General features: G+C 72.3%; 44 protein-coding genes (1 of these 44 running past the window's edge). 32 read left to right on the forward strand and 12 right to left on the reverse strand.

Annotated elements, in window-relative coordinates; all coding sequences use genetic code 11:
- Positions 1–19, forward strand: the 3' end of a protein-coding gene (locus AB0F72_RS23395; protein ID WP_360435020.1) for a hypothetical protein. 338 nt of this gene lie to the left of the window's left edge; 19 of the gene's 357 nt are visible here — the last part of the coding sequence; its start codon lies beyond the left edge, outside the window; it ends in the stop codon at positions 17–19.
- A gap of 110 nt (positions 20–129) precedes the next feature.
- Here the strand turns inward: AB0F72_RS23395 and AB0F72_RS23400 are convergent, their stop codons facing one another.
- Positions 130–573, reverse strand: coding sequence for a hypothetical protein (locus AB0F72_RS23400; RefSeq protein ID WP_360435022.1), 444 nt, complete (start codon positions 571–573; stop codon positions 130–132).
- 97 nt (positions 574–670) lie between these two features.
- On the opposite strand from AB0F72_RS23400, the gene AB0F72_RS23405 reads away from it, so the two are divergent.
- A complete protein-coding gene (locus tag AB0F72_RS23405) occupies positions 671–1,756 on the forward strand; it encodes a D-alanine--D-alanine ligase family protein (protein ID WP_360435024.1) in 1,086 nt (361 codons plus the stop codon).
- Here the strand turns inward: AB0F72_RS23405 and AB0F72_RS23410 are convergent.
- Both AB0F72_RS23410 and AB0F72_RS23415 read right to left on the reverse strand, forming a co-directional pair.
- Positions 1,753–2,376, reverse strand: a complete 624-nt coding sequence (locus tag AB0F72_RS23410; RefSeq protein WP_360435026.1) for a DUF3515 domain-containing protein — start codon at positions 2,374–2,376, stop codon at positions 1,753–1,755. The two genes, AB0F72_RS23405 and AB0F72_RS23410, sit on opposite strands and share 4 nt — an antisense overlap.
- Before the next feature lie 2 nt (positions 2,377–2,378).
- On the reverse strand, positions 2,379–2,612 hold the full coding sequence (locus tag AB0F72_RS23415) for an Lrp/AsnC ligand binding domain-containing protein (RefSeq protein ID WP_014447186.1): 234 nt from the start codon (positions 2,610–2,612) through the stop codon (positions 2,379–2,381).
- A 96-nt stretch (positions 2,613–2,708) separates the two neighbouring features.
- Here AB0F72_RS23415 and AB0F72_RS23420 point away from each other — a divergent pair, with 96 nt between their 5' ends.
- The gene (locus AB0F72_RS23420; protein ID WP_360435028.1) at positions 2,709–3,647 is read left to right on the forward strand and encodes a thiamine-phosphate kinase; all 939 of its coding nucleotides are present in this window, start codon (positions 2,709–2,711) and stop codon (positions 3,645–3,647) included.
- Between the two features lie 20 nt (positions 3,648–3,667).
- Positions 3,668–4,129, forward strand: a complete 462-nt coding sequence (locus AB0F72_RS23425; RefSeq protein WP_360435030.1) for a GNAT family N-acetyltransferase — start codon at positions 3,668–3,670, stop codon at positions 4,127–4,129.
- Positions 4,130–4,254: 125 nt separating this feature from the next.
- Here the strand turns inward: AB0F72_RS23425 and rpmB are convergent, their stop codons facing one another.
- Entirely contained in the window at positions 4,255–4,446 is a 192-nt protein-coding gene (rpmB, locus tag AB0F72_RS23430; RefSeq protein ID WP_014447183.1) for a 50S ribosomal protein L28, read from the reverse strand.
- Between the two features lie 159 nt (positions 4,447–4,605).
- Here rpmB and AB0F72_RS23435 point away from each other — a divergent pair, with 159 nt between their 5' ends.
- Genes AB0F72_RS23435 through AB0F72_RS23445 form a run of 3 tightly spaced genes read left to right on the forward strand, consistent with a single transcriptional unit; the run spans position 4,606 to position 8,788 of the window.
- Entirely contained in the window at positions 4,606–6,282 is a 1,677-nt protein-coding gene (locus tag AB0F72_RS23435; protein WP_360435032.1) for a DAK2 domain-containing protein, read from the forward strand.
- Positions 6,279–8,456, forward strand: a complete 2,178-nt coding sequence (gene recG, locus AB0F72_RS23440; RefSeq protein ID WP_360435034.1) for an ATP-dependent DNA helicase RecG — start codon at positions 6,279–6,281, stop codon at positions 8,454–8,456. The genes AB0F72_RS23435 and recG overlap by 4 nt, the downstream gene beginning before the upstream one ends.
- Complete coding sequence (locus AB0F72_RS23445; RefSeq protein WP_360435036.1) at positions 8,453–8,788, forward strand: DUF952 domain-containing protein; 336 nt, start codon at positions 8,453–8,455, stop codon at positions 8,786–8,788. The genes recG and AB0F72_RS23445 overlap by 4 nt, the downstream gene beginning before the upstream one ends.
- 77 nt (positions 8,789–8,865) lie before the next feature.
- Here AB0F72_RS23445 and AB0F72_RS23450 read toward each other — a convergent pair whose 3' ends face one another.
- Together AB0F72_RS23450 and AB0F72_RS23455 are read right to left on the reverse strand one after the other, a co-directional pair.
- Positions 8,866–10,245 (reverse strand): hypothetical protein, encoded by a 1,380-nt coding sequence (locus tag AB0F72_RS23450; protein WP_360435038.1) that lies wholly within the window; start codon positions 10,243–10,245, stop codon positions 8,866–8,868.
- Between the two features lie 111 nt (positions 10,246–10,356).
- A complete protein-coding gene (locus tag AB0F72_RS23455; protein ID WP_360435040.1) occupies positions 10,357–11,403 on the reverse strand; it encodes a hypothetical protein in 1,047 nt (348 codons plus the stop codon).
- A 314-nt stretch (positions 11,404–11,717) separates the two neighbouring features.
- On the opposite strand from AB0F72_RS23455, the gene rsmD reads away from it, so the two are divergent.
- From rsmD to mutM, 9 genes are all read left to right on the forward strand, one after another.
- Complete coding sequence (rsmD, locus tag AB0F72_RS23460; RefSeq protein WP_360435042.1) at positions 11,718–12,281, forward strand: 16S rRNA (guanine(966)-N(2))-methyltransferase RsmD; 564 nt, start codon at positions 11,718–11,720, stop codon at positions 12,279–12,281.
- Positions 12,278–12,757: a pantetheine-phosphate adenylyltransferase gene (coaD, locus tag AB0F72_RS23465; RefSeq protein ID WP_360435044.1), complete on the forward strand. Its 480-nt coding sequence runs from the start codon at positions 12,278–12,280 to the stop codon at positions 12,755–12,757. The genes rsmD and coaD overlap by 4 nt, the downstream gene beginning before the upstream one ends.
- A gap of 122 nt (positions 12,758–12,879) precedes the next feature.
- Positions 12,880–13,377: a hypothetical protein gene (locus AB0F72_RS23470; protein ID WP_014447175.1), complete on the forward strand. Its 498-nt coding sequence runs from the start codon at positions 12,880–12,882 to the stop codon at positions 13,375–13,377.
- 76 nt (positions 13,378–13,453) lie between these two features.
- Positions 13,454–14,056, forward strand: coding sequence for a DUF177 domain-containing protein (locus AB0F72_RS23475; RefSeq protein WP_360435046.1), 603 nt, complete (start codon positions 13,454–13,456; stop codon positions 14,054–14,056).
- Between the two features lie 4 nt (positions 14,057–14,060).
- Positions 14,061–14,234 carry a 50S ribosomal protein L32 gene (gene rpmF / locus AB0F72_RS23480; RefSeq protein ID WP_014447173.1) on the forward strand — a complete coding sequence of 58 codons (174 nt, stop codon included), beginning with the start codon at positions 14,061–14,063 and terminating at the stop codon, positions 14,232–14,234.
- A gap of 57 nt (positions 14,235–14,291) precedes the next feature.
- Positions 14,292–15,236 (forward strand): phosphate acyltransferase PlsX, encoded by a 945-nt coding sequence (locus AB0F72_RS23485; RefSeq protein ID WP_360435100.1) that lies wholly within the window; start codon positions 14,292–14,294, stop codon positions 15,234–15,236.
- The gene (gene rnc / locus AB0F72_RS23490; RefSeq protein WP_360435048.1) at positions 15,229–15,969 is read left to right on the forward strand and encodes a ribonuclease III; all 741 of its coding nucleotides are present in this window, start codon (positions 15,229–15,231) and stop codon (positions 15,967–15,969) included. The genes AB0F72_RS23485 and rnc overlap by 8 nt, the downstream gene beginning before the upstream one ends.
- An 8-nt stretch (positions 15,970–15,977) precedes the next feature.
- The gene (locus AB0F72_RS23495) at positions 15,978–17,153 is read left to right on the forward strand and encodes a hypothetical protein (RefSeq protein WP_360435050.1); all 1,176 of its coding nucleotides are present in this window, start codon (positions 15,978–15,980) and stop codon (positions 17,151–17,153) included.
- Between the two features lie 46 nt (positions 17,154–17,199).
- The gene (mutM, locus tag AB0F72_RS23500; protein WP_360435052.1) at positions 17,200–18,045 is read left to right on the forward strand and encodes a bifunctional DNA-formamidopyrimidine glycosylase/DNA-(apurinic or apyrimidinic site) lyase; all 846 of its coding nucleotides are present in this window, start codon (positions 17,200–17,202) and stop codon (positions 18,043–18,045) included.
- Between the two features lie 202 nt (positions 18,046–18,247).
- Here mutM and AB0F72_RS23505 read toward each other — a convergent pair whose 3' ends face one another.
- The 3 genes from AB0F72_RS23505 to AB0F72_RS23515 are packed head-to-tail and all read right to left on the reverse strand — an operon-like array spanning position 18,248 to position 21,767.
- Entirely contained in the window at positions 18,248–18,814 is a 567-nt protein-coding gene (locus tag AB0F72_RS23505; RefSeq protein WP_360435053.1) for a spherulation-specific family 4 protein, read from the reverse strand.
- Positions 18,811–20,253 (reverse strand): hypothetical protein, encoded by a 1,443-nt coding sequence (locus AB0F72_RS23510; protein ID WP_360435055.1) that lies wholly within the window; start codon positions 20,251–20,253, stop codon positions 18,811–18,813. Before AB0F72_RS23510 ends, AB0F72_RS23505 begins: the two co-directional genes overlap by 4 nt.
- The gene (locus AB0F72_RS23515; RefSeq protein WP_360435057.1) at positions 20,250–21,767 is read right to left on the reverse strand and encodes a DUF3492 domain-containing protein; all 1,518 of its coding nucleotides are present in this window, start codon (positions 21,765–21,767) and stop codon (positions 20,250–20,252) included. The genes AB0F72_RS23510 and AB0F72_RS23515 overlap by 4 nt, the downstream gene beginning before the upstream one ends.
- A 580-nt stretch (positions 21,768–22,347) precedes the next feature.
- On the opposite strand from AB0F72_RS23515, the gene AB0F72_RS23520 reads away from it, so the two are divergent.
- The 3 genes from AB0F72_RS23520 (at position 22,348) to AB0F72_RS23530 (ending at position 27,024) form a co-directional block, all read left to right on the forward strand.
- On the forward strand, positions 22,348–22,542 hold the full coding sequence (locus tag AB0F72_RS23520; RefSeq protein ID WP_360435059.1) for a hypothetical protein: 195 nt from the start codon (positions 22,348–22,350) through the stop codon (positions 22,540–22,542).
- A gap of 279 nt (positions 22,543–22,821) precedes the next feature.
- Entirely contained in the window at positions 22,822–26,403 is a 3,582-nt protein-coding gene (smc, locus tag AB0F72_RS23525) for a chromosome segregation protein SMC (protein WP_360435061.1), read from the forward strand.
- A gap of 6 nt (positions 26,404–26,409) precedes the next feature.
- Entirely contained in the window at positions 26,410–27,024 is a 615-nt protein-coding gene (locus AB0F72_RS23530; protein ID WP_360435063.1) for an HAD-IA family hydrolase, read from the forward strand.
- Between the two features lie 10 nt (positions 27,025–27,034).
- Here the strand turns inward: AB0F72_RS23530 and AB0F72_RS23535 are convergent, their stop codons facing one another.
- A complete protein-coding gene (locus AB0F72_RS23535; protein ID WP_360435065.1) occupies positions 27,035–27,553 on the reverse strand; it encodes a DinB family protein in 519 nt (172 codons plus the stop codon).
- A gap of 46 nt (positions 27,554–27,599) precedes the next feature.
- Positions 27,600–29,291: an alkaline phosphatase D family protein gene (locus AB0F72_RS23540; protein ID WP_360435066.1), complete on the reverse strand. Its 1,692-nt coding sequence runs from the start codon at positions 29,289–29,291 to the stop codon at positions 27,600–27,602.
- A gap of 143 nt (positions 29,292–29,434) precedes the next feature.
- Between AB0F72_RS23540 and ftsY the strand changes: the two genes are divergently transcribed.
- From ftsY to AB0F72_RS23580, 8 genes are all read left to right on the forward strand, one after another.
- A complete protein-coding gene (ftsY, locus tag AB0F72_RS23545; RefSeq protein ID WP_360435068.1) occupies positions 29,435–30,631 on the forward strand; it encodes a signal recognition particle-docking protein FtsY in 1,197 nt (398 codons plus the stop codon).
- Positions 30,632–30,694: 63 nt separating this feature from the next.
- Positions 30,695–31,522, forward strand: coding sequence for an aminoglycoside phosphotransferase family protein (locus tag AB0F72_RS23550; protein ID WP_360435070.1), 828 nt, complete (start codon positions 30,695–30,697; stop codon positions 31,520–31,522).
- A 244-nt stretch (positions 31,523–31,766) separates the two neighbouring features.
- The gene (locus tag AB0F72_RS23555) at positions 31,767–33,149 is read left to right on the forward strand and encodes an ammonium transporter (RefSeq protein WP_360435072.1); all 1,383 of its coding nucleotides are present in this window, start codon (positions 31,767–31,769) and stop codon (positions 33,147–33,149) included.
- Between the two features lie 35 nt (positions 33,150–33,184).
- A complete protein-coding gene (locus AB0F72_RS23560; RefSeq protein WP_041830256.1) occupies positions 33,185–33,523 on the forward strand; it encodes a P-II family nitrogen regulator in 339 nt (112 codons plus the stop codon).
- 5 nt (positions 33,524–33,528) lie between these two features.
- On the forward strand, positions 33,529–35,799 hold the full coding sequence (locus AB0F72_RS23565) for a [protein-PII] uridylyltransferase (RefSeq protein ID WP_360435074.1): 2,271 nt from the start codon (positions 33,529–33,531) through the stop codon (positions 35,797–35,799).
- Positions 35,800–35,872: 73 nt separating this feature from the next.
- Positions 35,873–38,311, forward strand: coding sequence for a glycosyltransferase family A protein (locus AB0F72_RS23570; RefSeq protein ID WP_360435076.1), 2,439 nt, complete (start codon positions 35,873–35,875; stop codon positions 38,309–38,311).
- 56 nt (positions 38,312–38,367) lie between these two features.
- On the forward strand, positions 38,368–39,414 hold the full coding sequence (locus tag AB0F72_RS23575) for a class I SAM-dependent methyltransferase (protein ID WP_360435078.1): 1,047 nt from the start codon (positions 38,368–38,370) through the stop codon (positions 39,412–39,414).
- A gap of 3 nt (positions 39,415–39,417) precedes the next feature.
- Positions 39,418–41,475 (forward strand): acyltransferase family protein, encoded by a 2,058-nt coding sequence (locus tag AB0F72_RS23580; protein ID WP_360435079.1) that lies wholly within the window; start codon positions 39,418–39,420, stop codon positions 41,473–41,475.
- A gap of 534 nt (positions 41,476–42,009) precedes the next feature.
- Here AB0F72_RS23580 and AB0F72_RS23585 read toward each other — a convergent pair.
- Positions 42,010–44,502: a glycosyltransferase family 2 protein gene (locus tag AB0F72_RS23585; protein WP_360435081.1), complete on the reverse strand. Its 2,493-nt coding sequence runs from the start codon at positions 44,500–44,502 to the stop codon at positions 42,010–42,012.
- Between the two features lie 128 nt (positions 44,503–44,630).
- Here AB0F72_RS23585 and AB0F72_RS23590 point away from each other — a divergent pair, with 128 nt between their 5' ends.
- From AB0F72_RS23590 to AB0F72_RS23610, 5 genes are read left to right on the forward strand one after another with little or no spacing between them, the layout of a single operon-like run.
- Positions 44,631–46,829: a glycosyltransferase gene (locus AB0F72_RS23590; RefSeq protein ID WP_360435083.1), complete on the forward strand. Its 2,199-nt coding sequence runs from the start codon at positions 44,631–44,633 to the stop codon at positions 46,827–46,829.
- A gap of 2 nt (positions 46,830–46,831) precedes the next feature.
- Complete coding sequence (locus AB0F72_RS23595) at positions 46,832–47,500, forward strand: hypothetical protein (protein ID WP_360435085.1); 669 nt, start codon at positions 46,832–46,834, stop codon at positions 47,498–47,500.
- A complete protein-coding gene (locus tag AB0F72_RS23600) occupies positions 47,497–49,077 on the forward strand; it encodes a hypothetical protein (RefSeq protein WP_360435087.1) in 1,581 nt (526 codons plus the stop codon). Before AB0F72_RS23595 ends, AB0F72_RS23600 begins: the two co-directional genes overlap by 4 nt.
- Entirely contained in the window at positions 49,074–50,051 is a 978-nt protein-coding gene (locus AB0F72_RS23605) for a glycosyltransferase family 2 protein (RefSeq protein WP_360435089.1), read from the forward strand. The genes AB0F72_RS23600 and AB0F72_RS23605 overlap by 4 nt, the downstream gene beginning before the upstream one ends.
- Positions 50,038–50,418, forward strand: coding sequence for a GtrA family protein (locus AB0F72_RS23610; RefSeq protein ID WP_360435091.1), 381 nt, complete (start codon positions 50,038–50,040; stop codon positions 50,416–50,418). Before AB0F72_RS23605 ends, AB0F72_RS23610 begins: the two co-directional genes overlap by 14 nt.
- Positions 50,419–50,761: the final 343 nt, after the last annotated feature.

Here is a 50,761-nt window from a genome sequence, read left to right on the forward strand (position 1 = left end):
GACCTTCACCGCGGCGTGACACCGGGGCCGGCGCCGGCGTGAGCCGGCGGAAGGGGCGTCAGTCGGCCGGCTCCCGGGACGGGTCCGGTGCGGTTGTGTGCCGGACGGGGCGTACCCCCTGCCCTGGGGTTATCCGTTGGTGGCGACGAAGTCGTGGAGCCAGTCGCGGGGGACCTCGGCGGTGGTGCGGCCGCCGATGCGGCGCAGGGCCTCGCCGGGGCGGATGCCGAGCAGGACCAGCGTCATCACCGCGAGCAGGGTGGACCGGCCGGTGCCGGACGAGGACTGGGTGACCACGAAGCGGCCGGCGCGGACGTCCTGGGCGAGGCGGGCGGCGAGCGCGACCATCGCGGTGGCCTCCTCCCGCTTCGCCGGATCGGTGGTGTCCGGGAACGGGATCAGCTCGATGCCGGCCGTGTCGCCGGCGGCCTCCGTCGTGCCGACCAGGATCTGCACGCCGGCCCGGGCCAGCGCCCCCAGCTCCGGCGCCGACCACGGCTCGTCGGAGGGGTGCGCCATCGTCGCCAGCTGGCCCGGACCCGGCCCGGCGATCACGTGGAGTGCTGGTGCCATGACCTGTTCGTTCCCCCCGCCTCGGCACATCCCATATTTGGCTTACGCAGAGTAGGGTCACCCCCGGCATGACCGCTAGCGAGAGGCACAGAGAAGAGTGACCACCCCCCGGAAGACCCGCGTCGCGATCGTTTTCGGCGGTCGCAGCACTGAGCACGCCATTTCCTGCGTGAGCGCGGGCGCCATCCTCGGCGCGCTGGACCCGGATCAGTACGAGGCGGTTCCGGTCGGAATCACCCGCGAGGGTCGCTGGGTTCTTCCCACGGGCGAGGCCTCGCAGCTGACGATCCAGGGCCGGACCCTGCCCGAGATCACCGCGTCCTCGGGCAGTTCGGTGGTTCTCGCGGCGGACCCGACGGTGACCGAGCTGATCGTTCAGGACGGGCTTCCCTCGCTGGACGGCGTGGACGTCGTCTTCCCGGTGCTGCACGGCGCCTACGGCGAGGACGGCACGATCCAGGGAATGCTGGAGATGGCCGGGATTCCGTATGTCGGGGCGAACGTCTTCGCCTCCGCGGCGGCCATGGACAAGGAGTTCACCAAGAAGCTCGCGGCCGCCGAGGGCATCCCGGTCGGGCCGTACGCGGTGCTCCGCGCCGGCGTCTCCCTGTCGGAAGCGGACAAGGAGCGCCTCGGGCTGCCGGTCTTCGTGAAGCCGTCCCGGGCCGGCTCGTCCACCGGGATCACCAAGGTCACCGACTGGGCGGACCTGGACGCGGCCGTCGCCACGGCCCGGCAGATCGACCCGAAGGTGCTCGTCGAGGCCGCCATCGTGGGCCGGGAGATCGAGTGCGGCGTGCTGGAGGGCGAGGCCGGTGGCGCGCCCGAGGCGTCCCTGCTCGCCGAGATCCACGTGGACGACGCGGACTGGTACGACTTCGAGACCAAGTACCTGGTCGGGAGCCGCTACACGATCCCGGCGTCGCTCTCTCCCGAGATCACTCGCCAGGTGCAGGAGTACGCGCTGCGGACGTTCACCGCCCTGGACTGTGCCGGGCTGGCGCGCGTGGACTTCTTCGTGACCGGGTCCGGCGAGGTCTTCCTCAACGAGATCAACACGATGCCGGGGATGACGCCGACGTCGATGTTCCCGATGATGTGGGCGGCGACCGGCCTGGAGTACCCGAAGGTGGTCGACCGGCTGATCCGCACCGCGCTGCGGCGCGGGACCGGCCTGCACTAACTGATCTGGCACCCGCTGGGCATCTCGGCGACCGGCTTCGACTTCACGGTCTCCACGATCGTGTCGGAGAACTCGTTCGCCCACTGCGCCGGGTTCTCGTAGGTGTTCGGCACGGTCACCGTCACCGGGACCTCCCGGTCCATCGTGGTGACGGTGGCCGCGTCGGCGCCGGTCTTCGCGTACCAGCAGACCCGGTTCATGATCAATAGCTCGGTGTCCATCGGGACGCAACCGGGGGTCTCGTCGTCGAGCGACTCGCACATGATCGGCGCCGGCACGCCGCAGGAGACCGTGACCGGCGGCTCGCCGTAGGCGGCGTTCTGCTCGTGGCCGGCGGAGACCGCACGGGCCGGCAGCTCCCGGATCTTCGCCGGGAGCTGTGAGGTGACCGCGAGGCAGACGGTGGCGGCACGGTCGTCGAGTTTCGGCGCGTCCATGACGACGGGCGTGCTCGGCATGGCGACCGGCGTGTTGTCCGCTTTTTCGGATTTATCTGGTTGAATTGCGATAAATGCTAGGACACCGACCAGGAGTGCCACCGGAACGGCGATCACGGTCGCCCAGAGGGCGGCTGCTCGGGTCGCCGGGTCTTTTTCCCGTGTGGTGTCCTGTTTCGCCATGCTCAGAGGTTTACCACGGAGCAGGTGAGCGTCCTCGTGATGCCCGGCACGTACTGGACCTTGCTCACAATCAGGCCGCCGAGCTCGTCCACGGTGTGCGCCTCGGTGAGGACGACCACGTCGTACGGCCCGGTCACGGCGTCCACCCGGACGACCCCCGGAATCTTCTCGATCGCGGCGGCCACGTCACGGGCCTTACCGACCTCGGTTTGGATGAGGATGTATGCCTGGACCACGATCGACTCCTATCCGCCACTGTCGGTGATCCCCGGTCGTGAAACTACCGTACGAAGCGACCCGGGAGCGGGACGCCACCATCGAAGGACTTAGACGTGAGCATCTCCGAAGGCGGCGAATTCGGACTGATCGGCCGAATCGTCTCCCGTCTCGGCACCAGCCCGTCCACCCTGCTCGGGCCGGGTGACGACGCCGCCATCGTGCGCGCCGCCGACGGGCGGGTGGTGGCCTCCACCGACGTGCTCGTCGACGGCCGCCACTTCCGCCGCGACTGGTGCGGACCCGCCGACATCGGGCACCGGGCCGCCGCCGCCAACCTCGCCGACATCGCCGCCATGGGCGCCGTGCCGACCGCGCTGCTCGTCGCCCTCTGCGTGCCACCCGGCGTGGAGAGCGAATGGGTGGAGAGCCTCGCCGACGGCCTGACCGCCGAGGCCGCGCTGGTCGGCGCGAGCGTCGTCGGCGGCGACACGTCCGCCAGCCCGACGCTCACCATCGCGGTCACCGCGCTGGGGGACCTGGGCGGGGTGGAGCCGGTCCGGCGCGACGGGGCCCAGCCGGGCGACGTTCTCGCCCTTTCCGGCCGGATCGGGTACGCGGCCGCGGGGCTCACCGTTCTCTCCCGGGGATTCCGGACGCCCAAGAAGCTCGTCGAGGCGTACCGGCGGCCGGCCGTCCCGTACGCGTCCGGCCCGCTCGCGGCACGGGTCGGCGCGACCTCGATGATCGACGTCTCGGACGGGCTGCTGCAGGATCTCGGGCACATCGCGACTGCCAGTCTCGTCGCGATCGACGTGCACCGGGACGCATTCGACGTACCCGACCAGATGCGGGACGCCGCCAAGGCGCTCGGGGTGGACCCGTACCACTGGGTTCTCGCCGGTGGGGACGACCATCCGCTGGCCGCCACGTTCCCGCCCGGCGTGGAGTTGCCGGCCGGCTGGCAGGTGATCGGCGCGGTCCACGACGGCGAGGGCGTGACGGTCGACCGTAAGCCGTGGACCGGGGGCCTGGGCTGGGATCACTTCCGCTGACGTTGGTTAGCCTGTCTCTCGTGTCAGAGATCAAGATCAAGTTGGCGGACTTCGACGACCCGGACGTTCAGCGGCTGGTGGCGGCGAACCTGCGAGACCTGTCCGAGCGCTACGGCGGCACCGGCGACGACACCCCGATCAGCGGCACGGACTTCGCGCCGCCGAACGGGGCTTTCCTGGTGGCGTCGCTGGACGGAAAGCTGATCGGGAGCGCGGGCTGGCGCCGCCACGGGTCCGCGGACGCGGAGCTGAAGCGGATGTTCACGCTGGCCGAGGCGCGTGGCCGCGGGGTGGCCCGGCGCATGCTGGCGGCGATCGAGGAGTCGGCGAAGGCGGCGGGGTGTTCGCGGGTGATCCTCGAGACAGGGGACCGTCAGCCGGAGGCGATCGCGCTGTACGAATCGGCGGGATATGTGCGGATCGAGGACTTCGGGTTCTATGCCGGGCATGAGGGTGTTCTCTCCTACGCCAAGCCCCTGTAGCGCCGCTGCCGCGGCTGCTGCCGCCGCGGGGGCGCGGCTGGGCGCGGCGCACATCTGGTGCGCGAACGCGTTGTAGCCGCCGAACCCTCAGGCTCGGCGGCTACAACGATGTGAAATTCAGAGGGTCAGGCGCGCGTGACCTTGCCGGCCTTGATGCACGAGGTGCAGGCCTTGACCTTCTTGGTCGTCCCGCCACCGGCCGGGGTGCGCACCGACTGGATGTTCGGGTTCCAGCGGCGGTTGGTCCGCCGGTGCGAGTGGGACACGTTGTGGCCGAAGCCCGGTCCCTTGCCACAGACGTCGCACACGCTAGCCACGGGATACTCCTGGGTTTGAAACGAAACTGAAGGCGCCTAGCGATCAACCTCAGCCAGGCAACCCGGCGAGCTTACCCGACTCACCGGGGTTAGAACCAATCGCCCCCGCTCAGGGTGCGTGCCCGGGCGATTGTCGGGGGTGGTTAGTACGATTTTCGCGTGCTGGAGACCCTCGATGCCGCCACGGTCCGTCGCTGGTGCGGTGGTGGGCTGGAGTCGCTCCGGGCACACCAGCGTGAGATCGACGACCTGAACGTCTACCCGGTGCCCGACGGCGACACCGGCACCAACCTGGTCCTGACCCTGACCGCGGCCTATGCGGCGCTCGACGAGGAGACCCCGGAGCCGGGCCGCCCGGTCGACCGCCTGATGCGGCGGATGGCGCGCGGGGCCCTGCTCGGGGCGCGGGGCAACTCCGGCGTGATCGTCTCGCAGATCCTGCGCGGGATGGCGGACACGTTCGCGACGGTGGTCACGGTCCGGGGCCGGGAGCTGGCGCGCGCTCTGCGGATGGCGACCGATGCGGCGTACGCGGCGGTGGCCCGTCCGGTGGAGGGCACGGTGCTCTCGGTCGTGGCAGCCGCCGCCGAGGGCGCCGGCCGGATCAAGTCGGACGACCTGCTGGCGGTGGCGCGCGCGGCGGCCCGGGCGGCCGCGGAGGCGCTGGACCGCACCCCGCAGCAGCTGCCGGTGCTGGCCCGGGCGGGCGTGGTCGACGCCGGTGGGCGCGGCTTGTGCCTGCTGCTGGACGCCCTGGTCGACGCGGTGGCGGGCGATGACGCGGAAGACAAGGCAATTGTCGGAATACGCGACCAGGACGAGCCGAATCAAGCCGAGCCGGCGGATCAAGCCGAGCCGGCGAACCGGCGCGAGCCAGCGAACCGGGGCGAGCCAGCGAACCGGGACGAGCCGGCGGACCAGCACAAGCCGGCAGACCAGGACGACTGCACCGGTTACGGCTACGAGGTTCAGTACCTTCTGGACGCCCCACCGGAAGCCGTCACCACCCTCCGCGAGACCCTCGACGCCCTCGGTGACTCCCTCGTCGTCGTCGGCACCGGGGACGGCACGTGGAACGTTCATGTGCACGTCGCCGACGTCGGACCCGCGATCGAGGCGGGAATCGAGGCCGGCCGGCCGTACAAGATAAGTGTGACAAGGCTCGAGGAACGACGGCCTGGACATGATCTCCGGGCCGCGGTGGTGGTCGCCGCGGGCGATGGGCTGACCGCGCTGTTCGAGTCCGAGGGCGCCACTGTCGTGGACCGGAACCCGTCGACGGCGGAGCTGCTCGCCGCGATCGCCGCGACCGGGGCCGGCTCGGTGGTGGTGCTGCCGAACGACGCGAACACGCATGCCGTCGCCACTTCGGCGGCGCGCGAGGCGGCGGCCGGGGGAGTGCAGGTCAGCGTGGTGCCGACGCGGTCGCCGGTGCAGGCGCTCGCCGCTCTGGCGGTGCGGGACCCGCAGCGGCCGTTCGCCGACGACGTGATCGCGATGGCGGAGGCGGCCGGCGCGTGCCGGTACGGCGAGGTCTGCACCGCGCAGCGGGACGCTCTCACGGTGGCCGGCCCGTGCCGTGCGGGTGACCTGCTCGGGCTGGTCGACGGTGAGGTGCACGTGATCGGCGACGATGTGACAGAGGTCAGCCGCCTGCTGCTGGACCGGATGCTCGGCGGCGGCGGCGAGCTGGTCACCTGCGTGCTCGGCGCGGACGCCCCGCCAGGTCTCGAGGCCCGGATAAGGGAGCACACCCACCGGAACTGGCCCTTCATCGAGCTGCAGTGCTACGCGGGCGGACAACCGCGGTACCACCTTCTGGCAGGAGTCGAATGACCACGACCGACACCCCGCTCACCAAGGTGCTCGGCGCGAAGACCGCGAAGGCTCTCGCCGACCACCTGGACCTGCACACCGCCGGGGATCTGATCTATCACTTCCCGCGGCGCTACGACGAGCGCGGCGAGCACACCGACCTGCGCCGGCTGGAGGTGGACGAGCAGGTCACGGTGCTGGCCCAGGTGCAGGGGATCAGCCTCAAGCCGTTCCGGGCACGCAAGGGCAACATGCTCGAGGTGACCATCGGTGACGGTTCGGGCGCGACGCTGACCTGCACGTTCTTCAACCAGGCGTGGCGTGAGCGAGAGCTGCGCAAAGGCGTCTGGGGCCTGTTCGCCGGCAAGGTCACCGAGTTCCGTGGCAAACGCCAGCTGAACGGGCCCGCCTATCAGCTGCTCAAGGCCGACGCCACACAGGACGACGCGGCCGCCGAGATCGAGGAGTTCGCCGGCGCGCTGATCCCGGTCTACCCGGCGGCGCAGGCCGTGCCGACGTGGACGATCGCGAAATGCGTGCGGACGCTGCTGGACACGTTCCAGCCGCCGCCCGACCCGCTTCCCGGCGACGTGCGGGGCAAGCGCGGCCTGGTCGGCATCGGGACGGCGCTGCGGGAGATCCACCGGCCGAGCTCGGAGGACGCGCTGTACCGGGCGAAACACCGGCTGAAGTGGGACGAGGCTCTGGCCGTACAGCTGACCCTCGTGCAACGCCGGGCACGCGCGGCCCTGGCGCCCGGCACCGCCCGGCCCCGCGCCGAGGCCGGGTTGCTGGCGAAATTCGACGCTGCCCTGCCCTACGAGCTGACCGAGGGCCAGCGCCAGGTCGGTGAGGAGATCGCCGCGGACCTGGCCCGCCCGCACCCGATGCACCGGCTGCTCCAGGGTGAGGTCGGTTCCGGAAAGACCCTCGTTTCGGTACGGGCGATGCTGCAGGTCGTGGACGCCGGCGGACAGGCGGCTCTGCTGGCGCCGACGGAGGTGCTCGCGACGCAGCACTTCCGCGGGATCAGCGCGCAACTCGGCGCCCTGGGCCGGGCCGGTGAGCTGGACGGCGACCCGGAGGGGACCCAGCTGACCCTGGTGACCGGCTCGCTCGGCGCGGCGGCCCGGCGTGCGGCCCTGGCCAAGGTCGCGGACGGGAGCGCCGGCATCGTCGTGGGCACACACGCCCTTCTGTACGAGGGTGTCGACTTCAAGGATCTCGGGCTGGTGGTCGTCGACGAGCAGCACCGGTTCGGGGTGGAGCAGCGGGACGCGTTGCGTGCCAAGGCGGCCCGGCCACCGCACGTGCTGGTGATGACGGCCACGCCGATTCCGCGCACGGTGGCGATGACTGTCTACGGCGACCTGGAGACGTCGATCCTGTCGCAGTTGCCCCGGGGCCGGTCGCCGATCGCGTCGCACGTGGTGCCCGCGCTGGACAAACCGGCCTATCTGGACCGCGCGTGGGTGCGGATCAAGGAAGAGGTGCGGGCCGGGCATCAGGCCTACGTGGTGTGCCCGCGGATCGGGGAGGACGACGAGTCGCCTCCGAAAGAGGGCGAGGAGGGCGCTCGGCGGCCCCCGCTGGCGGTCACCGAGGTGCTGCCGCTGCTCGAGCACGACTACCTCAAGGGCCTGCGGATCGGCATGCTGCACGGCAAGATGCCGGCCGAGGACAAGGACAAGGTCATGCGTACGTTCGCGGCGGGTGACCTGGACGTGCTGGTGGCGACCACGGTCATCGAGGTGGGCGTGGACGTGCCGAACTCGACGGTGATGCTGATCCTGGACGCCGACCGGTTCGGGGTGTCCCAGCTGCACCAGCTGCGCGGCCGGGTCGGCCGTGGCTCGGCGCCCGGCATCTGCCTGCTGCACACCGAGGCGGCCGAGGGCTCGGCCGCCCGGGAGCGGCTGGACGCGGTGGCCTCCACGACGGACGGCTTCAAACTCTCCGAGATCGACCTGGAGCAGCGCCGGGAGGGTGACGTGCTCGGCGCGTCCCAGTCCGGCAAGCACTCGCATCTGCGGCTGCTCTCGCTGCTGCGTGACGAGAAACTGATCAAGGAGGCCCGGGCGGAGGCGTCGGAGCTGATCGGCGACGATCCCGACCTCTCCCGCTATCCCGCGCTGGCCGCCTCGGTGGCCGTGCTGGTCGACGAGGAACGCGCCGAGTACTTGGAGAAGGGTTGATCCTGCACATCTGCCCACGCGCGTCGTGGGAGTCCGCTGTCGATTTCTACGAGGGCGACACGCTCGCCACCGAGGGGTTCATCCACTGCTCCCCGGCCGACTGGGTGCACGTTCCGGCGACGCTGCTGTTCCGCGGCCGGACCGACCTGCTGGCCCTGGAGATCGACCCGGACGCGCTGCCGCCGGGCTCGCTCGTCTGGGAGGACGGTGTGCCCCCGTCGCCGGACGGCCGGCAGTTCCCGCACATCTACGCGCCCCTGCCGGTCACGGCGGTGCGCAACGTGCGTCCCTATCCGCCACGGGAGGACGGGTCGTTCCCCGAGTGGACATGAGAAAGGGCGCGCCGCTCGGCGCGCCCTTCCACTGACTACCGGCTGATCTGGCTACCGGCTGATCTGACTACTGCTGATCAGGCCTTGAAGTTCAGCTTGCGCCGACGGGCCATGAAGAAGAGACCCGCGCCCACGACGAGCAGCAGAGCCGCACCGCCCGCGATGCCACCGGCAGCGGCGCCGGTGACCGGCAGCGAGCCGCCGTCCTCGGTGTCGCTGACCGGGGTGGTGGCGACCGGCGAAGAGCTGGTCGACACGGACGGCGAGGCCGACTCGCTGACCGACTCCGACGGGGTCGCCGACGGGGACTCGGACGGCGTCTCGCTCGGGCTGTCGCTCGGCGTGCCCTCGGACGGCGGGGTGACGACGCAGTCGGCCGGCTTGGTCCAGGCGACCTCGCCGTTCAGCACGTCCAGGTCACCGGTGACCACGACCTTGAGGCCCTCGGAAGCCGGGAAGAAGGCCGGCGTGGTCTGGCCGGGCTCCACGGTGAGGGTCTGGGCCGCACCGGTGTTCGGGGTGAAGGTGGCGGTGACGGGCTTGCCATTCTCCGGGTTCGTGATCGTGAAGGTCAGGCCCTCACAGCTGCTGGCGAACTTCGCCTCCGGGGTGCCGACCTCGGGAACCTGGCAGTCCTCGGGCTTGGTCCAGCCGCCGCGGTAGATCTCCTTGCCACCGGAGGTGACGACGATGTTCTTCGCGTTGGCGGCCGGGATGTCGACCGGCTTCGGCTGCGCGCGGACCGCGAGCTTCTCGGTCTGCGTGAAGCCGCCGTCCGCGGTGATCTCGAACGTCGCGCTGTGGGTGCTCCGGTTGATCAGCGTGAGCACGACGTTGCCGTCGCAGTCGGACGAGGCCTCGACGACCGGCTCGGCCACGCAGGTGCCGGAGCCGAAGTTGGCCCAGGCGTTCTGCGGCTGGCCCTCGGCCGCGGTGGAGTTGTACTTCTTGCTGCCGTGCTTGGTGCCGACCTGGCTACCGACCTTGCGCTCGTTGTAGCGGTCGCCCTTGTCGGTCAGAACCGGGATGACGTCCTTGCCGAAGACGAAGTCGACCTGCGCGAAGCACTCCGGAACCTCGACCTTGAAGTCGAGACGGTTCGGGGTGAGCTCGTTCTTGCTGTCGGGCGCCTTGAACGTCTGCGTCGACTGGTCGAGGACGTACTGCGGGGTCGAGAACGTCGCCGACGGCGCCGTGTACGACACGAGGGAGAACGCCTGCTCGCCGCTGCACAGCGGGCCGTTGGTCAGTTCGATGCTGGCGGTGCCCGCCTTGCCGTCGAACCAGTGCTTGTACTCGGCCTTCTCGACCGTGGTACAGCGGTGCCGGTCGCCGGTGCCGGTCTGCTCGTTGGTGCCGTGGTTACCGGTGGCGCCGGCCGGGTTCGCCAGGGCCGTCAGGCCCAGCACCGCGCCGGCCAGCACGGCCGCGACACGGTTGAGAGGGGTGCTGCGCAAAGTGTTCTCCCAGGGGAACGAGAGGGGTGTGACGAAGGGGCGCGCCGACCAGATCTGCCGTCGGCGCGCCTCCCGGTTGGGTCCGTGTTCGGTACTGCGGTGTTGCTCGGATCAGGCGGTGAACTTCACCTTGCGGCGACGCGCCAGCATGAAGAGGACGGCACCCACGGCCAGCAGGGCCGCGGCGCCACCGGCGATGCCGCCGGCAGCCGCGCCGGTGACGGGGAGGCCGCCGCCGGTGCCGCCGTCGCAGTCCTCGCCGGCCGGCTTCTCCCACGGGATGGTGACGGTCTCGCTGAAGGTCTCGCCCTCGGCGGTGACCGAGATGGTCAGGTCGACAGTGAAGCCCTCGGAGGCGCTGAACTTCTCGCTCTTGGCCTCACCCGGGTTGATGGTGAGGTTGCGCTCCTCGCCCTTGCTGGTCTTGTAGTGCAGGTCGATCGGCAGGCTGTCCGTGGGGTTGTCCAGGCCGATCGTCATGGTGTCGCAGGTGACCTCGAAGATGTCCTTGATGTCCGCATCGACCGGGATGTCCTCAGCGGGGAGGTCCGGGGTCGCGGGAGTGCTCGGCGAGGCCGACGGCGACTCGGAGACAGGCGGCTGGGAGGCGGGCGGCTGCTCCTCGGCGGGGGGCTGCTCCTCCGCGGGCGGCTGCTCCTCGGCGGGCGGCTGCTCCTCGGCGGGGGGCTGCTCCTCCGCGGGCGGCTGCTCGGTGGGGGCACAGGTGCCCTTGTCCACGGCGGTGGCGGTCTTGGAGTGGATGTCGCCGTTGCCGTTGTCGAACTTGGCCTTGTAGACGACCGTGGGGGCGGTTCCCGGCTCGGCGCCGGTGATCGTCTGGGTGCCGGTGACGACCGTGCCCGCCGTGTACGGGAACTTGTCCTCGTCCTCGGTGGCGGCGATGTTCGTGACAGTGCCGGCCGGGCTCGGCTTCCACGTGGTCAGCCGGTACGGGCGGGCCTCGCCCACCCGCTGGCCGACGGCGTCGAGGTTCCAGGTGACGACCAGGTCGCCGCTGGCGGTCTTGCAGTACTCGCCCGTGACCTCGCTGTGGTGGGCGAAAGCGGGCGACGCGACGACAGCGACGCCGGCGAGGCCGAGGACGGTGCCGGCGGCCAGCGAGCCGAAGCGGCGGAGCGGGGACTGGGGCAGGTTCACGCCATCTCCTGTGTAAGGGGTCAGGAAGGGTGTGCACGAGGGGCCCGCACCTGTCGCTTGTGGACGTAGCGACACCTGCGACAACGCCTCCCCGCGTCATCCGGCGGGAACGATAGAACGGACCCGCAACGTCGCCCGACCATAGTCACTTCGCGAGATCAATGAAACCGTGCAGCGGCCGCCAAGCCTCTTGATATCAATCCGAGATCTTCCATCCACCGAACGGAACGGTGCCGTCGCGCGTAGTGCCCGCGACGAGGGAAATCTTCACTGGCTGGTGGCTTGACTTTGCTGGTGAAGTAGCGTCAGCGGTGATGACCAGGATTATCGCGGGCACGCACGGCGGCCGCCGCCTCTCCGCCCCCGCCGGCGCGAACACGAGGCCCACTTCGGACCGTGTGCGAGAGGCGCTGTTCAGCTCACTCGACACCATGACGGACATTTCCGATGCGCGGTTCGCCGACCTCTATGCCGGGTCCGGCGCTGTCGCTCTCGAGGCACTCTCCCGGGGCGCCGCGCACTCCCTGATGGTGGAATCGGATGCCAAGGCGGCACGGGTCATCCGTGACAACGTCGTGGCCCTCCGTGTCGGTCCGGCCGCGCGCGTGGTCACCGGAAAGGTGCTGCAGGTCCTCGCCGGACCCCCGGACGGCGGACCGTACGACGTGGTCTTCGCCGATCCGCCGTACGCGCTGGACGCCGACGAGGTGGACACTGTGCAGGAGCTTCTGGTGTCCCAGGGCTGGCTCGCGCCGGACGCCGTCGTGGTTTTCGAAAGATCTCGTCGTAGTGGCCCGTTGAGCTGGGTGGACGGCCTTGTCGGCGAACGCACCCGGCGTTACGGCGAGACCACTCTTTGGTACGGTCGCCGATCATGAGACGAGCGGTGTGTCCAGGCTCCTTCGATCCTGTCACCAACGGGCATCTCGACATCATCGGAAGGGCCAGCAGGCTCTTCGACGAGGTCATCATCGGCGTGCTTATCAACCAGTCGAAGGTGGGACTCTTCACCATCGAGGAACGACTCGAGATGCTGGGCGAGTCCACCGCCCAGTACGGCAACGTCCGCGTCGCCGCGTTCCACGGACTGCTTGTGGACTTCTGCCGTGACCAGGGCGCGGCCGTCGTGGTCAAGGGGCTGCGCGCGGTCAGCGACTTCGACTACGAGTTGCAGATGGCGCAGATGAACATCGGGCTGTCCGGTGTGGAAACGCTGTTCATGCCGACCAATCCGCTGTACTCGTTCCTCTCCTCGAGCCTCGTCAAGGACGTGGTCAAGTGGGGCGGGGACGCGTCGTCGTATCTGCCCGACCCGGTACTCGAACGTCTGATCAGCCGTCTGAAGCAGAACTGATCGGCTCCGGCGCGCCGGAAACCGGTACGCCGCGGACGCAGTAACGTTTCGGACCACGCGGAGGAACGCCTTCAGTCCGCTGTCGGGTGGCGGGCGGGGCGGTTGGATGGGGTGAGGAAGCGGTGGATCCACTCGATCGGATCGACGAGATCATCGATTTCGTGCAGGACGCGCGCTCCGTACCCATGTCTCGTACGAATTTCATGTTCGACCGTGTCGAAATGATCGACCGGCTGGAGATCCTCCGGTCCGAGCTCCCCTCCGAGCTGCGCAAGGCCGCGGCGGTGCTGGAGGAGCGCGACCGGATCATCGAGGCCGGTCGCCGCGAGGCCGACCGGATCGTCAGCGAGGGTGAGGCCGAGCACGCCCGCCTGGTCTCGGTCAACGAGATCACCGTCTCGGCCGAGCACGAGGGCGCGCGGATCATCGCGGAGGCCCGCACCGAGGCGCAGCGGCTCCGCGAGGAGGTGGACGACTACGTCGACACCGCCCTCGCCAACTTCGAACAGTTCCTGACCAGGGCGTTGGCGTCGATAGAGCGCGGCCGTGACAAGATGCACGCGCTCCGGGAGATCGGCACGTTCCAGGGCGAGGACAGTGAGCGGCCTCTCCCCTTCTGACCGGAGCCCGATTCGACGACGTCAACCAAGCTCAGGTAATGTTTTCGGTCGGCCTACCTATGGCTGAGGAATCACGATGCCCAAGTCACCGCAGAGTCACCTGGATCCCAGGCAGCCGCTTGTCGTCGACACGACGAAGCTTCCCCGGCAGCCTGGTGCGACGCGTGCCCTGAGTCGGGTGGTGCCGGCGCCGACGGACCTCGGTCTGGAGTTGATCTCGGTCCCCGAGGGTTCCGACCTCGAGCTCGATCTGAGCATGACGTCGGTGTCCGAGGGGGTCTACATCAGCGGCATCGTTCGCGGCTCGCTCTCCGGCGAGTGCGGCCGGTGCCTCAACGAGATCGGCAAGTCGTTCGAGGTCTCCATCGCGGAGCTGTTCGCCTACGCGGACAGCACCACCGAGGAGACCACCGACGACGACGAGGTGGGGCGGATGCAGGGTGACCTGCTCGACTTGGAGCCGGCGATTAGGGACGCGATCGTGCTGACCCTGCCGACCAACCCGCTCTGCCGGCCGGACTGCCCAGGGTTGTGCCCCGAGTGCGGGGTGCACTTCGACGACCTTCCGGCCGATCACAGCCACGAGGAAGTCGATCCCCGCTGGGCCGCTTTGCGCAACCTGACAGCTGAGTCGCCTGAGGCGGCTGCGCCGCAGCAAGAGCAATATTCTAAGGAGTAGTACCGTGGCCGTCCCCAAGCGCAAGATGTCGCGCAGCAACACCCGCTCGCGCCGGGCCAACTGGAAGGCCACCGCGGTCGTCACCGCGGCGTGCCCCCAGTGCAAGTCGCCGAAGCTTCCGCACACCGCCTGCTCGGTCTGCGGCACCTACAACGGCCGTCAGGTCCTCGAGGTCTGACGTCGCCGAGTGACACGCCCGATCATCGGGCGGGTCGCACCAGAGCGGTGGCGAACCATCGGTGCAACGGCTCCCGGACAGCGCACTGTCGGGGAGCCGGGCACCGCGCGGATCGCCGTCGACCTCCTCGGCGGGGACCACGCTCCCGCCGTCGTGGTTGACGGCGCTCTGCGCGCCGTTCAGGCCGATCCAGCCCTGCACCTGACACTTGTCGGCCCGGCCGAGGCCGCCGGCTCGGTTCTCGCTGCCCTCGATCCCGCGGATCGGCAGCGCATCACCACGACGATCACCAGCGCCGGCACCGTCCGCGGCGCGGCCCACGCGGTCGCCCAGGGGCGCGCCGACGCTCTCGTCTCGGCCGGTGACACCGGCGCCACGGTTCTCTCCGCGGCCCGGGAGCTGGGCCGCTGGCCCGGTGTGCGCCGGCCGGCCCTCGCCGCGGCGCTGCCGACGGCCGCCGGCCGGATCGTCCTCCTCGACGTCGGTTCGTCAGTCGACCCGGACGCGGAGACCCTCGTCGTGCACGCGTGCCTGGGCGCCGCGTACGCCTCAGTGGTTCACGGGGTGGCCGCGCCCCGCGTCGGCCTCCTCACCATCGGCACCGAGCCCGGCAAGGGCGACCGCCTGCGCCGTGCCCTTCCTCCGCTGCTGGCCGCCCGGCCCCTGCCCGCCGGTGCGGGCTACGCCGGCCTGGTCGAGGGCGGCGACGTCGTCCTCGGGGCGTCCGCCGACGTCGTGGTGACCGATGGTTTCACCGGAAACGTCCTGCTCAAGGGCCTGGAGACCGGCTACGCCCTGGCCGGCCCTCCGCAGCCCGGAGCACCCCTGCCGCCACGTGCCGCCGTCCTGCTCGGGGTGAACGGCACGGTCGTCGTCTGCCACGGCGCGGCCTCCGGTTCCGATCTCGCCGCTGGCATCGCCCACGCGGCGGACCTGTATCGCCGCGCCTCGGTCGCGGCCATCGCCGATCTGCTCAGATACAGCGAGGTATCGCATGATTGACAAGCGTCGCCGTCCGTCCACCGAGCCGCTGGAGGAGGCGTTCGGCGTCCCCTTCAAGCCGGAGCTCCTGGAACGCGCGCTGACTCACCGCTCGTACGCGTACGAGAACGGTGGCCTGCCCACCAACGAGCGGCTGGAGTTCCTCGGCGACTCGGTGCTCGGCGTGGTGATCACGTCGGCGCTCTTCCACAACCACCCGGACCTGCCCGAGGGGCAGCTCGCCAAGCTCCGGGCCAGCGTGGTCAACATGCACGCGCTCGCTGACGTGGCGCGCGGCCTGGGGCCGCTGGGCCTGGGCCCGCACCTGCTGCTCGGCAAGGGCGAGGAGACCACCGGCGGACGGGACAAGGCGAGCATCCTCGCCGACACCCTCGAGGCGCTGCTCGGCGCGATCTACCTGGAGCACGGCCTGGAGATCGCCGGTGAGGTGATCCACCGGCTCTTCGACCCGCTGATGATCGAGTCGGCGAGCCGGGGCGCCGCCCTGGACTGGAAGACCAGCCTGCAGGAGCTCACCGCGGCCCTCGGCCTGGGCGTGCCGGACTACGAGATCGAGGACTCCGGCCCGGATCACGCGAAGACGTTCACCGCGTGGGTGGTGGTGGCGGGTGAGCGGTACGGCGGCTCCGAGGGCCGCAGCAAGAAGCAGGCCGAGCAACGGGCGGCCGCGGCGGCCTGGCGAACCCTGACGGACCGTGCGGAGGCTGAGGAATCGGTACCGGACGTGCCATGATCCCGGGCGTGGAGACGGAGACCATGGTGGCGCAAAAAGAGCGCCTCTGGGACAAAGCGGGCGCCGCGAAGGGTGTCGGGACCGCGATCGGCATCCTCACGCTCACCCGGGCCGGCCAACTTCTGATGATCTGGTGGCTGGGCGGGGCGACCGCGGAGCCACGCAGCGTCTGGGACCGGCTGCTCGTCTGGGACGGCGGCTGGTTCCTGCGGGTCGCGATGGACGGCTACCCGCGCGGGTACACCTACGACGCGAACGGCGTGCTGCAGGGCAACGAGCTGGCGTTCTTCCCGGTCTACCCGATCCTGGTCCGGTTCGGGGCCGCGATCGGCCTGCCCCCGTCGTCCGCCGCGATCGGCGTCGCGTGGCTCGCGTCGATCGGGGCCGCTGTCGCGCTGCACCTGCTCGGCACCAGCCTGTACGGCAAGCGGGCCGGCTGGGCCCTGGTGGCGATCTGCTGCTCGGCTCCGGCGTCGGTGGTGCTCTCCATGGCGTACTCGGAAAGCATCTTTCTCGCCCTGGTCGCCGGGATGCTGGTGGCCGCGCATCGGCGGGTCTGGTGGGCCGCCGGCCTGCTCGGCCTGCTCACCGCGCTGAGCCGCCCGACCGGTGCGGCGGCCGCGCTGGCCCTCGCGGTGGCCGCCGTGATCGCGATCGTCGAGATCCGCAAGACCGAGAGCCGGCTCGCCTGGGAACCGATCGCCGCGGCGGCCGCCGCGCTCGCCGGCGTGCCGCTCTACATCGGCTGGGTGGCGTGGCGGGTCGGCGACCTCGACGCCTGGTTTAAGATTCAGACGGCGGGCTGGGGAACCACGTTCGACTACGGGTCCAGCACGTTCGAATTTCTCAAGACCACCTTGCGTACGGGTGACGGCTGGATCCCGATGAGTGTGGCGCTGATCCTCCTGGTCGCCCTCGCCGCGGCCGGGGTCGCCCTGGCCGGGAAGCCGTGGCTGCCACTCGCGGTCTACGGAGTGGTGGCGATGATCCTGGTGTACGGCCAGGCCGGCTTCTACCACTCCAAGCCGCGCCTGCTGCTGCCCGTACTGTTGACGCTGCTGCCGGCCGCCGTCGCGGCGTCGCGGGCCCGTCCCCGGGTCGCGATTCTGTCGATCGCGGCGTGGGCGGCGTTCGGACTCTGGTACGGCGCCTACCTGGTCACCGTCTGGCCGTACACGTTGTAGCCGGCCGTAAACGTTGTAGCGTCGTCGTCGAAAGGACCTCCGTCAGGTGCCCGAGCTTCCCGAGGTCGAGACCGTCCGCCAGGGCCTGTCCAAGTGGGTGGCCGGCCGCACGATCGCCGCCGCCGAGGTGCGCCATCCGCGCGCCATCCGCCGCCACCTGCCGGGTGACGCCCACTTCTCCGCCGTCCTCGCCGGCCGCACCATCCTGGACATCTCCCGCCGCGGCAAGTACCTCTGGCTGCCGCTGGACTCCGGCGACGCGGTCATCGCCCACCTCGGCATGAGCGGCCAGCTGCTGATGCAGCCGGCCGAGGCACCCGACGAGAAGCACCTGCGGGTCCGCTTCACCTTCACCGACGGCGGCCCGCAGCTGCGCTTCGTCGACCAGCGCACGTTCGGTGGTCTCTCGGTCTCCGAGGGCGGCGCCGAACTGCCCGGCGAGATCTCCCACATCGCTCGCGACCCGATGGACCCGCTCTTCGACGACGAGGCCTTCGTGGCCCGCTTGCGCGGCCGCCACACCGAGATCAAACGAGCCCTGCTCGACCAGACCCTGATCTCCGGTGTCGGCAACATCTACGCCGACGAGGCACTGTGGCGCGCCAAGCTGCACGGCGCCCGCGCCACCGACCAGATCACCCGCCCGGCCGCGAAACGCCTGCTGGCCCACGTGCGCGACGTGCTGTCCGAGGCCATCGTCGCGGGCGGCACCAGCTTCGACGAGCTCTACGTCAACGTGAACGGCGAGAGCGGCTACTTCGACCGCTCGCTGAACGCCTACGGCCGGGAGAACGAGCCCTGCTCGCGGTGCGGCGCCGCGATTCGCCGCGAGCAGTTCATGAACCGCTCCTCGTTCAGCTGCCCCCGCTGCCAGCCCCGTCCTCGCCGCTGACCTTCCGCAGTCCCGCAGGCCCGCAGTCCCGCAGTTCCGCAGCTCAGGCTGAGCCGCACCCGCCCGCGACCCCGGGCCGGAAGGGGACGCCGGGGCCGGCGGCGAGCCGCGCCGGCCCGGCGGACGTCAGTCGCCCGGGAAACCGCGGGACGGCGTCACCTGCGGTCGGGAACGACCCACCGCGTACCCGGAAAGGGGCGACTCACTCGGCCGCGTGCGCTCCGCGCCCGGAGGTCGCCACGCTGCGATGCGGGCTGAGATCGGTGGCCAGGCCGAACCCCGCGCCACGACGGCCCATCAGGCGCCGCGCCGCGGTGAGCAGCTCCGTTGGCACACCGTGCACGATGTGCCCGTCCCCCGGCCGGCTGCCGTCGCCGTCCCAGTTCTGGTAGGCGTCCCACGGCCCCTCGAACGTGCAGATTCGCACGCCTAGATCCCGATAGAGCGGGTGAGTCGGCACGCCCGGATTCAGCACCACCCGATGCAGGCCGCGCCGCGCCGCCAACCGGATCGTCAACGCCGCCGGGCCCACCCCGCCGGAACCGGCCGGTGCGCGATCGAGGAACAGCCCCTCCACCCCGTCCGCGCGCCAGGCATCCACATCGGTCAGCACGTCGGCGAGGGAGCGGCTGCCCCAGTCCAGGTCGATGCGGCCGAGCGACTGGTGCAGGGTCCTGCGGTCGCCGGGGATCTCGCGGACGATCCAGGTGTCGGCGTCCAGTTCTAGCGAGGGGGACGGGTGGGCGTACGAGGGGAACAGTGTCTTCACGGCGTCCTCCGTAGGTCGACAGCGGTCAGGGCGACGGTGAGCAGGCCGGCCAGGTGTGCCGCCGCGAGCACGGCGACGGCGGCCGGCAACGGTCCGGCGGATGGGGGGACGAGGGCGATGATCGCGGCGGCCAGCGGTGGCACGGCGGCGAGCGTGGCGGCGATGCCGGTGCGGAAGCGGGCCGCGAGCAGGAACGTCACGGCGAACACCCCGCCGAGCAGCGTTCCGGCGGCGAGGGCGAGCACGCCGTCGCGGAGTCCGGGAAGGTGGTAGGCGGCGACCGCGAGCCCGCCGCCGGCCGCGAGCGGCGGCAGCAGGCCGGCCAGCGTGATCGCGGTGACGTTGCGGACGTGCCGGCCGAGTTCGCCGGCGCTCTCCGCGGAGTCGAGCGCGGCCTCGAGCCGGTCGGTGTGCCAGCCGATCAGGGTCTCCAGCACCGGCACGGCGATCAGCAGCGGCAGCGCCGCGGGCAGCGGGGTGACGGCCGGCCCGGTGCGCCAGAGCAGCACCACGCAGACCGCCTGGGACGCCCCGATGACCAGATAGGACAGTCCGCGCCGGCGGTCCGCCCCGGTCAGCGGGCTGCGTCCGGGACTGGAGAGCACGGCCGGCCGGAACGCGCGCACCGCCACCGCCACGACCGCGGCGGGCAGCAGCGCGTCGACGGGCGTGGCGGCCCAGGCGACGCCGAAACTGCCGGCAGCGGTGAAGAGGGCGAGCAGCCAGCACGGCACGAACCACAGGGAGATCACGCCCTCGGACCGGCTGACCAGCGCACACGTCACGCTGCCGAGGGCGAGCAGACCGAGGGCGCCCACCGCGGCGGCGAGCGCGCGGCTCGGTCCGAGCAGCGTGTCCGGCGCGATCCACACGAGCGCGCACCACAGACCCGTCACCGCGGCGAACCCGGATCCGACGAGCCGTGCCGCCGCCTCCGGGCCGGTCCGCCGGGCCACGACCACGCCCATGCTGGTCAGCCACTGTGCCGCGCTCCAGCCGAGCAGCAGCATCACGGCCGGCACCGGCCACGCGACCACGCTCAGCGACGGTGCCGCGGCCACGGCGACGCTGAGCGGCCCCAGATAGAGGCAGCAGCGCAGCAGCGCGCCACCGAGAAAGCCGCGGCGAGCGCGGCGCCTGCTCCGTCTCGGGTACGGGTCGACGCCCTCGCCCTCCGCGGAAGAGGGCTCACCCCGTCCTGTCGTCGTCGGCATCGCGAGGACCGCCGCGGCGCCGCCGGCCGGGTCCGGGCCTTCCCGATCGGCTCGGATCGGCGGCGTCGCCGGCTCGGCCGAGTGCCGCCCACCGGCCCGCCGCCGTGGCGGCGTCAGCTCGTCGAACGCGTCCCGGGGATCGCCGCCGGCCGCCCGGCGGCGGGCCCGGTTCCGGGCCGACCGGGTCTGCGTCGCGGGTACGCCGCGTGGTGGCGTGATCGTCATCGGTTCTCCCCGGTCAGCCAGCGCACCGTGGCCGGCGTCGTGGTCCGCGGCGCCGGGACGGCGAGCGCGAGTTCGAAGGCCTGCGCCGGCGGTGGCGCGGCGAGGTCGGTGTAGAGCGCGCCGTAGACCCGCACGACCCGGTCGACGGTGAAGTGGCTCATCGCCCGCTGCCGGGCCGCGTCGCCGAGCGTGCGCCGCCGGGCCGGGTCGCGGAGCAGGCCGACGACGGCGATGGCCAGCTCGGACGGGGCGTCCGGCGGCACCAGCAGCCCGGTCTCGCCGAGGGTCTCGCCGGCCGGCCCGACGTCCACGCCGACCACGGCGCGGCCCGACATCATGGCCTCGATCAGCCGGTACGGCGGGTCGGCCGGTCCGGGAACGTGGGCCACGACGTGCCCGGCCGTGTACCGGTCCCGGGGGTCGGCGGGCAGCGGGTGCAGCCGTACGGTGCGGCCCAGCCCGGCACGCTCGATCTGCTCCGCGCAGTGCTCCTCGTGCGCCGCGGTGATGCCGACGAGGTGCAGCACGGTTCCCGGTACGGCGGCCACGATCTCGATGAACGCGTCCAGCACGAGTGTGAGCCCGCTGTCCGGCCCGCCGCTGCCGGCCCAGACCACGGCCGGCGCCGGGCTGAGCTCGGCCGCTCCGGGGTAGTCGCGCGGATCGACGCCGGCGGGCACCTGCACGAGTCGGGCCGGCTGCGCGCCGTGGTCCAGCGCCCACCCGTGGTGGTAGGTGCTCAGCGGCGCGATCAGCTCCGCCTCGGCATATCCGGCGCGCGCCACGCCGGCCCGGAACCGCCGCAGCACGGTCCGCACGCCGGGCGAGAGCCGGTCCTCGGCGGGTCGTTGCCGGGGCACCGGCGCGCGGGCCTCGGTGAGCAGCAGCGGAACGCCGCTGCGCCAGCGGCCGGCCAGGGCGGCGAGCAGTGGTGTGGTCCCGCCGACGCAGTGCACGAGTTCGGCGTCGGGCAGCTCCACGGCGAGCGCGCGCAGGGCGTGCCCCAGCAGGGTGGCCGCGGTGCGCGCGTCCCGCACGCTGAGCCGGGGCAGTGGCGTCGGGTCCGAGTCCGGCGCGGCCTGCCGCTGACGCCACGCCTCGAGCAGCGCGTCGGTGAACGGGACCCCGGCGAGCGGGTCGGGCCGCCCGGTCAGCCCGGCGAGCCGGCGCAGGCCGTCGCCGAACTGCGCGGTGACCGGCTCGTCCTCGCCGAGCAACCCGCGGCAGAGCAGCGCCGCGGCCTCCTCGGCGCCCTCCGGCGCACGGGCACGACGGCGTCCGGCGCGGGCCGTCTCGCGGCCCAGGGCGACGGCCTGCGACGAGCCGACATTGAACGGGAGCGGGTACGCCGGCGCGGACGGGAGTTCACGGTCCGTGACGGTCAGCAGCTCGAAGCGGAATCGGCGCAGGCCCTCGACGAGAGCCCGGCACCACCCTCCGAGGGCGTCCCGCCGGTACGGGTACCCGCCGCCGGTGAGCAGACAGATGCGCTCGCGCGACGGGGTTGGATTCACGGTGGGGGCAACGACGCAGCCTGCCGAAGTCACCGGAGCCTGTCGCCTAGGCGACACAATTACGCCCCTTTTGCGCGCATATGTCCGCCGCCTTTGCCCGTTTTTGCCCGGAAGGGGCATTGATGCGCCGCCGATCCGGCCGGAACAGCGCCCCGGCCGGACCCTCAGGTGAGCGCGGCCCCTGCCGATGGGTGGTGTCGACGCTGACGGTCAGATGCGGCCGGTCACGGCGCCCTCGGGGTGGCGGGCCGCTTCACGAAACTGGCAGAAGGCGCATAACCGCAGCTAAACCGTGTTGGTGGCGTGATTCACTGAGAAGAAGCGCGCCACCACGAAAGCCTCGGCTTGACGGAGGGTGGGTATCGGCGGACTATGGAGGTGTCGCCAGTCGCGCCCACTCACGCCCCGATTCACTCGTGGCATGAGCTTCCGCACCTAAAGAACTCTGTTGATCACCTGGCAGGGTTCTGCGTTCACGCGTGCCCGTGATCGCTGGTGCAGTGCACCGTACTGGGCGCACGTTGGCCGGCCTTTCCGGCAACGCATCACAACGAGACGCAGCGCGTCACAAGGAGTCACGATGGCGAAGGCCCTCTACGGCCACGTAGGTGCGGCGCCCGACCGGCGTCTGCTCGACGAGGTCACCCGACTGCGTTCCAGGGTGCAGTCCCTGGAGTTCGAGGTCACCCGCCTCCGGGCGGAGAACGATCGTCTCGTGGCAGCAGCCGCGGAGGCAGACGATTTCGCGCGGCTGACCGAGCCCGCCCTGACCTGAGCTCCATCCGGCCGCCGGTGAGTCCGCGGGGTGATCTCCCGGCGTTCATCCCCTCGCACCGCTAGTTCGCACGAAGTGAAGAACGAAAGAAAAAGCGCGCCTCCACATTTCGTGGCGGCGCGCAGCTTTTTGCCTGCCTCTCATGGTTTCTGCTGACTTCCGGTGTTCTTGGCCTGACTTCCGCGGTTCTGCGAGGCCCCGGGCGCGGCGTGTCACAGTTCCGCCGATGCTCTGCGGGTAGCCTGCCACCAGCAGACCACCGCCGACCCTCGGAGATCCGTGCACCTCAAGAGCCTGACGGTCAAGGGCTTCAAGTCCTTCGCCTCCGCTACCACGCTGCGGCTGGAGCCGGGCATCACCTGTGTCGTGGGCCCGAACGGATCCGGCAAGTCCAACGTCGTCGACGCCATCGCCTGGGTGCTGGGCGAGCAAGGCGCCAAGGCCCTGCGCGGCGGCAAGATGGAGGACGTGATCTTCGCCGGCACCGCCGGCCGCGCGCCGCTGGGCCGCGCCGAGGTGACGCTCACGATCGACAACAACGACGGCGCGCTGCCGATCGAGTACACCGAGGTCTCCATCACCCGCCGGATGTTCCGGGACGGCGCGAGTGAGTACGAGATCAACGGCAACGCGTGCCGCCTGCTCGACATCCAGGAGCTGCTCAGCGACTCCGGCATCGGCCGGGAGATGCACATCATCGTCGGGCAGGGCCGGCTCGACGCGATGCTGCACGCCAAGCCGGAGGACCGCCGCGCCTTCATCGAGGAGGCGGCCGGCGTCCTCAAGCACCGCAAGCGCAAAGAAAAGGCGATCCGCAAGCTCGACGCGATGCAGGTCAACCTGAACCGCCTCGGCGACCTGACCCACGAGCTGCGCCGCCAGCTCAAGCCGCTCGGCAAGCAGGCCGAGGTGGCCCGGCGCGCGGCCGGCATCCAGGCCGACCTGCGGGACGCCCGGCTCCGGCTGCTCGCCGACGACCTGTACACGCTGCGCACCACGTTGGACAAGGAGATCGCCGACGAGTCGGCGATGCGCGAGCGGCGCGGCCAGGTCGAGGAGGAGAACCGCGAGGTGCAGCGGTGGCTCGCCGACCTGGAGGCGCAGCACGCCGAGGACGCGCCGCTGCTGCAGGCCGCGCAGGACGCCTGGTACCGGCTCTCCGCGCTGCAGGAACGGTTCCGCTCCACCGAGCAGCTCGCCACCGAGCGGCTGCGTCACCTCGCCGCGACCCCCGACGAGGAGCGTCCCGGCCGCGACCCGGAGATGCTCGAGGCCGAGGCGGAGCGGGTTCGCGAGCAGGAGGAGGAGCTGCGCGAGGCGCTCACCGAGGACCAGATGCGCCTCGCCGAGGCGGTCGAGCAGCGGCAGGAACTGGAACGCGAGCTGGCCGCGGCCGAGAGCGCGCTGCGCGCGGCCGCCAAGGCGATCGCCGACCGGCGGGAGGGCCTGGCCAAGCTCGCCGGCAACGTGAACGCGGCGCGGGCCCGGACCAGCAGCGCGGACGAGGAGATCGAGCGGCTCGCGGCGGCGCACACCGACGCGCTGATCCGGGCCGAGGCGGCCCAGGCCGAGGTGGACCTGGTCGCGGCCGAGTCGTCGGAGGCCGACCGGGACAACGCCGGCCTGGACGCCCGGCACGACGAGGCGGTCGCGGCGCACGACCGGGCCGCCGCCGTGGTCCGCGAGCTCTCCGACGCCGAACGCGCCGCCGAGAAGGACGCCGCGAGCTGGAAAGCCCGTGAGGAGGCGCTCGGGCTCGGCCTCAAGCGCAAGGACGGGGCCGGCGCGCTGCTCGCCAAGGCCGGCCAGGTCCCCGGCCTGCTCGGCAGCCTCGCCTCGCTGCTGACCGTCCGGCCCGGGCACGAGGTCGCGCTCGCCGCGGCGCTGGGCGGGCTCGCCGACGCGGTGGCCCTCTCCGGGGTCGACGAGGCGATCGAGGCGATGCGTACCCTCAAGATCGCTGATGCCGGCCGCGCGGATCTCGTGGTCGCCGGGTCCGCCGGACCCGGCATGCGGGGTTCGCTCGCGAGCCTGCGCCCCGAGCTGCCGGAGGGCGCCGTCTGGGCGCCCGAGGTGGTCGACTGTCCGGAGCAGATCCGCCCGGCGCTCAACCGGGTGCTGCGCGACGTGGTGCTCGTGCCCGATCTCGCCGCCGCGGCCCGGCTGGTCGCGGCGAACGCGGAACTGCGGGCGGTGACGCCGGAGGGCGACGTGCTCGGCGCCTACGCGGCGGCCGGCGGCTCGTCGAAGCCGACCAGCTACATCGAGGTGCAGGCCGCTGTCGACGAGGCGAAAGCCAAGCGGACCGCCGCCGAGCAGGCCATCGCCGAGATCAAGGAGCAGCTCGGCGAGGCCCGGGCCGAGGTGGCCGAGCTCAAGCAGGCGGTGAACCTGGCCGCGACCGAGAAGCGGGCGGCCGAGGGCGAGCGGAACGCTGCTGCCCGGCGGCTGGCCGAGCTGGGCGCGGCGGCGCGATCGGCGAAGGCGGAGTGCGAACGGCTCGGCGCCTCCCGGCAGAAGGCCGAAGCGGCCCGGGAGACCGACCTGATGCGCCTCGCCGAGCTGGAGGAACGCCTCCGGCTGGCCGAGGACTCGCCGATCGACGAGGAGCCGTCCACCGAGGAGCGTGACCGGCTCGCCGCGCTGGTCCCGCAGGCCCGGCAGAACGAGATGGAGGTGCGGCTCGCGGTGCGCACGGCCGAGGAGCGGGTCTCCTCGATCGCCGGGCGGGCCGACTCGCTGCTGCGCCAGGCCACAGCGGAACGCCAGGCCCGGGAACGGGCCGCGGCTCGCCGAGCCGCGCGGGCCCGGGGCGCCGAGATCGCCCAGGCGGTCGCGCTCGGCGCCGCCGCCGCGCTGGAACGCGTCGCGGTCTCGCTCGCGGCCGCGGCCGATCACCGCGACGAGGTGGCGACCGCGCGCACCAGCCGGGAGGCGGAGCTGCAGGAGGTGCGCGCCACCGCGAAACGCCTCGTCGCCGAGCTGGAGCGGCTCACCAGCGAGGTGCACCGCGACGAGATGGCCCGGGCCGAGCAGCGGATGCGCATCGAGCAGCTGGAGGCCAAGGCCGCCGAGGACTTCTCGCTCGACGTCGACACGCTGATCAGCGAGTACGGCCCGGACCAGCTGGTGCCGCCGACCCAGGCCGACGTGGCGCAGGCCGAGAAGGACGGCAAGCCGGCGCCCGGCCCGGTGCCCTTCCACCGGCAGACCCAGGAGAAGCGGGCCAACAAGGCGGAACGCGACCTCACCCTGCTCGGCAAGGTCAACCCGCTGGCGCTGGAGGAGTTCGCCGCCCTGGAGGAGCGTTACAAGTTCCTCTCCGACCAGCTCGAGGACCTCAAGGCCACCCGCAAGGACCTGCTCACCGTCGTGAAGGACGTGGACGACCGGATCCTCGAGGTCTTCACGTCGGCGTTCGAGGACACCGCGCGGGAGTTCCAGACCGTCTTCCAGGTGCTCTTCCCGGGTGGCGAGGGCCGGCTCGTGCTCACCGACCCGGAGGACATGCTGACCACCGGCGTCGAGGTCGAGGCCCGCCCGCCGGGCAAGAAGATCAAGCGGCTGTCGCTGCTCTCCGGTGGCGAGCGCTCGCTGACCGCTGTCGCGATGCTCTGCGCGATCTTCCGGGCCCGCCCCTCACCCTTCTACATCATGGACGAGGTCGAGGCGGCCCTGGACGACGTCAACCTGGGCCGGTTGATTACGCTCTTCCGGCAGTTGCGGGAGAAGAGCCAGCTGCTCATCATCACGCACCAGAAACGCACGATGGAGGTCGCGGACGCCCTCTACGGCGTCACCATGCGAGCCGGCGTCACCCAGGTGATCAGCCAGCGACTGAACCGCGAGGAAGAGAGCTAGATAGTCATGCGCGATCGCGCCCGGGCCCTGTTCATCGACCTGGACGGCGTGCTGCGCCGCTGGGATCCGGCCCCGATGATCGCCGTCGAGGTGAAGTACGGGCTGAAGCCGGCCTCGCTGCTCGAGACGGCGATGTCGTGGGACATCTACCGGCCCGCGATGGCCGGCGAGATCACCGACGCGGAGTGGATGAGCCTGGTGGCGACCCGGCTGCCGCTCGGCGACGAGGAGTCGGCCGCCGCGGTGGCGGAGTGGCAGGCGTACCGGGGAGAGGTGGACCCGGAGGCGCTGGCGTTCGTCCGTGAGGTGCGGGCGGCCGGCCGCCCGGTCGCGATCGCCACCAACGCCACCGACCGGCTCCGCGGTGACCTCGACGCGCTCGGCCTCACCGGCGAGGTGGACCTGGTGATCAGCTCGTGGGAGCTGAAGGTGCACAAGCCCGCGCCGGAGTTCTTCCGGGAGGCCTGCGTGCTGATCGGCCAGGTGCCGAAACACGTGCTGATGGTGGACGACGACGACCGGGTGATCCGGGGCGCGCGGTCGTCCGGCCTGTCCGGGTACCGCTGGGCCGGGCCGGAACACGTGCCGTACCTGCGCAAGGTCCTCGACCTGCCGGAGTGACCGGCGGTGATCAGTCGCCGGTGACCCCGTCGATGCGCTCGCGGATCAGGTCGGCGTGGCCGTTGTGCCGCGCGTACTCCTCGATCATGTGGAGGTAGACCCAGCGCAGGCTGATCCGGCCGTGCCGCCCGGTGAACTCGGAGTCCAGTGAGAGCCCGGCCGCCGCGGCGTCGGCCAGCTCCAGCTCCGCGTGGAACGCCGCCAGGTCGGCCTCGGCGTCGGCCCCCGCGACGTCGTCGAAGTCGCCGTCCGCGTTGTCCGGAGAGCTGTACAGGTCGGGCAGGTCCTGGCCGGCCGCGCGCCGGCGGAACCAGGCGCGTTCCACCTCGGTCATGTGGCGCACCAGACCCAGCAGGGTCAGGTTGGACGGCTCGGCAGAGGCGATGGTGAGCTGCTCGGCGGTGAGGCCGGCGCACTTGCCCAGCAGGGTCTGCCGGTGCCAGTCCAGCCAGCCCTGGAGCATGGTCCGCTCGTCGCCGGTGGTGGGTTCGGAAACACGATGCGCCTCGGGCGCGGTCCAGGTAGTCATCGACACCGATCCTGGGCCACGCCGGTGCCCGCCGCCACCGATTTCACTATCGCTGTTCGTCCGGCGCGTAGGTCACCGACGCCACGTCGAACAGTTCGCCGTCCTTCGTGGTGCCCTCGATCCGGGCGGTGGCCGCCCGGCCCTCCAGCCGGAGCACGCCGACAGCGTTGCCGAAGTACGGCCCGGCCAGCCGTTTCCAGCGCAGCGCCGGTTTCGCCACCCCGGCCGACTTGGACAGCCCGCGAGCCAGCCGGGCCACCGCCCGCGACCAGCTGATCCGCATCAGCGGGCGCATCGGCGCGGGCACCTGGTTGTGGATCGGCGAGCAGGTCAGCTGCATCACCGGGGTGGCGAGCGGGTGCCCGAAGTCGGCACGTGCCACGTACGAGTGATGCACGTCTCCGGAGAGCACGCTGATCGACGCCGGCGCCGCGTACGCCCCGCCGGCCCCGATCCGGTCGCCGGACGTGCCCGTCGTGCCCTCGCCGAGCCGCCGGAACAGCTCGCCGAGCGCCTCGAACGACTTGCCGAACGCCGCCCAGTGCTCCATGTCGAACGCGCGGCGCAGTCTCTCGCCGAACGCGGCCGTGCGGGCGTGCGACGAGTCGGCGGTCCGCTCGTTCCAGGCCTCCAGGTGGTGCAGCGCGGGCGGCAGCAGCCAGGGCAGCGAGGAGCCGATCACCAGGTGGTCGTAGTCGCCGTGCGCGCGGTCCAGGAACCACTCCCACTCGGTGGCCGGCAGCATCGCCCGCGCGCCCGGGGTGAGCACACGGTTGCACCGGTTGTCGAGCACGACCAGCCGGGTGCGGCCCAGGTCGAGGGCGAAACTCCACTGGTACGGCTGGTCGGTGTTCTCCGCCGACTCCGGATCGTCCACCCGCAGCCCGAAGTCGCGCATCAGCTCGGTGGCGTCGTCGACCGTCGACACCTTCTGGAACAGCGGATCCGCGGCCAGCTCGTCCGGGCTCAGGTTGCCGATGTGCTGATAGATCCAGTACGACGCGAGACCGCCCGAGATCCGCTCCCGCCACCAGGAGTTCCGCGCGATGTCGGCACGCCACGACGCCGAGGTGTTCCAGTCGTCGATCAGCTCGTGGTCGTCGAAGATCATCACGCTGGGCACCGTGGAGAAGAGCCAGCGCACCTCCGGGTCACGCCACGACTCCAGGTAGAGCTTCGTGTACTCCTCGAACGTGACCACCTGGTCCTGCGGCCCGCGGTGGCCGTCGCGGCGGCGGCGTTTCAGGTAGCGCCGCACCTTCGCCGAGGTCTCGTCCGCGTACACCTGGTCGCCGAGCAGCACCAGCAGATCGGGGCGCTCCCGCGGCTCGGCCATCAGCCGCCGGGCGAAGGCGTCCAGCGCGTCCGGCGGGAGCCGCCGGCGGGACGACTCCTGCGTCGCCTCACGGCAGGAGCCGAAGGCCAGGCTGACCGGTTGGTCACGGTCGTCGGTGGCCCGGGTCCGGATCACCGACGGAGGGTACGGGGATCCGGCCGCCGGCCAGACCACCCGGTCGTCGAGCGTCACCGTGTAGGCCTGTGCCGAGTCCGGCGCGAGACCGGTCACCACCACGAGCGCGTAGTGATGCCCGTACGCACAGAATGTCGTCGCGGAGCCGGCGGCGCCGCTGTCGGCCTCGACCCGAACCTGCGCCGGCTCGCTGGTCTCCACCCAGATCGTGGCGCTGTCGCCTGTCACACGGCGCAGCACCGGCCCGATGAGCAGTTGTGCCGTCATCGGAGGAGGCCGGGGGATTGCCGCATTCGGATGCCTTCCACGCAGTTCTTTCGAGGGGTGCCCCATCCTCCGTCACGGAGGACCCGAATCGCCAGTGCGCGGCCTCCGCCACGTCCGCACGGCTCATCTGTCAGGATTCGGGCATGGAATACGTGGTCGCCGCAGTGATCCTGCTCGTCGTCCTGGTCGTCGGCGCGGCCGGGCTGGTGGTGCCGAAGCTGCGCCGCCGGGAGCTTCCGCCGCCGTCCGAGGGCTCGACCACCACGCTGGAGCGTCCGCCTGCCGTACCGACAGTTCCCGAGGAGGAGCTCCCGCCGCTGATCGAGCGGCCGGTCTCGCCCGCGGCGGCCCCGCCCGTGGTGGCGGAGGCGCCGGTCGTCGAGGAGGCGAAACCGGAGATCGAGCAGCCGGCGCCGACCGCCGGCCGTCTGGTCCGGCTGCGTGCCCGGCTGGCCCGCTCGCAGAACGCGTTCGGCCGCGGCCTGCTCACCGTTCTCTCCCGGGACCACCTGGAGGAGGACGACTGGGAGGAGATCGAGGAGAGCCTGATCACCGCGGACGTCGGTGTCGAGGCCACTCAGGTGATCGTGGAGCGGCTGCGGGAGCGGGTCCGGGTCCTCGGCACGCGTACCGTCTCCGGCGTTCGTGAGCAGCTCGTCGAGGAGCTCGTCGCGGCGCTGGAGCCCGACCTCGACCGCAGCCTGAGGACCACGCCGCACGAGGGCCGCCCGGCCGTCGTGCTGGTCGTCGGGGTCAACGGCGCGGGCAAGACCACCACCTGCGGGAAGATCGGCCGGGTGCTGATCGCGGACGGGCGCACCGTGCTCTTCGGCGCGGCTGACACGTTCCGGGCGGCCGCCGCCGAGCAGCTGTCCACCTGGGGTGAGCGGGTCGGCGCGGAGACCGTGCGGGGCCCGGAGGGCGGCGACCCGGCGAGCGTGGCGTTCGACGCGGTGAAGCGGGGTATCGAGGTCGGCGTGGACACCGTGCTCGTCGACACCGCCGGCCGGCTGCAGAACAAGGTCGGCCTGATGGACGAGCTCGGCAAGGTGAAGCGGGTCGTGGAGAAGCACGGGCCGGTCGACGAGACCCTGCTGGTGCTCGACGCCACGACCGGTCAGAACGGTCTGGAGCAGGCCCGGGTGTTCACCGAGGTGGTGGATGTCACGGGTGTGGTCCTCACCAAGCTGGACGGCACCGCGAAGGGCGGCATCGTCATCGCGGTGCAGCGCAAGCTGGGTATTCCGGTGAAGCTGGTCGGTCTCGGCGAGGGTCCGGACGACCTCGCGCCGTTCGAGCCGGCCGCCTTCGTCGAGGCCCTTCTTGGCGCGGACGCGTAGGCTTCGCCGAGGAAAGCAGGGCCCGGCTTCCGTCCGTTTCCGGGCGGTGGGCGGGGCGGTCGGATGGTCGGGCAGGGATTCGGGAGGACGTTGGTGACGCAGGAGCCGGTGCGCGAGATACCGCTGCACGGTGGCAACGTCAGCACGGTGTCCCGGATCGGCGACACGGTCCGGCGTAACGCGGGTCCCTGGACCCCCGCCGTGCACGCTCTGCTGAACCATCTGGAACGGGTCGGCTTCACGGGCTCGCCGCACGCGCTCGGCATGGACGAGAAGGGCCGCGAGGTCCTCTCCTACCTGGACGGCGAGTGCGGCGAGTACCCTCTGGCCCCGCACTGGGTCACCGAGGAGGCGCTGGTCACCGTCGGCACGATGCTGCGGATGTTCCACGACGCCCAGTACGGTTTCGTCCCCCCGCCCGGTGCGGTGTGGCGCTCGTTCGGGCCGCCGCCGCCGGACACCGAGGTGATCTGCCACCACGACGCCGCGCCGCACAACGTGGTCTGGCGGCCGGACGGCACGCTCGCCCTGATCGATTTCGACCTCGCGTCGCCGGGCTCACGGCTCTACGACGTGGCGTACGCGGCGTGGACCTGGGTGCCGCTCTTCAGCGACCGGGACTCGTACACGCTGGGCTGGAAACGGCCGAACCGCCCGCGCCGGCTGCGCCTGTTCGCCGACGCGTACGGGTTGATCCCGCGGGACAGGCATCGCCTGGTCCGGACCATCCGCAAGCGGATCGTCGACCACGTGGAAGGCATCCGCCGGATGGCCGCGGCCGGCGACCCGGCATTCGTCCGGATCGTGCACAAGGGCCACCTGCGCCGTCCGATGCGGGACCTGCGGCTGCTCGACTACGAGCGGCACACTCTCGAGTACGCGCTCCGCTGATCGACAGACGGTCCGGTTGACCTGTGACGGCGGCTGAAAGGCCGGGATCGTGGCACTTCGCGGGGTATCGCTGTACCGGTTGTGAGAGTTTCTTCACACGTCGGAAACAATGCGTGACGCGCCGGAAATCGCGTAAAGACCGTGCTCGAAACAGCTGACCGGAAGGCTTCGCGCCGAACCGGCCAACAGGCGACGCTGCCCCAGGTCCGGTGTGAGTGGACACCTTAATCCGAGAGGAGGCAGCGTGGAGATCAACACCGGCAATACCGCTTGGTTGCTCCTGTCGTCTGCGCTCGTTTTGCTCATGACACCGGGTCTGGCGCTGTTCTACGGTGGCCTCAACCGGTCCAAGGGCGTTCTGAACATGATGATGATGAGCTTCGCCTCGATCGGGCTCGTCAGCGTCTTGTGGATCATCTACGGGTTCACCCTGGCCTTCGGCGTCAACGAGAGCGCCGGTCTCAACAACATCATCGGCAACTTCAGCTACCTCGGCACCCCGGTGGGGACGATCTCCGAGGAGTGGCTGTTCTTCGGGGCCAACACCGGCATCCCGACGTACGCGTTCCTGGTCTTCCAGATGATGTTCGCGGTCATCACTGTCGCCCTGATCAGCGGCGCGGTCTCGGACCGGATGAAGTTCGGCGGCTGGGTGCTCTTCGCGCTCGGCTGGTTCACCCTCGTCTACGTCCCGGTCGCGCACTGGGTCTGGGGCGGCGGCTTCATCGGCTCCAAGATCCGCGCCCTGGACTTCGCGGGTGGTACCGCGGTCCACATCAACGCCGGCGCCGCGGCGCTCGCCCTGGTCCTGATCCTCGGCAAGCGGATCGGCTGGCCGCGGGAGAACATGCGCCCGCACAACGTGCCGTTCGTCGCTCTCGGCGCCGGCCTGCTCTGGTTCGGCTGGTTCGGCTTCAACGCCGGCTCCGAGCTGACCGTCGACGGCACCACCGTCATCGCCTTCATCAACACCCAGGTCGCCACGGCCGCCGCGCTCGTCGGCTGGGTCGCGGTGGAGTGGATCCGGGACCGTAAGCCCACGCTGGTCGGCGCCTCCTCCGGCGCGGTCGCCGGTCTGGTCGCCATCACCCCGGCCTGTGGCTTCGTCGCTCCCTTCGCCGCCGTGATCATCGGTCTGATCGCCGGTGTGGTCTGCGCCCTGGCCGTCGGCCTGAAGTACCGGTTCGGCTACGACGACTCGCTCGACGTGGTCGGCGTCCACTTCGTCGGCGGCTGGATCGGCTCGCTGGCGATCGGCTTCTTCGCCACCGACGCGGTCAACTCCGGCATCACCGACTCCGCCATCCTGAACGCCAGCAACGGCCTCTTCTACGGCGGTGGCGTGACCCAGCTCGGCCGCCAGGCCCTGGGCAGCCTCACCGTCACCCTCTACTCCTTCCTCATCGCCGCGGTCCTGGCCCTCGCCCTGAAGGCCGTCAAGCTGCTGCGGGTCAGCGAGGAGTCCGAGGTCGGCGGCATCGACATCGCCGACCACGGCGAGACCGGCTACGACTTCACCCCGGCAACGGGTTCCGGTGGTGGCGCGTTCGCGATGGCCGGCCTCACCGGCTCCCCGTCCAACGACGCTGACGGGAAGGCCTCCGTCAGCCAGAAGGTCTCCGGCTAAATTCTCTGATGGCTGCTCCTATGGAAGGACTGAGCATGAAGCTGGTGACCGCGGTCATCAAGCCGTACCAGCTCGACGCGGTGAAGGAGGCTCTGCACGCCCTCGGCGTCGCCGGGCTCACCGTGAGCGAGGTACAGGGTTACGGCCGCCAGAAGGGCCACACCGAGGTGTACCGGGGCGCCGAGTACACCGTCGAGTTCCTGCCGAAGATCAAGGTTGAGGTGCTGACCGACGAGATCGACGTCGAGAAGATCGTCGACGCCGTGATCACCGCTTCGCGGACCGGCAAGATCGGTGACGGCAAGGTCTGGGTCACGTCGGTCGACGACGTGGTCCGGGTCCGCACCGGCGAGCGCGGCCTCGACGCCCTGTAGACGACATGACGAATCCGTTGAGTGAGCCGCCGGCCCCGCCGGTGCGCCCGGCAGCCGGTGGCTCGCTCGACAAACTGCGCGACCACATCGGCGCCGCCGCACGGGATGACCGGGCGGCGGCGCTCGACGTGTGGCTGACCGAACTCTTCCCGTCCCACGTGCCCGGCGTGAGCCTGGTCGCGGTGGGCGGTCTCGGGCGGCGCGACTGCGCGCCCTACAGCGACCTCGACCTGGTGCTGGTGCACAACGGCACGGCCGGGATCGACCGGATCGCCTCCGGACTCTGGTACCCGATCTGGGATGCCCGGCTCGGGCTGGACCACTCCGTGCGTACCCTCCCGGAAGCCCTCTCGGTGGCGCACGACGACGTCAAGGTGGCGCTCGGCCTGCTCGACGCCCGGCACGTCGCCGGGGACGCCGCCCTCTCCGCCGAGCTGATCACCGCGACCGGCGACCAGTGGCGGCGCACCGCGGTCCGGCTCCTGCCGCAGCTGCGCGAGCTCACCACGGCCCGCTGGGCCCAGCACGGCGAACTCGCGTTCCTCCTCGAGGGCGACCTCAAGGAGGCCGCCGGCGGGCTGCGCGACCTCACGCTGCTGCGGGGCATCGGCCGGGCCGGCATCGCCGACACCATGCGTCCCGCCGTCCGCGCGGCCGGGCTGCGCCTGCTCGACACCCGCGACGCCCTGCACCTCGCGGTCGGCCGGCGGGTCGACCGGCTGGTCGCCCAGGAACGCGCAGCGGTCGCCGATCTGCTCGAGGTGGAGGACTCCGACGCGCTGCTGCGGCGGGTGTCCGGCGACGCCCGGACGATCGCGCACGCCGTCGACGACGCCTGGCGCGCGGTGGACCGCCTGCGCAGCGGCCGCCGCCGCGGTGGCTCACCGGCCGCGCCCACCCGCCGCCCGGTCGCCCGTGACGTGGTCGAGCAGGACGGCGAGCTGGTGCTCGCGCGGACCGCGATCGGGCCGGTCCCGGACCCCGGTCTCTCGCTGCGCGTGGTCGCCGCGGCCGCGACCGTCGGGCTGCCCATCGCCCGGGCCACCAGCGAATGGCTCGCCGCGTTCTGCCCGCCGCTGCCCACCCCCTGGCCACCGGCCGCCCGCGCGGCCCTGGTCTCGCTGCTCGGCGCCGGCCCCGGCCTGCTGCCGGCCTGGGAGACCGCCGACCGGTACGGGCTGATCGACGCCTGGCTCCCCGAGTGGGCCCGGATGCGCAGCCTCCCGCAGCACCATCCGATCCACCGCTACACCCTGGACCGGCACCTGGTGCAGGCCGCCTACGAGGCCACCCGGTTCACCCGTGAGGTGGACCGGCCCGACCTGCTGCTGCTCGGCGCGTTCCTGCACGACGTCGGCAAGGGATTGCCCGGCGACCACAGCGTCGTCGGCGCGCCGATCGCCGCCGGCATCGCGGCCCGGATCGGCCTGCCGCCCGCCGACGTGGCGACCATCGAGAAGATGGTCCGCCTGCACCTGCTGCTCCCGGACGTGGCGACCCGCCGGGACCTGAGCGACCCGAAGACCATCTCGACGGTGGCCGAGGCGGTCGGCGACCCGGCCACTCTGGACCTGCTGCACGCCCTCGCCCGCGCCGACTCGCAGGCGACCGGCCCGGCCGCCTGGTCGGACTGGAAAGGCCGGCTGATGGCCGAGCTGGTCCGCCGGGTGCACACCGCGCTCGACACCGGTGAGCTGCCCGAACCGCCCCGCCCCGACCCGGAGCTGCTGGAGGGCGGCCTGCCGGTGGTGCACCTGGACGGCGACCGGGTCGCGGTGGCGGCGGCCGACCGGCGGGGCCTGCTCGCCGGGGTGGCGGCCTGCCTCGCGATGCACCGGCTGGACGTGGTGGCCGCCAACACGGCGACCGTGGACGGCCGGGCGATCGTGGAGTTCTACACGTCGCCGCGCTACGGGTCGCCGTACGATCCGGTGGCCCTCGCGGCCGACCTGCGCCGGGTCGCCGCCGGCGACGTCTCGGTGATCCAGCGGGTGCGGGCCCGCGCGATGAGCGCGCGCGGCGGCACCGCCTCGCCGCGGGTGGTCTGGCAGCGTGCCGCGGCCACCGACGCCGTCGTGCTGGAGCTGCGCGCCGCCGACTCGCCGGGCCTGCTGTACCGGGTCACCACGGCCCTCGACGAGGCCGGCGCGGAGATCCGGGCCGCCCGCATCTCCACTCTCGGTGGTGACGTGGTGGACGCCTTCTACCTCGTCGGCACCTGGGCCGACACCGCCGAACGAGATCGCGTGGAGGCCGCCGTCCTGTCCGCCGTCTGACTCCTCTCGTCACCCCGGGCCGCCGCGTCGCGTTGAGCTGATCGACACCGCGGGATACACGGACGGAGAGTCGATGGCCGAGGCGCAGCCGGTCGGACTGCTGGACGATCACGTAACTTTGGCCGGCGCCGGGGCGGAGCTGTCGCTGCCGCACACCGCGATGCGCAACCGTTCCGTGGCGGCGCGGCGGGTGCTCGCCCGTGCGGCGACCGGCGCCGGTTCCACGCTCGAGGAGCTGATCGAGGCGGCCCGATCAGGGGACACCCGGCGGCTGCGCCGGATCCGCCGCAAGGTCGATCCGGCGCTGCTGGCCGGTCTGGCGCAGACCATCGCGCTGCAGGACGAGCTGCCCGGCGACCGGGAGGACGCGCTGGCGTTGTACGCGCTGATCCGCACCGGTCTCGGCGCGCGGTCGGTGCCACCGGCGCACCAGGCGCTGCACGCCCAGCTCGCGTACGCCTGGCAGGGCCCGGCCCAGGCCCGTGACCTGCTCGCCGCGTACCGGCGGATCCCACGGCCGGCCCGGGAGACCCTGGAGATCGACCTCGCCAACCCGTACGCCGGCGGCTCGGTCCCCGAGGAGACCTGGCTGTCCCGGTTCGGGCGGCTCTTCCCCGCGCCCGCGCCGGCTTTGATGGCGGCACCGGAGCGACTGCCCTTCGACCGGCTCACCACCGAACCCCCGGCGCCCGTGGAGACCGATCGCCGGGTGACAGTGGTGGTGACCGCGTTCCGTCCCGGCGTCGGCCTGATCACCGCGGTCCGCTCGATCGCCGCGCAGACCTGGCGCGACCTGGAGATCCTCGTGGTCGACGACGCGTCCGGCCCGGAGTACGACGCGGTCCTGGCCGAGGCCGAGGCGATCGACGACCGGGTCCGGGTGCTGCGGCTGCCGGAGAACCGCGGCACGTACCCGGCCCGCAACGCCGGCGTCGAGGCGGCCCACGGCGAGTTCGTCACGTTCCAGGACTCCGACGACTGGTCCCACCCGCGCCGCGTCGAGCTGCAGATGCAGCCGCTGCTCCAGCGTCCCGAGGCGATGGCCACCACCTCGGAGGGGATCAGCGTCACCGACCAGCTGGTGATGACCCGGCCGGGCATCCGGCGCGGCCGGGTCAACGTCTCCTCGCTGCTGTTCCGGCGCGCCGCGGTGCTCGGCCGGATCGGCTGCTTCGACGCGGTGCGCAAGGCCGCCGACTCGGAGTTCCTGGAACGGATCGAGGCGGCGTTCGGCCCGGGGTCGGTACGGCGGGTGGCGAAGCCGCTGGCGCTGATCCGGCTCTCCGAGGGCTCGCTGTCCCGGGCCGAGATCCGGGCCTACTGGATGCATCCGGCGCGGACCGCGTACATGTCGGCGTACCGCTGCTGGCATGCCTCGGGCGCGCCGCTGCGCCGGGAGCCCGGCGCGACCGGCCGCCCGTTCGTGGCGCCGCCGCACCTGACCGGCGGATCGGCGCCGCCCAGCTGGGACGTGGTGATCGCCGCCGACTGGCGGTTCCTGGCCGGCGCGCAGCGGGCCGCCTTCGCCGAGGTCCGGGCGCTGCGCGAGGCCGGCCGCTCCGTGGCGATCATGCACCTGGAGTCGCTGCGCTCGGTGGACCGGCAGCGCCGCCTGCTCAGCCCGGGCGTCCAGCAACTGATCAACACCGGTCAGGTGGCGCAGGTGCTGGAGAGCGACCGGATCGACGCGGACCTGCTGGTGGTCCGGCAGCCCGAGGTGCTCCAGTTCGCTCCCGAGGGCGGGTGCGGTCTGCGGCCGCGCAAGGTCGTCGTGGTCGCCGACCGGGCGCCGCAGCGGGCCGACGGCACCGATCGGCGCTACACCGTGGACGCCGTCGCCGAGGCGACGCGGCGGCTGTTCGGGACGGAGGCGCTCTGGTGCTCGCCGGACCCGGGGATCCTCGGCCTGCTCGACGCCGTCCCCTTCCCCTCGGTCGTCGAGCCGCAGGACGTCCGACGCCCGCTGCCCGGCCCGGCCGGCCCGCCGGTGATCGGTGTCGACCTGTGCGACGCCGGTGAGTGGGCCGCCGATCTGGCGGCGACGCTCGCCGTGCCCCGCCGCTGCAAGGGCGCCGACGTGCGGGTCCGGCTGCCGGAGACCCCGCTGCGGCCCGGGACGCTGCCGGTCTCCTGGCTGGTCTACGAGCCGGGCGACCTCGATCCGCGCACGTTCGCCGCGCAGCTCGACTTCTACCTGCACTTCCCGTCCGAGCAGGCGCCGGAGCTGCTCTCCCGGCCGGCCCTGGAGGCGGCCGCGACCGGGTGCGTGGTGCTCGTGCCGGAACGGCTGCTCCCGGCGTACGCCGAAGCCGCCGTCGCCTGCGATCCGGCCGACGTGCCCGCGGTGATCCGCCGCTTCCAGCGGGAACCCCGCCGGTACGCGGAACAGAGCCGCCGGGCCCGCGCGGCGATCGCCCGGGACCACTCGCCGGCCGCGCTGGCCGCCCGGATCAGCGCCCTCACCCCGCGGTCCGCGACCCCGGCGCAACGGGTGCCCTCCGCCGGGGCGTAACGGGGTCGTGTCCACCGGCGTTACCGAGGGTGAACGCAGCGATGAGGAGTGCCCGCATGAGTTCCCTGACCCGAATCGGCCGGCGGGTCGTCCGCCGGTTGCCGAGCCTTTCCGGACGGCAGGCGGCCGCCCTGTGCGGCGCCGGCGTCCTCTGTGCCGGTGTCGCGGCTGCCGCGCTCACCGGGTACGCCCAGGTGGCGACCGCGCTCCTCGGCCTGCTCGCCGGCGTGACGCTGGCCCTGCTGCTCGTGGTGCTGCGCCGGCTCGCCGGCGTGCAGAAGGCCGGTCTCGCCGCCCAGCGCGACCTGCGCACCACCGTCGAGGAGATGCAGCGGCGCCTGGTCGCGGCCGTGGAGCGGGAACGGCTCACCGCCGGTGACCGCCACCTCGAGCTCTCCGAGGCGATCGCCCGGGTCAAGCAGGTCGCCGACCGCAAGGCCAGCTCCGCCCAGGTGCTCGGCCTGCCGCGCGAGTTCGAGGCGACAGTCCAGCTGTTCCAGGGTTTCGTGCCGCGCGCCCCGATGCCGTCCTCCGGCGACTGGGCGCTGAACCCGACCGATCTGCTGGAACTGCTGCACCTGATCCGGATCCGCCAGCCGCGCCTCGTGCTGGAGCTGGGCAGCGGCACGTCGTCGGTGTGGATCGCGTACGCGCTGGAGCAGTCCGGCGGCCGGCTGATCTCCCTCGACCACGACGGCGAGTTCGCCCGGCGCACCCGCGCGGTGCTCACCGCGCACGGGCTCGCCGAGGTCGCCGAGGTTCGCGACGCGCCGCTCACGCCCGCGTCGATCGACGGCCGCGACTACCCCTGGTACGACCCGGAGACCCTCGCGGACCTGCACGACATCGACTTCGTACTGATCGACGGGCCGCCCGCGGCGATCGGCGCCGACGCCCGTTTCCCGGCCCTTCACATGATCGAGAAGCGGCTCGCGGACCGGGCCACGCTGATCTTCGACGACGCCGGCCGCAAGGACGAGCAGGCCGCGCTGGCCGCCTGGACCGAGCGGTACGAGGGCCTCACCCGGGAAGGCGAGATCCTCGGCCGGCACGCGGTGCTGGCGTTCGCCCGTCCTCCCTCGATGGCCGCCGCGCACGGCTGATCGATGACCACGACGCTCGTGCGACCCGACGTCCGCCCGGCTCCTGCCGCGGAACCGCCCCGCCACCGGCACCGGGCGGACATCGAGGGCTTGCGGGCCGTCGCGGTGCTGCTCGTGGTGCTCGCCCACGTGGGGGTGCCCCGGCTGGCCGGCGGTTTCGTCGGAGTGGACGTCTTCTTCGTCATCTCCGGCTTCCTGATCACCTCGCTGCTCCGGGCCGAGCTGCTGCGCACCGGCCGGCTGGATCTGCCCCGGTTCTACGCGCGCCGGGCCGTGCGGCTGCTGCCGCTGGCCACGCTGGTGATCGCGTCGACCCTGGTGACGGCCTGGTGGCTGGCCCCGCCGAACCGGTTCGGCGGGTACGCGGCCGACGCCGTCGGGGCCGCCACCTACACGATGAACCTGCGGCTGGCCGACGCCGGCACCGACTACTTCGCCGACCAGGCGCCCTCGCCGTTCCAGCACTTCTGGTCGCTCGCCGTCGAGGAGCAGTTCTATCTGATCTGGCCGGTTCTGATCGGCGCGCTGGCGATCTGGGGGCGGCGCCGGCGCTGGCTGCCCGGCGCGGTGCTGTCCCTGGGCACCGTCGCCTCGTTCGCCTGGAGCGTGCACGAGCTGGACCGGGCCGCCCCGTGGGCGTACTTCGGCTCGCTCAGCCGCGCGTGGGAGCTCGGCGCGGGTGCGCTGCTCGCGCTTCTCCTGACGGGTACGCGTCGCCGCCGCCCGTGGCTCGGCTGGATCGGCGCCGCCGCGGTGGTGGCCGCCGCCGTGCTCTACGACGAGGCCACCCCGTTCCCGGGCGCGGCCGCCCTGGTCCCGGTGCTCGGCACGATCGCGGTGATCGCGGCCGGCGGCAACCGTCTGCTGGAGACCTGGCCGATGCGCTGGGTGGGCCGGATGTCCTACGGCTGGTACCTCTGGCACTGGCCGATGCTCTTCCTGGCGCCGACCGGCCTGCCGGCGCGCGCCGGGTTCGCGGCCGCCGCGCTCGGGCTCGCCGCGATCAGCCACCACCTGCTGGAGAACCCGGTGCGCCACCACCGCTTCTGGCAGCCGTACCCGCGCCGCGGCCTGGGCTTCGGATTCGTCCTGTCGGCCGCGGCCGCCGGCCTGGCCGCCCTCGGCATGATCTTCCCGCCGCTGATGCCGACCGGCGACGCCGTCCCGGACGCCCGCCGGCTGATGGCCCGGGCCGTCGACCCGGCCGCCGAGCTCAAACACATGATCGTCGCGGGCCAGTCGACCACCGAGGTCCCGGAGAACCTGACGCCCGAGTTCGAGACGGCGGCCGGCGAGCGGTCCGCGCCCCAGGACGAGGGCTGCCACGTCGGCCTGACCGGCGCGTTCGCGCCGGCGACCGAGTGCGCGTACGGGGACACCGGCGCCGACCACACCGTGGTTCTCTTCGGCGACTCGCACGCCCTTCAGTGGTTCCCGGCGCTCGAGGACCTCGCGAAGAAGCGCCACTGGCGGCTGATGGTCTACACCCGCAGCGCGTGCAGCCCGGCCGACCTGGAGCTGCAGGAACGGCGGGCGCAGCGCCGGTACACCGAGTGCGACACCTGGCGCCGGCAGATCATCAAGAAGATCGGGAAGCTCCGGGCCGACCTGGTCGTGGTCTCCTCCAGCGTCAACTACCGGGCGCTGCTCACCGGCGAGCCGGCCGACCCCGACGCGGTGTGGCGGGCCGCCTGGCGGCGCACCCTCGACCGGCTGCAGCGGGCCGCCGGTCAGGTCGCGATGCTCGGTGACACCCCGTTCCTGGCCGGCGACCCGGCCGACTGCCTCGCCACCCGCCCGGCCGCGATCGGCACCTGCGCGCCACCGGCCGACATGGTGGTGCTGGAGCCGGGCTGGCGAGCGATCCAGCGAGCCACCGGGAACGAGGTGGGCGTCCCCACCGTCGACCCGCTGCCGTGGCTCTGCGCCCAGCGGTGCCCGCTCGTGGTCGGCAACCGGCTGGTCTACCGCGACAGCAACCACATGACCGCGGCGTACGCGAAGCTGATCGCCCCGTTGCTGGACCCGAAGCTCCCCTGGCAGCCCCGCCCCGACCGCTGACGCCCACCGGCCCACCGGCCCGCCGCCCGGCCCCTGCCCCACCGGCCCACCGGCCCGCCGCCCGGCCCGTGCCCCGCCGGCCCACCGGCCCGCCGCCCGGCCCGTGCCCCACCGGCCCACCGGCCCGCCGCCCGGCCCGTGCCCCGCCGGCCCCACCCGTGGTCCGCCCCGCGCGGCCTGGGCCCCGCCCTCCGGCGCGGATCTTGGAGATGTCTGGCCAGGTGGTGGCTGCTGTTTGGCCTGAATCGGCGCCAGCGTCACTGCGGGTGAGTGATAACGGTGGAGCGCCGCTGCTTTGCGGCATTCCGCAGGGCCTGGGACGTCCGCGCCTTTCCGCGAAGCGCCGGGTTCACCTCTAATACCGACACGCCCAGTGACGATCACGCACGCTGACGAAAGATCGTCGGCGGCCCCCGCCCTCACCGGACGATGTATATGCCCGCGTCACCGCTGAGCTCGGCGGCGGCCGATGTGCCGACAAAGCCGCCAGCCGCCGCCAGCCGCGTTCATCGCGAATAGCGGTATTCATCCCGGCTAGCGGTGTTCATCCCGGCCGGCCGCAGGCAACTCGGCAACCGCTCGACCCTCAACCGGATCCGGAGCGAGCAGCACCGCCACCGCCTCGGCGAAGCGACCATGATGATGATCGCGCCGAACGAACTCCAGCCCCCGCCGGCTCTGCGCGACGAGCGCCTCCGGCCGCCGGTGCAGCTTCGCCACCGTCCCCGCCACCTCCGCCGGCTCGCAGTAGACGGCGGCCGGCCCCAGCACCGGCTGGTACCGGTGCGGCAGGACCGGCACACAGCCGGCCGCGAGCGCCGCCAGCAACTCCGGGTCGAGTGTCGTGGTCCGCTCGTCGGCCGGCAGATGCAGGTAGAAGTCGAGCTGGTGCAGGAACGCCCGCACCTCCACGTCGGACGGCCGGTAGACCAGCCAGTTCTTCCCGAGCTTGGCGGGCGGTTCGGGGGCGAGCACGCGGACGTCCAGCCCGGCCGGCGCCGGCAGCGCCTCGCGCAACCGCAGCCATTCGGCGGCGATGCCGGCGCCGGGGCGGGCGGTCAGCACCCGGCCGATCACCGGGCGGTCCGCGCGGGGCCCGGTGCGGTGCAGCCGCCAGCGGTCCGGGTCGATGGTCGCCGGGAGGTCGGCCTTGGCCAGCCGGATGCCGAACGGGCCGCCGGCCAGCCGGCGGCGCTCGGCGGTTCCGGCGGGCGCCCACCACGGTTCCACGCCGAACAGGCGTCGTGCCTCGGCCTCGCAGTGGAAGGCCGCCTCGCCCCACGCCGGGTCCGCCTCGATCACCACGCGGTCCGCGCGGATCGCCGAGGGGTATCCGGGCGCGAAGCCGACGAGCGCCGGGTCCTGCACGAGGACCAGCCGGGCGGACACCTCGTCGGAGAGCACGACCTGGTCCACTCGTCCGGAATTGATCATTTCCTGGACGTCCGGGTCCAGGTTGGCGGGCCGGCCTGTCACGTTCCGCAGCAGGCTCAGGTGCAGCACCGCCACCGAGCGGCCCGGCACGGACACCGCACGCAACCGGTCGGCGTGCGGCTCGGCCAGACCGGGCGGCGGCGCGCTCCAGTCAGCCGCCAGGATCACGTCGTAGTCCCGCCCCGGGAACCCGCGATGGGGGACTGCGGAGAGGGCCCGCTGCCGGGACGGGTGCTCGGCCAGCCGGCGCGGGACGGCGAAGGCCCGGGCGCCCGGCGAGCGGTCCCGCCGGGCCTCCGCGCGGCCGGCGGCCAGGCGGTGGTGCCAGGCTTGGAAGGCCGACAGGTACGCGTACCGCGCCGGATGCATCCAGCCGGGCGCGATGTCGGCGCTGGAGAGTGACAGGGCGCTGAGCCGGACCAGCGCGAGCGGCTCGCCGCCGAGATGATGCACGGCCGGCCGTCCGAAGACCGCGCGGGCCCGTTCCACGTACTCGGCGTCGGCGCCCTTGCGGACGGTGTCGAGATAGCCGAGCCGCTGCAGCGCGGCCTCGCGGCGGATCATCAGCGAGGAGAGGTTGTACGACCGGTGCTCGGGCACCCCCGGCCGGGTCACCACCAGGTTCTCGGTGACCCGGATGGCGGCCGACGTGGTAGCGAACAGCGTCTCGTCGGCGAGCAGCGGCGCCACCTGCCGTTCCAGCCGCAGCGGGTGGGACCAGTCGTCGGAGTCCTGGAACGTGACGAACTCGCCGGTGGCCGCGTCCAGCCCGGCGTTGCGGGCCAGGTACGTGCCGCCGTTCTCCGGCATCCGCATCACCCGGACCCGTGGATCGAGCGCGGCGGCCCGGTCCAGCACCGCGTCGTGTCCCGGCCCGGAGCCGTCGTCGACGACCAGGATCTCGTGGTTGGTCCAGCTCTGCGCGACGAGCGAGCGGACGGCCGTGAGCAGTGGCAGCCCCGGCCGGTACGTGGTGACGATCGTGGTGATCCGGTGTGCCGAGCCGACCCGGCCGGCCCGGTTCGAGCGGATCCGGTCGAACCGGGGACCGATCTCACCGTCCAGGGCGAAACCGGGCGCCGGCAGCAGCCCGAGGAACCGGCCCGTCCAGTCCTCGCCGGTGGTCAGGTCGACGACCAGCGCGGTCCGTACCGGATCGGGGATCCGCGGGTAGTCGGCCAGCAGCTTCTCGGTGCGGGTGCGGTCACCCGTGGCGTAGGCGAGCTGGGCGTGCAGGCCCTGGTGCCGTGGCGCGACACCGGCCGCCCCGGCCGTGCGCAGCAGCGAGTCGAGCAGCACCATGGCGTCGGCCCGGTCCTCGGTCCAGAGGTCCTGGAGGGCGATCACCCGGGCGAGCTCGCCGAAGACCCAGGGGTCGGCGTCCGGGAAGAGACGGCCCTCGTACGCGCCGCCGATCAGGTCGTCCACCGAGCGGCGGGCGGCGGCGTAGGCGAGGACCGCCCGTGCCGACGCCGACCTGGTGTGCAGGGCGGCCGTGGCGGGTCCGTCCGGTGAGCTGTCGCACAGTTCACTCCACTGCCGTTCGAGCAGTTCGGTTCCGTACGCGTCGGGTGTCGTGTGCAGCCTGCGCATGTGCTCCTGCCGGGTGATCTCGCGGTGCCCCGGGGATCAACGGCCGGGTGGGTGGGAGCGTGACGCCGGGCGAGCGCCGTTCGTTGTGGCGTCGTCAGGCACGCCACGCGAGACATCGGAGTAGTTCAATGACCGAGCACGTCCATGACGTGGCGATCCTCTCGGACTTCCGCTATCCGGGCGGCACCTCGGCCAGCATCGCCGCCGAGGTGCGGGCGCAGGCACGGGCCGGGCTCTCCACGGTTCTGGTCCAGGTGCGCTCGCCGCATCTCAAGCGTGACCGTCCCTTCAATCCGCTGATCGTGGAGTTGCTCAAGGACGGTTCGGCGCACCTCGCGGTGGAGGGCGAGCTGGTGCGCGCGAAGCTGTTCGTGCTCCGCCAGCCACGGATCTTCACGGCCGACCCGGCGTCGGTGCCCCGGGTCGCCGCGGATCGCACGGTCATGGTGCTGAACCAGGCGCCCGGCGACGCCGCCGACCCCGCCCGCTACTACGACTTCGCCGAGGTCAGGGCCCGGATCGAGGCCTGTTTCGGCAACGACGTGGAGTGGGCGCCGATCAGCCCGCAGGTGCGGGCCGAGGTGCTGCGCTCGGCCCCGGACGCGCCGCTCTCCGGCGAGGACTGGCACGAGATCATCGACGTGGCGCAGTGGTGGACCGGCCGCACCGGCCCGGCCGGCCCGGTCCCGGTGATCGGCCGGCACGGCCGCCCCGACCCGGTGAAGTGGCCGCGCACCACCGAGGAGCTCCTCCAGGCCTATCCGGACGACGCCGGCGTGCGGGTGCGGATCCTCGGCGGCGGCGAGCTGGCGGTCGAGCGTCTGGGCCGCCGGCCGGCCGGCTGGGAGATCGTGGAGTTCGGCTCGGTGCCGCCGCGGGAGTTCCTCGGCGGACTCGACTTCTTCGTCTACTTCCACGATCCTGACCTGGTCGAGGCGTTCGGCCGCACGATCATGGAGGCGATGGCGGCCGGGGTGCCGGTGCTGATCGGCGAGCACTTCCGCCCGGTCTTCGGCGCCGCGGCGCTCTACACCACCCCGGCCGGCGTGCTGCCGCTGGTCCGCGAGCTGCATGCCGACCCGCGGCGGTACCGCGAGATCGCGGAGAACGCCCGCGACTTCGTCGAGGACCATTTCGGGTACGCGTCCCACCTGTCCCGCCTCGCCGACCGCGGCGTGCGCCCGCCCGGCCCCGGCACCGACGTCGAGGTGCACCGGCCGGCCGCGCTCGTCGTCTCCCGGCGCAACCGTGGCGTGCTGATGGTCAGCGACAACGGTGTCGGCCTGGGCCACCTGTCGCGGCTCATGGCGATCGGCCGGCGGCTTCCGGAGGGCACCCCGACGGTGATCGCCACTCAGTCGCACGGCGCCTCGGTCGCGCACCGGGAGGGTTTCCTCACCGAGTACATCCCGTCCCGCAGCGTGCTAAAGCTGCCCCGGCAGCGCTGGACCGACACGCTGCGCAGCCGGCTCGAGCACCTGATCGACCTGCACGAACCGGCAGTGGTCGCGGTCGACAGCGTCCCGCACGACGGCATCGTGGCCGCCGTGCGGTCCCGCCCGGACGTCACCTGGGTCTGGGTGCGGCGGCCGATGTGGCGGCGGGACACCGGCACCGAGTGGATCGAACGAGGCGGGTACTTCGACGCGATCCTCGAGCCCGGCGAGTTCGCGGCCGCCGCCGACGAGGGGCCGACCGTCACCGACCGGGCCGGCGTGCACACCGTCGACCCGATCACCTATCTCGACCCGGGCGAGCTGGCCGAGCCGGTCGCCGCGCGGGAGACGCTCGGTCTCGAACCGGGCCGTCCGGCCGCGCTGCTGCAACTCGGCGCCGGCAACATCAACGACATCGCGTCGCCGGTCGCCCGGATCGCCGGGCACCTGCGGGCCGCCGGTTTCCAGGTGGTGCTCGCCGAGTCCGCGATCGCCACCGAGCCGATGCCGCCGGTCCCCGGGACCCATCTGGTGAAGCTGTACCCGATCAGTCGGTATCTGCGCGGACTGGACCTGGTGATCAGCGCGTCCGGCTACAACTCGTTCCATGAGCTGCTGGCGTTCGGCGTGCCGGCGGTCTTCGTGCCCAACCACGAGACGTCCCTGGACGACCAGGTGAGCCGGGCCCGGTTCGCGGCCGCGGCCGGCGCCGCGCTGATCGTCGAGGAGCCGGACGGCCCGGACCTGGACCGAGTGCTGGCCCAGGCGGTGCGGGCCGACGTCCGTGACCAGCTGAGCCGCCGCTGCGAACAGGTCAGACCCGGCAACGGCGCCGCGGCGGCCGCCCGCTGGCTCGCCGAGCTGGCCGACCGACGAACCCCCGGAGTATGACGATGCCCGACCGCAGCACCGAACTCACCGACCCGGCACGGGTGGACGCTCTGGTCGTCCGGCTGCGCACCATCGAACAGCAGCGCGACGCCTGGCGGTCCCGCTTCGATCAGGTGACCGGGGAACGGGACGACGAACGCGAGGCGATCCGGCGGTTGCGGGCCAGTGGGTCGTACCGGTTGGGCCGTACCCTCGTGGATCTGGCTCGAAGCCCGCTCGGCGCCTCCCGGAAGCTGGTCCGGAAGGCGCGGCGCAAGCCGGCGCAGCCGGCCCGCCGCAAGAAGGTCGCCGCGCCGCCGCAGCCCACCCATCTGTACGTGGCGATCGGCCTGGACCTGGCGGCGCTGCGCGACTTCGTGCTGGCGGTGCGGCGCCGGTTGCTCGTCGAGAACGATCATCGAGCCGTCGTGCTCACCGACGAGCCGGCGTTCTCGCTGCTGCGCAAGGCCGGGCTGATCCTGGAGTACCTGCCGGACCGGCGGACCTGGGAGAAGCACCGGCCGGACCGGCCCTGGGACGGTGTGCTCGCCGAGCGTCTCGCGCACCTCTCCCGCGACCACGCCGCCGCGCAGGTGATCTTCGTCGATCCGGATGCGCCGCCCGGATTGGCGGATCTGCTCTCCGAGATCGACACAACCCCGCCCGCGCACCCGTCGTTGCCTCAGTCGTGACCGCGCAAACCGCACTATTACCGCAGCAGCCGGAGGATCGGCCGGGCCCGCCGCGGGACCCGGAGTCCGGGACCCGGCTCTGGGGGCACGTCCTGCGCCGCTGCGTGCTGCTGCCGCTGATCGTGCTGACGCCGCTCGTGGCGGTCGCGCCCCGCGGTGACCACCGGTTCAACATCTACTGGCACGGCGGGCTGTTCCTCGACGACCCGGTGCGGATCGTCTCGCACACCATCGGGACCGGGGAGACGTACCTGCGGCTGGGCAATTTCCGGCCGCTCGGTCGGATGCTGGAGAAGGCTCTCGACCTGCTGGTCCTGCTCGGCGCGGAACAGCTGCACCTGTCTCCGGCGATCATGCTGCGCCTGGTCACGATGGGCGCCGCGGTGGTGCTGACCGGCGCTGTGGTGATCTTTGCGGAGAGCGTGCTGACCCGGGGACCGCTGTTCGGTTCCGGGCCGTCGCTCGTCGCGCTGCTCGCCCCGTACGCGGTCGCGGGTGGCCTGGTCGCCGCCGGGCGCAACAGCACCACCACGCTGTTCGGCGGTCTCTACCTGAGCACCGCCGCGCTGGTCATGCTCGTCGCCGCGGCGGCCTGCCGGCTGGACCGGCTGCGCTGGTGGCACGCGGTCCTGGCGGTCACCACCGGAGGGGCGCTCGCGGTCTTCAACGAGCCGGCCTACTTCGCCGTGCCGCTGGCCACCGTGGCGGTCCTGGCCCGGGGCCGGTTCGTGCTCGGGCTGCCCGGCCGGCGGCTGCTCACCTCCGGCGGGGTGCGGCTCGCCGCCCTGCTCTGGGCCGGTTTCCTGCCGGTCGTCGCGGTGGTCCGCTGGATCATCCGGGGCTACTGCGCGGACGGCGGCTGCTACCACGGCTCCGACGTCGCGGCCGACGCCCGGTCGCTGCTGGTGCTGCCGGCCCGGCTGGTGGCCTGGATGCCGCCGGCCCAGTGGCAGGCCGCGACCGAGCAGGCGCGCGGGAACTGGCTCTGGGGAGTCCTGCCGGTCGCCGCGTTCCTCGTTCTCGCGGTGCTCGGCGTCCGTACCCGCAAGGTTCTGTCTTCGGCGTCGCGGCCCGGCGCCGGACCGCTCACCGGCCTGGCGATCGCCGCCGCCGCCCTGCTCGTCTGCGGCGCGCTCCCGGCGGCGCTCAGCGTCGAGGTGCACGACTACTTCGACACCCGCGCGCTGCTCACCCAGGGCTGGCGGGACTCGGCCGTCACCGCGCCCGCCGGAATGCTCCTGCTCGTGGTCGTGGCGCTGGTCGTGGTCCGCAGCCGGGCCTCGGTCGCGCTGATCCTTTCCGGACTGGTGATCTGCGCCGGGGCTGGCGCCGCCGCGAACCGTGCCTACGCCGACGTCTCCGCCGGCTGGGCGCCCTCCCAGCTGGACAACCGGATCGCGCTCGCGGTCGGCGGCTTCGAACGCGGCCTGGCCGGCAACGACCGCCGCTGCGAGCTGCTCGGCGAGGCGCTGCACAACCTCGACGGCGAGCCGGCCCGGCAGCGCCGCCTCACCGAATCGCTCGACGCCGCCGCCCGCGCGCTGGCCGGCGTCCCGTTCTGCCAGGTGGTCCGATGAACGACCCGCTCATCTCGGTGGTCGCGCCGATCTACAACGAGGGCGACGGCGTCGACCTGTTCACCGCCCGCATCGCCGAGGTGCTCGACGGCGCCGGCCTGCGCTACGAGCTGCTGCTCGTCGACGACGGCTCCACCGACGACTCGTGGTCCCGCATCGCACATCAGTCCCGGCTCGACCCCCGGGTACGCGGCCTGCGCCTCTCCCGCAACTTCGGCAAGGAGGCAGCCCTGCTGGCCGGCCTGGAGCAGGCGGGCGGCGACGCCGTCGTGGTGATCGACTCGGACCTGCAGCACCCGCCGTCCGCGATCCCGGCCCTGGTCCGTCGCTGGCAGGACGGCGCGCACGTGGTCGAAGCCGTCAAACGCAACCGGGCCGGCCAGTCGCTGGGCAACCGGCTCGGCTCCCGCCTGTTCAACACCGCGTTCACCGGCCTCACCCGGGTCGACCTGGTCGACGCCACCGACTTCCGGCTGCTCGGCCGGCCCGCACTGGACGCGCTGCTGCGCCTGCCCGAGCACTCGTCGTTCTTCCGTGGCACCAGCAGCTGGATCGGCTTCACCCGGGCCACCGTCGAGGTCGACATCGACCACCGCGCCGGCGGGGCCTCCCGGTGGACGCTGCGCGGGCTGTGCCGGCTCGCCGTGAACGGTCTCACCTCGTTCACCTCCGCGCCGCTGCACCTGGTCACGATGGCGGGGATCGGGTTCGCGCTCTTCTCGGTCGTGCTCGGGGTGCAGACCCTGGTGCGCTGGATCAGCGGGGGATCGGTGGCCGGATTCACCACGGTCATCCTGCTGCTGCTGGTGACGGGCACGTTCGTGCTGCTCGGCCTCGGGGTGATCGGGGAGTACCTGGCCCGCATCCACGAGGAGGTCCGGGCCCGGCCGCGCTACCTGATCCAGGAGCGGTCGGACGTCGCGACGCCGGGCGTGCCGGAGCAGTGGGTGGCCGAACAGCATGCCGAACGCTGAGGGCCTGGCACGCCTCGTCCGATACGGGATCAGCGGCGGGTTGAGCGCGGCCACCCATTTCGGGGTGGGACTGGCCGGGACCCGGGTGCTGGCGCCGGTGCCGGCGTCGAGCGTGGGATTCGCGGCCAGCGTGGTGGTGTCGTATCTGCTGCAGCACACGTGGGTGTTCCGGTCGGCGGTCGGGCACCGGGTCTCCGGGCCGCGATTCCTGGTGGTCACCGGGGCGGCGTTCGCGTTGAACGCGGTGGTGCTGTGGGTGGGGGCGGAAGTGGCGGGCCTGTCGTATCCGGTGGTCCAGGCCGTCGCGATCGTGTTGATTCCGGTGCTGAACTACGCGATCAACTCACGCTGGACCTTCACGGCCTGAGCCGTGCGGCGGGGCTCCGTGCGGCCGGGATCGTGCGGCCGGGATCGTGCGGCCGGGCAGCCGCTGCACGATCCGGGACGCGAGCACACGCAGGCGCGGCTGAGGGTGGGCGAGGGCACACGCAGGCGCGGCTGAGGGTGGGCGAGGCACACGCAGGCGCGGTTGAGGGGCGGCGAGGGCACACGCACGCGCGGCTGAGGGGCGGCGAGGGCACACGCAACGCCATCGTGACCTCTCATCTGTGCCAGGGAGCCTGTTGGTTTTTGGGGTTGGCTGCTCGTGGGCAGTGGCTGGTGATTCGGTTCGGGTGGGTGGTGGGCTGCCGCTGGGGCGGCCCGTAGGG

This window comes from Actinoplanes sp. NPDC023936 (assembly GCF_040639325.1).
Taxonomy (GTDB): domain Bacteria; phylum Actinomycetota; class Actinomycetes; order Mycobacteriales; family Micromonosporaceae; genus Actinoplanes.

Coding starts and splice junctions, on each gene's coding strand:
- AB0F72_RS23400 (WP_360435022.1), bottom strand. CDS start 573: ATGGCACCAGCACTCCACGTGATCGCCGGGCCGGGTCCGGGCCAGCTG.
- AB0F72_RS23410 (WP_360435026.1), bottom strand. CDS start 2,376: ATGGCGAAACAGGACACCACACGGGAAAAAGACCCGGCGACCCGAGCA.
- recG (WP_360435034.1), top strand. CDS start 6,279: ATGACCACGACCGACACCCCGCTCACCAAGGTGCTCGGCGCGAAGACC.
- rsmD (WP_360435042.1), top strand. CDS start 11,718: ATGACCAGGATTATCGCGGGCACGCACGGCGGCCGCCGCCTCTCCGCC.
- coaD (WP_360435044.1), top strand. CDS start 12,278: ATGAGACGAGCGGTGTGTCCAGGCTCCTTCGATCCTGTCACCAACGGG.
- AB0F72_RS23475 (WP_360435046.1), top strand. CDS start 13,454: ATGCCCAAGTCACCGCAGAGTCACCTGGATCCCAGGCAGCCGCTTGTC.
- rnc (WP_360435048.1), top strand. CDS start 15,229: ATGATTGACAAGCGTCGCCGTCCGTCCACCGAGCCGCTGGAGGAGGCG.
- AB0F72_RS23510 (WP_360435055.1), bottom strand. CDS start 20,253: ATGACGATCACGCCACCACGCGGCGTACCCGCGACGCAGACCCGGTCG.
- AB0F72_RS23520 (WP_360435059.1), top strand. CDS start 22,348: ATGGCGAAGGCCCTCTACGGCCACGTAGGTGCGGCGCCCGACCGGCGT.
- AB0F72_RS23530 (WP_360435063.1), top strand. CDS start 26,410: ATGCGCGATCGCGCCCGGGCCCTGTTCATCGACCTGGACGGCGTGCTG.
- AB0F72_RS23535 (WP_360435065.1), bottom strand. CDS start 27,553: ATGACTACCTGGACCGCGCCCGAGGCGCATCGTGTTTCCGAACCCACC.
- AB0F72_RS23540 (WP_360435066.1), bottom strand. CDS start 29,291: ATGACGGCACAACTGCTCATCGGGCCGGTGCTGCGCCGTGTGACAGGC.
- ftsY (WP_360435068.1), top strand. CDS start 29,435: ATGGAATACGTGGTCGCCGCAGTGATCCTGCTCGTCGTCCTGGTCGTC.
- AB0F72_RS23550 (WP_360435070.1), top strand. CDS start 30,695: ATGGTCGGGCAGGGATTCGGGAGGACGTTGGTGACGCAGGAGCCGGTG.
- AB0F72_RS23560 (WP_041830256.1), top strand. CDS start 33,185: ATGAAGCTGGTGACCGCGGTCATCAAGCCGTACCAGCTCGACGCGGTG.
- AB0F72_RS23565 (WP_360435074.1), top strand. CDS start 33,529: ATGACGAATCCGTTGAGTGAGCCGCCGGCCCCGCCGGTGCGCCCGGCA.
- AB0F72_RS23570 (WP_360435076.1), top strand. CDS start 35,873: ATGGCCGAGGCGCAGCCGGTCGGACTGCTGGACGATCACGTAACTTTG.
- AB0F72_RS23575 (WP_360435078.1), top strand. CDS start 38,368: ATGAGTTCCCTGACCCGAATCGGCCGGCGGGTCGTCCGCCGGTTGCCG.
- AB0F72_RS23580 (WP_360435079.1), top strand. CDS start 39,418: ATGACCACGACGCTCGTGCGACCCGACGTCCGCCCGGCTCCTGCCGCG.
- AB0F72_RS23585 (WP_360435081.1), bottom strand. CDS start 44,502: ATGCGCAGGCTGCACACGACACCCGACGCGTACGGAACCGAACTGCTC.
- AB0F72_RS23590 (WP_360435083.1), top strand. CDS start 44,631: ATGACCGAGCACGTCCATGACGTGGCGATCCTCTCGGACTTCCGCTAT.
- AB0F72_RS23595 (WP_360435085.1), top strand. CDS start 46,832: ATGCCCGACCGCAGCACCGAACTCACCGACCCGGCACGGGTGGACGCT.
- AB0F72_RS23605 (WP_360435089.1), top strand. CDS start 49,074: ATGAACGACCCGCTCATCTCGGTGGTCGCGCCGATCTACAACGAGGGC.
- AB0F72_RS23610 (WP_360435091.1), top strand. CDS start 50,038: ATGCCGAACGCTGAGGGCCTGGCACGCCTCGTCCGATACGGGATCAGC.